Source organism: Companilactobacillus allii, from assembly GCF_001971585.1.
Classification (GTDB): domain Bacteria; phylum Bacillota; class Bacilli; order Lactobacillales; family Lactobacillaceae; genus Companilactobacillus; species Companilactobacillus allii.
On sequence record NZ_CP019323.1, the window covers coordinates 1384118 to 1441788 of the forward strand.

Here is a 57671-nt window from a genome sequence, read left to right on the forward strand (position 1 = left end):
TCGTGCCGGAGAATCAATTCCACTTGATGGTGAAATCATTAGTGGTGAAAGTTATATTAATGAATCACTTATTACTGGTGAATCAAAGGCAGTTAAAAAAGGCCTTGGTAAAAATGTTGTTGGTGGTTCAATCAATGGTGAAGGTACAATTAGAGTTAAAGTTACAAAGACTTCAAATGAAGGTTACCTATCACAAATCAGTAAGTTAGTTTCAGATGCACAAAATAATAAGTCTAAGACACAAATGTTGGCTGATAAAGTATCTGGTTGGTTATTCTATGCCGCAGTTACAGCCGGTTTGTTAGCATTTGTATATTGGTTAGTATTTGGTAATGTGAACCTTGCGTTATTACGTTTAGTTACAGTTCTAGTTATCGCATGTCCACACGCATTAGGATTGGCAGTTCCACTAGTAATGTCACGTAGTACCTCGATTGCTGCAACAAATGGTTTGATCATTCGTGATAACCAAGCAATGGAGAATAGTCGTAAGATCGATTATGTTGCAATGGATAAAACAGGTACATTGACAGAAGGTAAATTCACAGTTAATGGTTTGAAAGTTGTATCAGATGCCAACGAAAAAGATGTCTTATCAGTGATTGCCGGAATCGAAAGTGGTTCTAGTCATCCAATCGCTAATAGTGTTGTTGCATACGCTAAAGAACAAAAAATCGAAGCTACAAAACTTGAGAATATTCAAGCTATTAAAGGATACGGTATGAGTGCCACAAAGGATGCTCATAAGTATTTGTTAGTAAATATGAAGTATCTACAAGAGAACAAGTTATCATTTGATAGAACAGCTACAAAAGAGTATTTGGACAAAGGTAATACTGTTAGTTATTTGGTCATTGATGGCAAAGTTGTCGGATTCATTGCTTTGGGTGATACAGTCAAAGCCAATTCTGTACAATTCATCAAAGATTTAAAAGCTAGAAATATTACACCTATCATGTTGACTGGTGATAACAAAGAAGCCGCAAAAGCCTTCGCAAATCAACTTGGTATTGATGAATTCAAAGCTGAACTTCTTCCAGAAGACAAGCATACAGTTATCAAGAATCTTGAATTGCAAGGACATCACGTTATGATGGTCGGTGATGGTATCAACGATGCACCAAGTTTAGCAAGTGCCACAATAGGTGTTGCCATTGGTGCTGGTACCGATGTAGCAATTGATTCAGCGGATGTTGTTTTGTATAATTCAGATCCTAGCGATATCACCAAATTCTTGAAGTTATCTGCAAAGACATATCGCAAGACAGTCGAGAACCTATGGTGGGGTGCTGGATATAATATCTTAGCCATTCCATTAGCAGCCGGAGTATTAGCCGGAATCGGAATCATATTAAGCCCAGCAGTCGGTGCAATAATCATGTCATTGTCTACAGTTATCGTTTCATTGAATGCCATGAGCTTACACTAGAGCGAGCCATAACACGGGTAATTTCCGAGCATTAACACAAAAAATAGGTAGTATTCACGAATGTGAATGCTACCTATTTTTAGCGTTAAGCGGAAGAAATTGTGTTATGTCTCGCGTTTCAGCAAGTTAGAAGGAAAAAGAAGGAAAGTTCAAATCTCTGGAATTAAAAAGGTTTAGGGAAAAAAGAAATTGTGTTATAGCTCGCGTTTCAGCAAGCTGATAGAAAAAACAAAATCAACCCTGATAATAAGGCAAATCCAAAAATGTAATAACTATTTCAGTGCCAACTCCAACCTGAGAGTTCAAAGTTATCTGATGTCCAAGATTATCAACCATCTTCTTAACTAAGTACAAACCCATACCAGTAGATTTACTGCCAAACTTACGTCCATTGTCTCCAGTGAATCCCTTAGTGAATACTCGACTGATATCCTTATTCGCAATCCCGACACCGTTATCTTTAATATGAAGTTTAATACTATTGTTATCATCAGAAGTGAAAATATCGATCTTTCCACCTGGATCCGTATATTTTAAACTGTTAGTGATGATTTGATTCAGGATGAAATTCAACCATTTTTCATCAGTAAGAATCTTTTTATCAGTAACATCGATGCTGATCCCGATACGTTTTGAGATAAACATTCGCTTGTTGGATCGAATCGACGCTTTAACAATATTATTCAGATCTTGTTCCTGAATTAAGTAATCATTGGAAAAGTTATTCAATCTGGCAAAATATAATGCTTGGTCTACTAAGTAGTCAATTTTGTCGATTTCTTCATCGACAAGATCCTCATTCAAATCACTATCTTGTGCTAATTTCAAAGCCGCAAGTGGGACTTTAATATCGTGTACCCAAGACTCGGTGTATTCTTGTTGATCATGCTGATTCTGATAAAGTTCTGTTAATTCTTTGCGATATTCCAAGACAATGTTGTTTATCTTGTCTTGTACAAAACGCTGTTCTTTATTTTGTGCACCGTGTAATTCCTTTGATAGGTCTTCTTGATAGTTATCGAGAAGTTTATACCAACTTTTCTTGCGGTGGTAGGACAGAATTAGACCAACTGAAACAAAGATGACAGATATTATCCAAGAATATATCAGTGTGCCTGTTTGAAACTTAACCTTTGGATCTAAGAACAAAATTGCTTCGATAAATGTGACACCCAAAAGGATTGCTAGTAGTGCTAGTAAATGATCACGTAAATATTTTAAAAATGACATATTAGCCTCATTTAAGGGATGATGTAGCCTTGTCCCACTTTAGTTACGATATAATTCTTCAAACCGAATTTTTCAATTTTACCACGTAGGCGATTTATATTAACAGTCAATGTATTATCATCGACAAAACGTTCATCGTCCCACATGAAATTCAATAATTGTTCTCGAGTAACGATCTTGCCTTGATCACGCAATAATCTTTGTAATAACTTGTACTCATTCTTAGACAAATCAATTTTGTCAGTTCCAATTTCAACAGTCCCACTAGATAAGTTCAGTTTCAAACCGTTGTGTTCGATAACGTCACTTGTATTCTTAGTGAAGTCATATGTGCGACGTAATAGAGCATTTATTTTGGCGATTAGAATATCGACAGAGAATGGCTTCTCGACGAAATCATCGGCCCCCATATTCATTGCCATGATTTGATCCATATTAGAATTCCTAGATGAAATTATTATTATCGGAGTTTTGGAAACCTTTCTGATTTCTTGATTCCAATAGTAACCGTCATATACAGGTAAGTTAATATCAAGCAAAACTAAGTCTGGCTTGTATTCTTGAAACTCTTCCATTACATTATTGAAGTCTTCAATAACGTGTGTGTTTATTTGCCATTTCAAAAGATTCTCGCTTATCAGTGTAGAAATGGACTGATCGTCTTCAACAATCATAATTTTGACCATGTAAAAACCTCCTCGTGCTAAAATGAAGACACTAACTACTATAATAACAATATTATCTTAATTATTGGAGAAATTAACGTGCAAATCAATGTATTGAATATTGCCAAGGACTATGGCAAGCGTCTAAATGCGGTTCATGCTATCAAGAATATTAGTTTGGAAGTCAAAAAAGGTGAGTTTCTTGGCATTATGGGACCTAGTGGTGCCGGTAAGTCTACTTTGCTTAATATAATATCGACCAATGAGCGTCCCGATCACGGTCAGGTGATCATTGATGGTATCGATATGACTCAGCTACACGACAGAGAGCTAGCTAAGTATCGGCGCAATAAAATGGGATTTATCTATCAAAGCTTCGAATTATTAGATTCATTAAATGTTAAAGAAAATATTATATTGCCATTGGCACTTAATCATGCCAACAAAAAATTTATTGAAGCACGAGTGAAACATCTTAATTATCTGCTTAATATTGAAGAGCTCAGCAATCGAAATGTGGAGGACTTGTCGCTTGGTCAAAGACAGATTGTTTCGGCTGCTAGAGCCCTAGTCAATAATCCGGAGATGTTATTTGCAGATGAGCCAACAGGAAGTCTGGATTCTAAGTCGGCCACTATCTTGTTGAACTACATGCAGTTGATCAATAAACGAGAGAATGCAACAATATTAATGGCGACACACGATGCATTCACGGCTAGTTATTGTAGTCGAGTGATCTTTATTAAAGATGGCGTCATATTCTCAGAGATTGTTAACTCTGGTAAACGTGAGGATTTCTTTGAACAAATAATCAATATGCAACGCACTATAGGCGGAGGAAGTTATTTCAATGTATCTGAAAATAGTTAGAAGAAGTCTTAGTAAGATGCACGACAGTTATCTGATTTATACTCTGGCATGTAGTTTTGCGATTGGAATTTTCAGTATACTGATATCACTTGTCGATAATAGGATACTCAAGCATGATATTAGTCTGTGGAGAAGTTCAATGATGCCAATAGTATTCACGCTTAGTATTGTGTTTGCGGCATCGGCCTTTGTATATATGGCATACGTTGGTGGTTTTTTTATTAAGCAACAAAGATATGAGTTTTTAACATTTGAAAAGCTCGGCATGTCAAAGGCCACTATCGTTGTCTTGGGATTCATGCAGACATTTGTGATTCAAGTATTCGCTTGGGTTTTGGGTATAATCGAGGCGTTTATTTTTCAGAAGTTCTTTGGAATGTTGTTACTGTATTTGATGCGAGTAAAAATAAGTTTCACTTCATACTTAAACTTAGACAGCTTGTTATCTTTGTTGAGGATTGCTGTAACATCGATATTTGTATTTAGTATTATAAATGCGATTAGAACGTATTCAATAGTGAAAAAAAATAAGCCAAATATTAAGAAAATAAATATTTGGCTGAGGATACCGACAGGTACATTTGGAATCCTACTTTTTATTAGTGCTGTTATTGGGACGATTGCACTGTTTACAACGGTTCAAGATACGGATTCAGGCTATTCCAATCACTTGATTTTCGAAAGCATGTACGTTGCCATTGCTTATTTTGCTGGAACATACTTGATCTACTTTGGCTTTTTGCCGGTTTTATTGACCGTTTTACAAAAGGTCAAACGTATCTCATATTCAGGATTGAATCTGTTTTCCTTTAAATACTTGAAGTCACGAACGATGCGCAATACTTCAGTACTATGGTTTGTGACCGAATTGTCTACTATGGCGTTGATATTATTAACAACATGTTACTTTGGATATAAGTTGATTTATGAGAATTATCATACTGAATATCCATTTGCGTTGACTGCTAACAAGAATACAGTTGAAGATGTTAAGAATACAATAGATGATAGTAAAACAGAGATATCGCACCAATATCATTCAAGGATAAAGATAACTCTGGTGTCTACGCTAGATACGACAAGAAGGGTATTAGTTCAACGTCCTGCGTCATTTATGTCTTATTCAGAATATATGAACTTGCCTAAGAAGATACGTAAACAAAATCCAGAACTGGGCCCAAAGCAATTCATGAGGATCGGTTTTGGCAATGATGAGACTTTTGGATTTTCTGATCGTAAAGTTGAATGGAATGTAAAGAATGCCACCAAAATCGTTACTAGGAAGAATGGTTCGTCATTTCCTTATGGTGGTGGGATGTTCCCAGGATCATTGATGGTCACACCGGATAGCTACTATAATAAGTTGTCCTCTGCTAGCACTGACACTTTGTATGGCTGGTACTTCAAGCACGGTGATAAACTGACTAAGAAGCAGGCGAGATCATTGGTAAAGTATCGGAATGCCTATGTGATAAGTGTTAATGCTAAGTCTGATCTGAACAATTCTACTTTCAAAATATCTCGATACAATCCGGATAATTATACTAATGATGACTATATTCAAGCCGGATTTGTTAGGCAGGAAAGTGCCAAAAGACACTTGCATCAGATCGTTGGATTCTTTATATTCATGGTAGCCATCTTCAGTATTGCTTTGTTGATAGCTCTTGGGAGCGTTCTAACGCTTCGAATATTGCTAAGGGATGATTACGAGTGGCGACAATTAAAGACTCTCAAGAAGATAGGTGTCAGTGACCAAGAGATACGTGGAATCATTCGTAGTGAGAATGCATTGACGTTTGTTATTCCCATTGTCTTTGCAATTCTACAATCCTATGCAGCTATAGCAATCGTGAATAATGGATATGACTCGATAGTTCCAGAATTCACATTGATCTGTTTGAGTTATGTTGTTTTATATAGTCTGATTGGAATAGTCACTTATATGATCTCATGGCGAAGTGTTAAGCGGAGAATCAGTTGATTATCTTGTAATCTTTGGTGAAGAATCCAAATGGGGTCTTTGAATCTGAACGTATCCCTTGATCGATTTCTCGTTGAATATATTTCTTGCCGTCTTGCATGTTTGTTTCGGTATCAAAGGTACTGATTATTAGATATTCTTGTAAGTTTTCACGTAGTTGGTATACCGACGAATTATAGTCAATTTTGCCGGTATCAATGAATTTGCTGCGAAATAATGCAGATTGGTCAGCATTGAACTTGAGATATGTCAATAAATACAGCTCGTCTCTGGAATCAATGGTTCCTGTGAGATTGCGGTATTGCCCATTTCTTGTTAATACTTTTATCAAAAGGTGGTCTGTTTTAGTATCAAATAAGGGTTTTAATAAAGTATCGGCAGATTGTTGTTGAGGCTTTAAAAAGGAATATGTTCCTAACTTTAATGTTATGTTCATAATTACTGAAATCCTTTCAATCAAAATTTTTGGAGGTTTTCTATGTTAGTCACAGTATTAGGTTATTATGGAGGATACCCTTATAAGGGTATTGGTACATCAGGATATTTATTACAAGATGAAGATTTTAACATCTTGATAGATTGTGGTAGTGGTGTTTTGAATGAGTTATCCAACTACATCAAACCAACTGATTTGGACGCGGTAGTATTATCTCATTATCACCACGATCATACCGCTGATGTCGGAGTTTTGCAGTATAATTGGCTCGCAGCCAAAATGCCAGATCCACTTCCAATCTATGGTCACACTCAAGACTTTGTTAATTTTGCTCAATTGACTGAAGATGGAGCTACTAGAGGGATCGCATATAATGACTATGAGCCAACTGAGATTGGACCATTCAAGTTTGAATTTATGCGAACGATTCACCCAGTTCCAGCCTATGCGATGAGAATAACAAAAGACGGCAAAGAGATCGTTTATACTGCCGACACAACTTACTTCGATGGTTTGGTGGATTTTGCTAAAGGCGCCGATTTGTTGATCACTGATACTAATTTCCCAGAAGATGTTACTGGTAGAAAGTGGCATATGAATACCAAGGAATCAGGGACTTTGGCTAAAGATGCTGGTGTTAAGAGATTAATGATCAGTCATTTACCACAAACTGTCGATGTCTCAACTATGTTAGAACAATCACAAAAATACGCAGGTGAAATTCCTACTATTAATGCGTTTGAGCAATTAGAAATTGAAGTATAAGTTAGATATTGATATAACAGTATATTTATAACTATACATAACTTATAACTAATGATATAAATTATTTTATGGTTATGATTGTTGTGAATTTGCTACACAAACATTGTTAACCTAGGTATTATTTTTCACAATGTACGTTTTGTAGAACAGATATTCGTAACTTTTATTGCAAAAAGTGTAGATTTTATTTTTGTTTTAATGTAAAATAATCTTGTGCTCAAATAGTATTTAATAATACATAAGAAAAGGAGAGATTATATATGGTAACTATTTATACATCTCCAAGTTGCACTTCATGCCGTAAAGCTAAGGCTTGGCTTGAAGAACATGACATTCCTTACAAAGAAAGAAACATCTATTCAGAACCTTTAAACAAACAAGAAATTCAACAGGTACTTCAAATGACAGAAAACGGAACTGAAGAAATCATTTCTACACGTTCCAAAGCATTCCAAAATTTAAAGGTTGATCTTGATGATTTAACAATTGATCAATTGTTAACATTAGTTCAAGAGAATCCTGGATTACTAAAACGTCCTATTATTATGGATGACAAACGTCTCCAAGTTGGTTTCAACGAAGACGAAATTAGAAGATTCTTACCAAGAAGTGTCAGAACTATGGAGTTACAAAAAGCACAGCTTATGGCTGGCTTATAAAATATAACCAATGGTCTATTATTAGTTTCAAGTGAAGATTAATTTCTTCACTTGGAGCTTTTTTTTATGCAAAAAATGGATTTTTCGCGTTATTACAGATGATAATGTCAAGCATTATGCTAAGTTTACAAAATGTAGATGATAATTTTCATTTTAAAAAAATATTTATTAATTTTATTGATAACAAATTAATGCAAATATAATGTATCATGTCCTTATAGATATGATACATTTCGTGTAATTAACTAACTTTTCGGGGAGGATAATTAGTTGAATAATTATAAAAAAACAAGAATTTTCACTTATGTTACATTAATCGCAATTTTAATGATCACTGGTTTATTTAAGGTTTCTACTGTTAAGGCGGATTCTGTAGATACAGTTATTAGTATGGCACCCGAGGGATTGCCTTTGGATGGATTCTTTAGTATTCCAAGTAATTATAATGCAAACACTTCAGGTGCAACTACAGCAAATAGTTCTAAAATAATTACCGGTCCCAACGCACTATATCCCAATACTGATGCTGTAAAGGTTACAAATGCTGACGCAAAAAACGAAGTTGGTTCTGCTTGGGGTAACCTGGATAGTGGTAATTATTTAGATGTAACCAAGCCACAAACATTATCCATGTGGTTATTCTTTGGTCAACCTGATAATAATGGTGATGCAGCGGATGGAATGGCTTTTGTTTTACAAAATGATATTAGGGGAGCTAGTGCTATTGCAACTGATTCTAAAAATAATCCAACCGCAGGGGAAACTATGGGCGTTTGGGGAAATGATATAGGTACTGGTGATACTTCTACCGGTGCTGTAGCAAAGCATGCTATACAGAGTAGTTGGGCGTTAGAGTTTGATACATATAGTAATAAAGGTTCATCTAAAGGAACTGCATTTGATTCTGGAACTGACCAATCTGGAGGTAAACTAACGAATGGTCAACATATAGCTGCAGATTATCCCGGCTTTGCAGATGCATATGCAAAAGTTTCTTCAGGTGTTTACAGTATGAAACATACTCAAGAGGGGACGTTAAAACCACACAATAATGTTGCATTAGCCGAATCATCAAGCATGTCAGGTAAGGGTCGTTGGCATCATTTGACACTTGAATATACCCCTTCAATTGATGGTGCAAGTCCTTATATAGATTATTACTTTAATGATAAAAAAATTGATGGAACCGCCGGACATGAATTGGGCTATGACGAAGAAACCGACCACGTTACAATTGATTTATCCAAATTTAACCTAGGTACAAGTAATAAACTACGCTATGGGTTCACTGGTTCTACGGGTGATGTTCAAAACACTAACATGGTTATTTTTGAAACTATGCCTTCACTAGTTAACGCTGAAACTACTTCGTCAATCAACGATGTAACTCAAGCTAATCGTGAGATAGCCTCTGGCGGGACTGTTCATGCTGGTGATAAACTACAATTTAACTATAAATTATCTTACTTGTCAGGTAGCAAGAGTCTTGATAATGCAAATGCAACGATTACTCTTCCGGATACCGAAGCGATAGACTATACAGCTGACTCAAATGGTAATGTTGGTAATGTCAACTATACTAATGCGGATGGAATTGATAATTCTGTGGATATTCCGAAGAGTGCAATTAGTGATGGCACCTTGAATCTTACTTCGCTTAAGTCAATTGGAGGTGAAGACGGGATAACAGGTCTTACAGTCCAATTGAATGGTAAGGCTAATGACTACGGTACATCAACGCATGATGTAGCCAGTGAGCATGCTAAGTTTACCAGTGATTACTACAAAGGTGACACTATGTCACCAAACTTTACAATTGCTAATCCAACAACGACAAAAACATTAACGCTGGCTTCTGATAGTCTTGATAAAACAGCTTATATTGGAAGTGGAGACGAAGTAAATCTTGACGGTACAATGAAATACAATACAACAGATAAAGTGAATAATGAAAATATTATTTTTATGGTTAGTGTAGATGGTGAAACTCCTACAAACGTTGCGATGAGTGGTGGTACAAATGGTGAATTTACATTACCTTACACTACAGGAAGTACTAATGATTTAAGCAATATGCAACTCGGAAAAGGGAAACATACTATTGAAGTCTTTGCGGTTGATAAGAGTAATGATTATACGAGTTCGAATACACTTACTTATACGGTCGATGTGAAAGAAGTCGGTCTGATTGCTACAGCGGACCAAACAGATATAACTGCAACGGATAACTCCCCAATAAAACTATCCGGTACTTATAAGCACAATAATGGTATGGCGTTAGAGGATCCTGCTGTTACTGTAAGTTATACAATCAATGGTGGAACTACAAAGACTGAGAAAATAAATAATGCTAATGGTACATTTAGTTTAAATATCGATCCATCAGATCTTAATACAGGAGATAATACTGTATCGGTATATTTGACTGATTCGGCATTGCACACTTCTGAAGATAATCCATTGACTTATAATATAAATGTTCCAAAAACTGCTCCAGTTCTTAGTACCGATAACACAGATATTACGGCATTACAGTCGGATGGAAAGACGAATTTACCAGGTAGTGTTACATATGATGGTACGTATAAATTCAATGATTCAGATTTGACCTGGCATATGTCAGTTGCTGGTGCAGATAAAGGATCATCAGATATTCAAAGTAGTCATGAAGATGTAACTAGTTCTGACTTCACCCAAACCTTCAACTTGTCAGATGTAGGTCTAAACACTGTCAGTGATACACCATATGTGGTTACTGCATATGTAACTGATCCATATGGACGTCAGTCCAATACCGTAACATATAATGTAAAGGTGATAGATAGAACTGTCAGTGTTAATCCAGATCCTACTTTGTCATTTAACACTATTAATACAAGTGAGGCAGATAGGGTAGTCAAGAGAAGTGGTGGCTGGAATATAATGGTTCACAGTGTTAAGTCATCTTGGGACTTGACGGCCAATTCTTCAGAGTTTACGAAGACTGTTAATAATGAAACTACAAAACTAGGTGCCAATTTGATATTTACAAATAAAGATGGTGTAAGTCAATCTATGATGGATCAACCGATCCTTCTAGATTCAAATGATGATCAAGATTCTGAAGATGTGAATGTTGCAGGTGATTGGTCAGCGGATACTGGGATTTTATTGAATGTTTTACCTAATCCATCTGCCGGTAAATACAATGGAACAATTACTTGGAATATTACGCAAGGTCCTGTTGAATAATCATTACATATAGGTCACTAATTTTGTTTGAACAAACTAAGGTTTATTTACTTTACAAACATTTTGAGACTGTTAAAATGTAGATACAGAATTGAGGTGACTATGATGGAAATGGATCGACTTAATGATAATACAATCAGAGTCATTCTTAGTACGCAGGATTTGCAAGATCGCGGAGTTACTGTTTTGGATTTGTTGGGAAATAAAAAACAGATTGAGACATTCTTCTATAGTATTTTGGATGAAGTTGATAAAGATCATGTTTTCACGAATAATGAACCAGTGACTTTTCAAATTATGCCTAACAAACAAGGACTAGAGTTACTTATTAGCAAGAATGATGAGGCTGATGATGCTGGTTCATTGCCATTAAATACGTTGCAAGATTCAAACGATACTGAAGATAATTCATTTGAATTTGATAATGCAAAGTTAGGTAACGATGAGTACGATGAGGATACTGCACCATACTTGAATGACCCTGACACACCTACGAAGGCAATTATTGTTGAATTTAAGAACTTTGAGGATTACGTTCAACTTGCTGATTTATTGCACTTAGAGAGTGGAGTTTCTAATCTTTGGGAATATCAAGGTATATACTACTTACAATTGATTCTGTTTACAGATGAGATGCATGATATGACCTACAACGATGTTTTAGCTATGTTAAGTGAATATAGCTTCAAGACAAAGGTTACTGCTGCTGTATTGTCTGAATATGGTAAGAAGGTTATGAGTAAGACAGCTTTGGAATTAACTAGATATTACTTTAAAAACTAAATGAGAGTGTGGCGGTACACGTTTTCCTTTCGTGTGTAAGCCAAGAAAATCGGTATTTACGTAAGTAAATATCGCTTTTTTTGTTTTATATAGAAAAAAATTTGACAAGTAATAAATAAAAGAGTAAATTAATCACAATCAAATGATTAAAGATTATTTAATCTTATTAGACGTTGAAGAGAAGAGTAGATTAACGAGTAGTTTGAATAGTGACCGTTAGATGGTGAAAAGACGGAGCAAAAGTTGATTGAAGATGAGCTTGGAGTCTTACCTAGGTGGAAGCCAAAGGTACGCAAGGATGCGATATCATCCCGGACATGTTAGTGTCGTTGAGGTATTTTGGGTAATCAAAATACGAATTAGGGTGGTACCACGGTAATCGTCCCTACATTACAGAGTAAGTCTGTGTATGTAGGGACGATTTTTTTGTATAAGAATTATAATCTTGAGGAGGCGTATATATGAGAGAATTATTAATTTTAAAACCACCCATGTGGTACTCAGGTTAGAAAGCTTTTAATTTGAGGGGGATATAAAAATGAGAAAAAAGTGGCACAAAATTATTGGAACAATATTACTAACATTATCAATATTTATTTTGGCAGGTTGTGGAAAGAGTGCATCAGCCAATACAAATAAAACTATCACAGTTGGTTCGCAAGGGTCCGACTTAGAGATTTGGCAACATATCGCCAAAAGTTCACAGGCCAAATCAGCTGGATTGAAGATCAAAGTTAAAGAGATTACTGATGGCGCTCAATTGAACAAAGCAACAACCGAAGGTGAGGTTGATGTTAACGCCTTTCAATCTTGGTCTTATTATCAAGCCTATAATAAACAAAATCCAAATGGAAAGTTAGCAGCATTGGGAACAACTTATCTTGAACCATTAGGTATTTATTCTAAGAAGTACAAAAAAATTAGTGACATACCTGATGGAACAACTATAGCAATCGCTAATAATCCAGCTAATACATCAAGAGACCTGTTGTTATTACAAAAGGCAGGATTGATAACTCTTGATAAGGGATTTGATGCTTTGAGCAATACCAAGGATATCAAGAGCAATCCTAAGAATTTGAAGTTTAAGGAGATTGACGATACCACCGGCCCACGTGTCTTGAATGATGTGGATGTTGTATTGATCTCTAACACTGTTGCATTAGATGGCGGTCTGCATGTTCTTACAGATTCGATATATCACGAAAGTGTTGATCAAAGTACTAAAGATAACGTCAATATTTTGGCCACAGCAAAGAAGAACAAGAATAACGCACAATACAAAAAGCTCGTTAAGCTATATCACAATAAGAAAATTCAAAAATATATTAATAAGAAGTACTATGGAACAAAGATAGAAGTAAATAAACCATTATCATATTTGAAATAAAATTTTAGGAGATATTAAATTATGGCAAAAGTTGAAAGTTTCACATTGGATCACACAAAGGTTAAGGCACCATACGTTAGATTGATCACAGAAGAACATGGAGAAAAAGGAGACGCTATTTCAAACTTTGATCTACGTCTAGTTCAACCAAACGAGAACGCTATTCCAACTGCTGGATTACATACTATTGAACATCTATTGGCAGGATTATTGAGAGATCGTTTGGACGGAGTCATTGATTGTTCACCATTTGGTTGTCGTACTGGTTTCCACTTGATCACTTGGGGAGAACACTCAACTACTGAGGTCGCAGAAGCACTGAAGGGTGCACTTGATGATATTGCCAACAAAGTAGAATGGAAAGATGTCCAAGGAACAGACAAGTACAGTTGTGGTAACTATCGTGATCATTCACTATTTTCAGCTAAGGAATGGTCAAAGAAGATTCTTGAAGAAGGAATCAGCAATGATCCATATGAAAGACACGTTATCTAGTTTGATTGGATAATTATTTTAAAAGGAGCTATTACAATGGGATTGTTTGAAGAATTAGATAGTAAAGTGGTATTAGTTACTGGGGGAAATCAAGGAATCGGGGAATCCGTTGTAGATACCTTTTTGAATGAAAACTCCATTGTTATATGTGCTGATTTGGCAATTCATGAAAGTAAGTTAGAGAAGAAGTCAGACCAGTTATACAAGATCCACTTGGATGTCAGTGATGAAGACAGCGTCAAAAATCTTACAGCTCAACTTATCGCCAATAATTTGATTCCTAATGTAGCCATCAATGTGGCAGGGATTTCAACAATGAATTATTTGATTGAGAGTAAGACAAGTGACTTTGACAAAACAATCGCAGTCAATACACGTGGAACATACTTGATAACAAAGTATATCGTCAAAGAAATGGTCAAGCTGAATCGACCAGGTAAAGTTGTTCTAATAGCTTCCCAAGCAGGTAAAAATGGTTACCGTGCAATGTCTGCCTATGTGGCATCAAAACATGCCGTATTAGGATTGACAAAGACCTTAGCAATCGAAGTTGCTCATAATCAGATCAACGTTAACGCCGTTTGTCCCGGTATAGTTGAAACTCCTATGAAACATCGTGAAAGAAATGACGGTGCAGTTATTCGAGGATTGACATCTGATGACATAGAAAAAGAAGATAATAGCCAAGTTCCATTAGGAAGAACAGCAAAACCACAAGACGTCGCTAACGTAGTGTTGTTCCTATCTAGCCATTTGTCAGATTATATGACTGGGCAGGGAGTTAATGTTACTGGCGGAATGACAATGAATTAGAGAGCGTAACAAAACGCGCCCAATTTCCGAGTACTAACGCAAATAGTTTCGGCATTCACGAAAGTGAATACCGAAACTATTTTTGTTAGACGGAAGAAATTGCGTTTTGTTACGCGTTTAAGACCGCAAGTTTGAGAAGCAAAAAAGGCAAGCAGGAGCACTAAAAAAGCATAAATGTTAGACGGAAGAAATTGCGATTAGTTACGCGTTTAAAATCAACCATTCTCAAAATACGTAATTTGTCATTAGAGGTGAATAAATATGTATGCAGCTTTTAATCAAAACAAGAAGTTAGTCAATGCTATTGAAAGTAACTTTGAGGACCAATATTTCTGTGCAAATTGCAATCGACCTGTAAAGTTGATTCGAAATGATAATAACTCTTTTTTCCGACATGAAAATGCTTGTAATAATGAAGAAAATGAAAGAAGTATTCACAAAAAAGGTAAGAAATTAATTGTTGATGCTTTAAAAATCATTGGATATAAAGATATAACTTTGGAGCATTACTTAAAAACAATAAAGCAAAGACCTGATATTATGATTGATCAAAGAATAGTTATAGAATATCAGTGTGCAAAGATTAATATTGATAAATTAATGAATCGTGTTGAAAGCTATCATGCATTGGGTATTACGAATATTTGGATATTAGGTGGAGAATATTTATCAAATAAATTATATAGAGTACATATGAAATTTATATCGTATAATTTGAATTGGGGTTTCTATTTATTGATGTTGGATTCAGAACATGACCAGATTAGTCTGTTCTATGGAATAAGATTCTTTGGCCCATTTAATAAAGTTCAGTATAAAAGAAAAATATTTTTGATAGAGGATATTTTGGAGTTATTGGAATTTAAACCTAAATTATCTCCAGTAGAAGGAATAGAAATAGACCATTACCAGTTGCGAAAGATCAGAAAGTTAACGGGTAAAGGAATCAACCGATTTAAAGCTGATTATTATAATCAGAATAACGAAACTGTTGAGAATTTTTTGAAGGGTAAAAGGTTTGGAGTTATGAAGCCTATTTATCAAAACCACCAGTGGAGGATTTCTTGTGGTGAGTGCGAACAATATTTGAAACAACCGTTTTTGTGCACAAAAAAAGAAGATAATTAAATTATCTTCTGAATTGATCGAGACTTATTACTGTGTTGTTGTTAATATATGTTGGCTTTGTTTCTGGCATTGTTGATTCTAACATCGCTGTTAGATTTTGATTGATAATCTCTTCAGATACCTTACTACCAAAGTCGTTGATCATAAGACCAGGCTTTTCTGGATTATCATTATCGAAAATAACGATCGTTGGAGCTTTTTCAATATGCATTTCCTTTGAAAGCTGTTTGTCCCGTTTAATCCCCAAGTCTACACAGGCACTATTTTTTTCACTCATTATGGATTTATAGTCCAAACCACTGTTAACAATAGCTGTTTTGATTGTTTCATCACTGAAAGGATTATTAAGCACGTTGATTTGTTCTTGAAGATTCATCAAGAAATTACGAGCTTTTTTGTTTCCTTGGCATGATGCTGCTTTGTAGAGGCGAGCTGCTTCTTCTACTTCTTGTGTGGCTTTTGAACGTTGATCTAAATCACATAATTTGTAACCTTGTAATTGAATATACTCATTAATTGTTTCCATGTTGTAATTGGTAACAAAATGATATTGTGTTTCAATTTCATGTTTCCTTGTGAAGTCAATAATTGACTGTTCGACTTTTAGACAATATGAACATACGGGATTAATATATATGAAAACTTCCCACATTTTTGATTTCCTCCATCTCTCTAGCATAGTTATTCTAACAGCAATGATATAAAAGGTAAAATTATAAACTCTGGAAGTTAATATTCTTGTGTTTTGCACATTTTAGTGAAACTTAATTGGAATTAAGATATCCTTAGTAGGGAAGTAATTGGAGGCAATCATGGCAGAAATCAAATGGAACGAATTTTTGATACCTTATTCACAGGCAGTGGATGAGTTAAAGATAAAATTCAGAGACCTTCGTAAGGAGTTCTTAGAAAAGAACGAACACTCACCAATTGAATTTGTTACTGGTCGTGTTAAAACAATTGATAGTATTAAAGAAAAAATGCAACGTCGCTATATATCTGAAGGTTTACTAGAACAAGATATGCAAGATATCGCGGGAATTAGAATTCAATGCCAATTTGTTGAAGATATCTATGATGTCGCTAGATTATTGCATATCAGAGAAGACATGCGTGTGATTGAGGAACGTGATTATATTGCTAATAGTAAGTCGAGTGGATATAGGTCGTATCATGTTGTTATTGAATATCCAATTCAAACAGCTAAAGGTCAAAAAAATATTCTAGCAGAGATTCAAATTAGGACTTTGGCAATGAACTTTTGGTCGACAATTGAGCATTCGCTTAATTATAAGTACAAAGGGGATTTCCCAGAGGAAATAAATGAACGTCTGAAACGTGCGGCTGAGGCTTCATTCATGTTGGATGAAGAGATGTCAAAAATCAGAGAAGAAATTCAGGATGCACAAAAGTACTTTACTGATCGCAAACGTGATACAAATAATACGACGGAGCATAATGACAAATGAAATTTTGGGTGAATAATAACAATAAAGAGCAGTCAGTAGCTGCCTCAGATAAGTTAAGACAAGCATTGGTAGATAGTGGTATGGAACAAAGTCGTCGTAATCCAGCACTAGTGATTAGTGTCGGTGGGGATGGTACTTTGTTAAGCACATTTCACGCCTATGCAGCGCATTTGGATACGGTGAAATTTCTAGCGCTTCATACTGGACACTTAGGTTTTTATTCTGATTGGACTGATCAAGAGATCGATGAATTAGTTGATTGTATTGTCAAATGTCAGGAAAATATCCCGTCAACCAGCTATCCTCTTTTGGATATTAAAGTTGATCGCGAAGAAGGTGAAAGTTTCCATGGAATTGCGATCAATGAAACTGTCGTTAGACGATTGTCTGCTTTAACAATGAAGACAAGAGTTAATTTGGATGGTGAATTCTTTGAGAACTTTCGTGGAGATGGACTTTGTTTTTCCACACCAACTGGATCAACTGCCTATTCAAAGGCGATTGGTGGTGCTTTGATACATCCCAAGATTAGTGTGTATCAAATGGTTGAAATTGCTTCTATAAATAATCGAGTATATAGAACTATTTCATCACCGATTATTATTCCACATAATCAACAAGTCGATCTTTATCCACATCGTGCTGATGATTATGTTATTACTTGTGATGGAATATCGACTAAATTGAAGAATGTTAAGAAAATATCAATCAAATTGAATTCTCAAAGAGCACAGTTTGCCCAATACCGTCATCGTCATTTCTGGACTAGAGTCGAGACTGCCTTCCTAGGTCAAGATGGCGAACAATAGATTTTTAAAGTTCACAATAAATAGTACGGATAAAAAAATAATCCGTAAATTTCTAAGCCATCAGAATTTCTCTTCAAGTCAGCTTCGTAATCTGAAAAATAAAGGTGGACAGATCTTTGTAAACCACAAGAAACGTCATTTGGACTTTAGAATGAAAACAGGTGACAGTTTATTAGTTGTCTTAAGTGAAGAGATACCAGCAGATATCATTGAACCAATGCAGGGCAAATTGGACGTGATTTATGAAGATGATTATTTATTAGTTGTGAATAAACCGCCAGGGTTGGCTAGTTTACCTACCAGAGCAAGAACAAGTAGAACGATGTCTAATATCGTTAAGTATTATTTAGAAGAGAATCATGAGAATAGTACCATCCACTTGGTGACAAGACTGGATCGTGATACTTCTGGTTTAATGGTTTTTGCGAAGAACTCGTTTACGCATTCATTGTTGGACCAAATACTTCATTCACAAGATTTCCAAAAATATTATTTAGCACTTATTTATGGGCAAATGACACCTAGTTTGGGCTTGATCGATCTACCGATAGGAATCGATCCGGATGCCTTTTATTTACGAAATATTGATCAAAATGGTAAGGCGTCTAAAACGGAATATAAAACAATTGCAAATTATAAAACGGCTAGTTTATTAAAATTGAAGTTATTAACAGGTAGAACACACCAGATACGGGTGCATCTATCAGCTATGGGACATCCAATTATTGGGGATGAGATGTATAGTCATAGGAAAGACTCAAGAATAAGTCGTCAAGCACTACATTGTTATGAATTAAAGATCGTCCATCCAGTAACGCATGAGTTACTGAATTTAAAGGCACCAATTCCTCAAGATATGGTATTGTTAAGGAGTGCCTTAGAGGGGTGATGAAATGGATGAAAATGAGAAAAGACTGCAAGAAAAATTTGCACAGTTAAAGAAATATTTGGATAAAGGTGATAAGAAAAGATTCAGAAAAACCTATCTGGATATGCATTTTTATGACCAGAGTACCTTTTATCTTACCCTAGATAAACCAGAAAGATTAAGTCTGTATTCACTGCTTGAGCCCGATGAATTGGGTGATATGTTTGACACGATTGAAGACGACTTACCAGAGATCCCTGAGTATTTAAAAGAGATGGATCTGGAGTTTGCGGCTGAAATGTTGAACGATATGTATGATGATAATGCGGCCGATGTGTTGGAACATTTGGAGAAGTCCGACGTTGATAGATTCTTAGGCCAAATGCCTAGAGCTGACGCCAACAATCTACGTGGATTATTGCACTATGATACAGAAACAGCCGGTGGTATTATGACCACTGACTATGTTCAGTTTCACGAACAAGAGACTGCCGCTAATGCTATAAAAGATTTACGTAGTTTTGCGGAAACAGCTGAGACTATCTATTATCTTTATGTTTTAGATAATCATGATGATCTAGTTGGTGTAATGTCCTTACGTGACTTGATTCTATTGGATCCAGGTGACAAGTTAGGTGAGAAGATGAATAGCGATGTTATCACTGTTAACGTTGATGCTGAACAGGCAGAAGTTGCTCAAATTTTTAGAGATTACGAGTTCTTGGCTGTTCCAGTTGTTGACCATGCCAATCAGATGGTTGGTATTATAACGGTTGATGATGTTATTGAAGTTATTGATGATGAATCATTACAAGATTATTCAGGACTTGCCGGTGTTAGTGTCGATGAGACAACACAAGATAGTCCATTAAGGGCAGCCTCCAAGCGTTTGCCTTGGTTGATAACTTTGTTGTTATTAAGTATGATCACTGCAACTTTAATTAATCATTATGAGAATCTTTTGGCAGAGGCCAGTATTTTAGCAGTATTTATTTCAACCATCACTGGTACTGCAGGTAATGCTGGTACACAGAGTTTGGCTGTTGCTGTTAGAAGATTGGCAGTCGAAGAGATTGATCGTCATGAATTTTTCAAGTTAATAGTTAAAGAATTATTAACAGGATTTATCACCGGTGTCGTTACAGGTATATCCGTAACGGTGTTGGTAGGAGTGTGGAAGCATAATTTCATATTAGGAATGGTTATTGGACTGGCCATGTGTGCCGCTATAACGGTGGCTAATCTGGCTGGAAGCCTTATTCCAATGCTAATGTCTAGTTTTGGATTCGATCCCGCCGTAGCGAGTGGTCCATTTATCTCTACACTTAGTGATTTAACTAGTGTGTTGATTTACTTCAGTATTGCTGGAATGTTCTTGCAATCATTTACTAGTATGTGAAGGTTAACACTTTTTCTACTCAAATTTGCAGTGCAAACGCGTGCCAGAACACAATTTTTTCAATATAACAAAAGGCCAGTATTTACATGCGTAAATACTGGTCTTTTGTGCTTATAAACGAAAACTGAACGTGCTCTGTCACGCTCTATTCCAAATCAATCAAACGCGTACCGTGTAATTCTTTAACACCTAAAACATCAGAAACATGGTCACAATTTTCATAAGTGATACCACCACCGGGAACGATAGTGATTCTACCATCTGCATAATCAATGTACTTTTTCAGATTATCTAGTGTTTCAGAGATAGGGATACTTAGTGGTCCACCGTGAGTGAGGATACGATCAACACCTTTATCAACTAACCAATCCATGGCAGATAACTTTTTGTCATCAGGAATATCATCAAAGGCCATGTGGAAAACTATTTGCATCCCTGAACTTGCAGCAATCAATTGTTCAACAGCTTCTTCATCGATTTCACCAGTCTTAGTCAATGCACCGAAACAAACAGCATCAACTCCGAGTTTTTGAGCTTGAAATAGGTCTGCTTCCATCATTTTTATTTCAATATCGTTATAAACAAAGTTTCCACCACGTGGTCGTATCATTTCAACTAATGGGATATGCTTTTCTTGAAGGTACTTTGTAGCTTCTTGTAAGACACCAGTACTTGGACTAGTACCACCAACGGCTAGATTGTCATTAAGCTCGATCCTATTGGCACCGGCTAAGACAGCTTGAGGAATAGTTGTAAAATTTTCTACACAAATTTCTTTAAAGATAAGAATCACTTCTCTCGAATTATTTAATCCCTTTCATTGTACACAATAGAGCACAAAAAAAGAACGTCTTGAGACGTTCTAATTAATTAATTACGCAATCATACCTTTGACGAATCCAAAGTATATAATTACAAGAATTGCTAAAATAATTCTATACCAACCAAATGCCTTGAAGTCATTGCTTCTAATATAGTTCAATAAGAACTTGATTGAAGCATATGCAACAACGAATGATACGAATGTACCGACTAATAAAATAGTCAATTCATCGGCGGTAAATGTGTTACCACTTGCAAAGTACTTAACGATTTTCAATAAACTAGCACCAAACATTGTGGGAATGGCCAAGAAAAATGAAAATTCTGTGGCAACAAATCTAGAAGTACCAATGGAGATACCACCTAAGATGGTTGCACCAGAACGTGAAGTACCAGGAACTAGTGACAATACTTGGAATAGTCCGATTTTAAAAGCTGTTCCATATGATAAATTATCCAAGTCAGTAACTTGTGGTTGTTTATCCTTAAAGTAATTCTCAACGATAATGAATAAAATACCATAAATTAGTAATGTGGCTGCGATAACTTGCCAACTAGTTAAGTTCTTATCCATCCAGTCATTCAATGGAAGTCCAATTACGACTGATGGGATAATTGCTACTAGGACCTTGAACCAAATGTCCCAAGTCAAACGTTTCTGATGACCGTTTTTCTTAGGTGAGAATGGATTCAATTTGTGAAAATAAATCAAGATAACTGCCAGTATCGCTCCAAATTGAATAACAACCATAAACATGTGAATGAAGGCCGATGATTCATTTAGTTTGACGAATTCGTCAGCTAGATACAAATGTCCAGTTGAACTGATAGGTAGGAACTCAGTAAAACCTTCAATTATACCAAGAATGATAGTCTTTATAATTTCGATGAACATTATTATTTTCTCCTATAATTTTGGGACTAAATAAAGTGTACACATACACACTCAGGAATGGAAATATTTTCTTCTAGAAGATTTAGTGCACCTTTGTTTGAACTACGTGTGAAAATGCTTACATTATCAGAATCTTGGTTGGCAACGACTAAGTATTTTCCTGAAGGATCAAGTTCGAAGTCTCTTGGTCCATTACCCATAGTCTTAACTGTGTTAAGTTTCTTTAGACGATCTCCATCTGGAGAAACTGATAATGTAGCGATAGTGTCAGCTCCACGTGTTGATACATAAAGGAAGTTACCATCTTTAGAAATACGTATTGCAGCGGTAGTGTTTTTTTGTTCATCTTTTGCAACTTCGATTTCGTCAACCAAAGTCAAGTTTGAGTCGGTTGCATTGTACTCCATTACAAGAACTTTTGAAGATAATTCACAGGCAATATAGACATATGGTTTAGTTGGATTAAATACCAAATGTCTAGGAGCGTAACCTGATGGGGCGATGAATTCGTTGAGTTGTTTTGGATTCTTTGGGTCATCAATATTGTAGATATATATACGATCGGCACCATAATCACAAATGATCAATTTACCATCTGGTGTAAGAGCTGAGTAGTGGGGCTTGGATTGATCTTGTTCTGGACGTGGGCCAGAGCCTTCAAAGTGAATTTCTGAATAGTGTTCGATTTTACCATCTTTTGTTAAATGATCGATCTTAACTTTGCTTAGATGGAAGTAGGCACTAAAAATCAAACTACGACTTTCATCAAATTTTACGTAAGAAGGTGAAGTTTCTTCAGAGAAATCTTCATCGAGTAATTTTGCTTTATCACCACTGATATCGTAAGTGACAATGCCACCTTTACCGTCTTTTTTGGCAAGGGAGATTAGTTTCAAATCATTTGTTACATCAATATAAGTTGGACCAGTTAGTTCAACTAATGTCTTAGGAGCTGATAGTTTACCAGTATCTGAATCCAATTCAGCTTGATAAACTCCTTTTCCAGTTTTGCTTGTATAACCACTAAAGAGAACTTTTTCTAACATTACAATTTCCTCCAAACAATGTATAGTGTACATTATAATATTACTGTACCATTATTGATACACACAAGGAGCACGTATAATATGAAAGAATCACCAAAAAAAGAAGAAACTTGGTTTTATAAGTGGTTTTTAAACAATCAAGTTACAATTGTCTTATTAAATATTTTTGTTATTTTTCTAGTTATTTTCTTGTTTTCAAAAATAAGTTTCGTTTTTACACCGATAAATCGAATTCTAGGAATAGTGATGCCACCGGTCATCTTAGCATTAGTATTGTATTATTTGATTAATCCACTGATAGATGTACTAGAGAATAAGTTTAATATCAAGCGGGTCATTTCCATAATGTTTGTATTCATAATTATTTTTGCATTATTGGTGTGGGGAATAATGTCGCTGATTCCCTTTATCCAGAATCAAATTGATTCTCTGATACAAAATTGGCCACAGTATTGGGATTCTTTAAACAAGAGTCTACAAAGTATGTTCAAAGATCCTAAGTTACATGTATTCCGTGATAACTTAGCAAGTTCAAATGCAAAAATAACAAAGAATTTTGAGTCAGCTGTTAACAAGATCCTTCCTCAAACCTTTAGTGGTATCAGTTCTGCTGTAAGTACGGTAACCAATGTTGTTATTATAATATTGACTGCACCATTTATTTTGTTCTTTATGCTTAAAGATAAAAATAAGTTCAAAGATTCAGTCGTAGCATTTGTTCCAACCAAGTTAAGGAAATCAACTGGTGAAATGTTAACTGAAATGGGCCAATCCCTTAGCTCTTACATTACAGGACAACTAACAGTGGCATTTTGGGTAGCGGTCATGTTCTTTGTTGGCTATTTAATAATCGGGCAGCGTTATGCATTAGTTCTTGGTATCAGTGCTGGTATATTGAACTTGATCCCATACGTTGGTTCCACTTTAGCATTGATTCCATCATTAATTATTGGTGCATTTATCTCACCATCGATGCTGATCAAAGTAATCATAGTCTTTGCAGTTGAGCAGACAATTGAAACACGTGTTATTTCGCCTATTATTGTTGGTAACAAGATGCAGATGCACCCAGTTACAACTATCCTGGTATTATTAGTTTCAGCAGGGATGTTTGGATTGTTTGGGATGATTGCCGGAATTCCGGTATTTGCCATTCTAAAGATCATTTGTACTAGAATATTCAGATGGGTCAAACGTAATTCACATTGGTACGAGGACGAAACAGATCCAAATAGTGACGAGCCTCAAAAAGATATAAATGAATCTAAAAAAATTCACGAATAATTCAAATACATATTGTACTTGCATAAATTAACAGGTATAATATCTATAAACTTTGTGGTTACTTGTTTTTCTCAGGATTAATTTTGACAAAAGCAAGTAAATGTAAAAGCTTAACTAACGCATGTCCTTGCTGTGGCGATCACCGAGGGTATGCGTTTTTTTGTTGAAAAAGTTAAAAAGAAGGGAATATTTAAAAATGACTAATCATATAGCTTTGTATCAACCACTTATGCCAGCTAATACAGGTAATATTGCCCGTACTTGTGCTGGAACAAATACCAAGTTGCATCTAATACGACCACTAGGTTTCAGTACTGATGATGCCCATATGAAGCGAGCTGGGTTGGATTATTGGGATAAGGTGGATATTACTTATCACGATAGTTTAGAGGATTTTGTTCAATCAGTTCCAGATGATAATTATTTGTACTTAATTACTAAGTTCTCCAATAAGGTATATAGTGATGCAGATTTCACTGATACTTCAAAAGACCATTATTTCCTATTTGGTAAAGAAACAACTGGATTACCAGAAGATTATATGCGTGATAATCCCGAAAAATGTTTGAGAATTCCTATGAGCGATAATATTAGAGCATTGAACCTTTCTAATAGTTGTGCTTTAGTAATCTATGAAGCGGTTCGTCAACAGAACTTTGCTGGATTAGAGACAAAACATCACTATGAGCATGACAAACTAGATTAATAAAGGGGATAATTATAATGAAGACAAACAAAGGTGAAGTAACCGTACAATCCTTTCATTACGATGTTGAATCACCCGCAGCTGACGTTAAGTCAGATCTGCAGATCTCAATTGAACATCCAGATTTGTTGGATGCAAAGGGCAATCCTTTAAGTGAAGACGAAGGTAAAATATTCCAAATAGTAATTCCTTTTGAAGTTCATCCAGAAAATGCACCTTTCAAAGTTTCTGGTCTTATTGGTCAAGTTGTCCAATTAGTTGGATTCCAAGGAAAACCAGAAGATCTCGAGCCCAAGCAAGTTGAACAAATTTCACGTCCGGTTGTTGAGTATATTGAAACATTGACATATCAAGTGACAGTTGTTGCACTTAACCGTGGAGTTTCATTGAATTTTACAGCACATAATAATGTTGAACCAAATGATACAACAAAGGATAAAAAGTGAGACAGCCGAAAGGCTGTTTTTTTGTTTTGTGAAATATTCTCCAGAAGTTTGTACTACTTAGATTCTAAATGTATAATTTTAAAATAGTGATAGGATTATGTGAGGTTTATATGGTAAAAAGAAAGGCGAAATCTACGCCTACTAAAAGAACTAGAAAAGCCACTCCAAAAAATAAGAGTGACAGCAGATTATTTAGATCTATTTTTGGCCTATTGCTGATTGTATTATCAGTCTTGGGTTTATTTAAATTTGGTATCATTGGTAACTTTTTTGACAATATTTATCGAATCTTTGTTGGGGATAGTTATCCAATAATGTTAATTGTCAGTATATTCGTGGGTGCCTTTTTAATCGCTACGGGAAGATTACCCGTTATGACGCCTAAGCGAAACTTTGGATTTTTATTCACATATTTGGGAACGTTAGTAATATTACATATTTTGATGTTCAATAAGATTCAACTTTACCACAACTATAATTTGGTCACGTGGAATACTTTATCAGCTGATATGGCTGATTTCACAGTTAATAAGTCTGTTGGTGGAGGGATGATTGGATCTTATTTATACAGCCTATTTATGCCGCTATTCTCGATTTGGGGAACGTATTTCATTACATTCCTAATGATTGCAGTTGGAATATTGATGTTATTCAATGTAACGATGAAACAAGTTGCGATTGTTACAACCAGTATCTTGGTTCATATCAAGCAAGGTATGATCAAAGTAAGAGACGATTTATCTGGTCATTATAATAATTATGTTGATTCAAGAGAAAACGAGAAATCAAAGAAGCCAGAGAAGGTACAACCAGAGTCCAAGGTGGACCGTGACAATAGTCGATTTAAAGATATCAATAGTTTTGCCAAAGACGATACAGAGCCAAGTAAGTCTGATGATTCAGATTTTCAAATCGATATGCCGACCCAATCGTCAACTGATGAAGTGGTTGAGTCAGCACCTACCAAAACGGCTCAGGTCATATCTAAGCCTTATGGCATTGATAATACTGATAAAAAAGATTTACCAACTCCAGTTAGCTCCAGAAATATTGATGATGACGATTATAAGTTGCCTTCATCAGACTTGTTGGAGCAACCAAAGCGCGTTGACCAAAGTGGTGAGGTCAAGCTTATTGATGAGAATAAAGATAAATTGAAACAGACATTCAAGAGCTTTGGTGTCAATGTGGATGTTAAAAAAGCCAGCCTTGGACCAACTATTACAAAATATGAAGTTCAGCCAGCAGTTGGTGTAAAGGTAAGTAAAATCGTTAATTTAGCTGATGACTTGGCATTGGCACTAGCCGCTAAGGATATTAGAATCGAAGCGCCTATTCCTGGTAAGTCGTTTGTTGGTATTGAAGTTCCAAATAAAACGATCTCGACAGTTTCATTTAAAGATATTACTGAGAATCAAAAAGATAAAACGCATCCATTGATAGTTCCACTAGGGAAGGATGTTTCTGGTAATATTATTGAGATCAATATAACAAAGATGCCGCATTTATTGATTGCGGGTTCTACTGGTAGTGGTAAGTCTGTTGCTATCAATACCATAATTACCGGTATTTTGATGAAGGCCAAGCCTAGTGAGGTCAAGCTGATCTTGATTGATCCTAAGATGGTTGAGTTGAATGTTTATAACGGAGTGCCTCACTTGTTGATCCCAGTAGTAACGGATGCAAGAAGGGCTGCAGGTGCCTTACAAAAGGCGGTTACCGAGATGGAACGTCGTTACAAGTTGTTTGCGGAAACTAACCATAGGAATATTGGTGAGTATAACGAAGACGTTGACAAATTCAATGAGACCGCTGAAGCAGATAACAAAATGGAAAGATTGCCATTTATTGTAGTCATTGTTGATGAATTATCAGATTTGATGATGGTAGCAGGACATGAAGTAGAAGCAGCCATCGTTCGTTTGGCCCAAATGGCTCGTGCCGCAGGATTACATATTATCATCGCTACACAGCGTCCATCAGTTGATGTTATTACTGGATTGATCAAAGCCAATATTCCATCTAGAATGGCCTTTGCTGTCTCTAGTGGTGTTGACTCTAGAACTATACTTGATTCAGTTGGAGCTGAGAAGTTGTTGGGTCGTGGTGATATGTTATTTCAACCAATCGGTAAGAGTAAGCCAGTAAGGCTTCAGGGAGCTTATATTTCTGAACATGAGGTTGAAAACGTCGTGAAATTTGTTAGTGAACAACAACAAGCTGAATACGACGAAGATATGATACCAACTGATATAGATGAAAATAATTCTAAGAGTGATAAGCCCAACGATGAATATTGGGACGATGCAGTATCTATGATAGTTCAGCAACAATCTGCCAGTGTATCGATGTTGCAACGTAGGTTCCAAATCGGTTACAATCGAGCAGCTAGAATGGTAGACGAAATGGAAGAAAAAGGGATTGTTGGACCTTCTGAGGGTAGTAAACCTCGTAAAGTATTATTAACACAGGAACAATTAGATTCAATTAAGAAAAAACAGGTGGAAAATTGAGAAAATCAATCGCAAATAATGTGGCTTTGAATATTAAGCCAATAAAAAAGTTTCGTACAATCAAAATTCAAATTGATTTTTTAAGACCATTATCAAGAGAAGAGACTACGAAAAGACGTTTATTAGCCAATGTTTTGTCCAATTCTACGAAGCATTATCCAACCTTTAAAGCGTTGAATGATCGTGAAATGGAACTGTACGGTTCTGAAATAAACGTGTACACACGTAATTTATTAAACTTTAATGACTTGGCTTTTAGTATTGAATTCGCTGATCCTAAGTTTTTATTACACGATCCCAATCAATTAAGTGAAAATCTTAATCTTTTAGGTGAGATAGTCTTTCAACCTAATCTTAAAAACGATTCGGAGTTTGATGATATAGCATTTGACACTGAGAAAAGAAACTTGATGTCAAACCTAGCTTCAATAGATGACAATCAAGATTTGGTCAGTATATTGGGACTTACCAACTTGCTTTACCAAGATAACCCTAATCGTCAAGTTCCAATCTTTGGTGATATTTTACAATTGAAGGCATTGAACAACGCTGATTTATATGATCATTATAAAGATGTATTAAAAAATGACGCGGTCGTTGTTAATGTTGTTGGTGACGTTGATGAAGAGGAGTTCACTAAGACTTTCATGGATAGTGAGTTTGTTTCTAAATTGAAGAGTGACCGTCAAAATCTATCTATTGAGTTTGACCATTTTGACAAGTTGGTTAATACTCCTGCCTCAAAAGAAGACCACAAACATTTGAATCAAAGTCGTTTGGCAATTGCATATTTAACTAAAAAAATCGATGTTAAAAATAGTCGACTAGCACCGCAAGCAATGAACTTGATACTTGGTGGGGATGATCAATCACAATTATTCCAGCAGGTGAGAGAGAAGAATAGTTTGGCTTATTCAGTTTCTAGTTCATATCAGCCAATCAGTCACTTGGTTACGATTCAAGCTGGTTTGGATGCTAAAAAACTTGGTCAGGCAACCGACTTAATTAATAAACAGATTGATTTTATAAAAAATGATAAATTTACAGATGATCAAATTGTCCACGCCCAAAAGGTCATGGATACTAGAAGAGAGATCTCATCAGATTCGATTCAGCACTATATCATGCGTAGTATTTGGGAAACAGTATATTCTAAGTCGTTACTAACTGATGAACAATTTAAGATTGAACTTGATAAAATGGATCGTAAACATATTGTGGCAGTTGCTCATGACATGAGTGAAATTGCACAGTACAGACTAATTGGGGATTAATGATTGGAGAACGTATGGCCGAAAGACTTAAGAAATATTCTAAGAAATTGAAGAATGGTTATGAAATAGAAGTGGTTCCACTTCCTAGTTACAATCAGGTGTATGGTCTTGCAATGACGGACTTTGGATCAGTTGATACTCGAAATGGTGATCTACCTGCAGGTATTGCTCACTTTATTGAACACAAGTTATTTGCCAAACCGGGATATGATGTCTCCGAAAAGTTTGCAGAATACGGTGCTAACTCTAATGCATATACTAGTTATACAAAAACAGCCTATTTGTTTCAGACTCTAGATAACCCCTATGACAATCTAAAGGTGTTGTTGGATTTGATTCAAAATCCACATTTTACTGAGGAAAACGTGGCTTCTGAACGTGGCATAATTGATCAAGAAATCCAAATGTATCTAGATATGCCAGAATGGGTATTAGAACAAAGAATTTTGGGACAGTTATACCCAAATGATCCAATATCTCAGGATATTGCAGGAACTAGTGAGTCACTTCAACAGATTAATAAGGACAATTTATTGGCAACTTATCAACAGAATTATCGTCCTAATAATATGGACTTAGTTCTTGTTGGGGATGTTGATTTCAAAAAAATTGAAGATATTGTTGAGAATTCTGATTTTCATGGTAGTCCTGATATTCTTCCATCAATAAAACAAGATTTTGAACCAATTGGTGCCGGTGGTCAGGAAAAAATGGAAATAACTCAAGGTAGATCAGCATATGGAATTAGGATAGACGCTGATGTATCAAAGCCTGAGTTAGTTAAGTTGCAGTTTGAATTAAATATGATTATGGAGACTTTGATAGGTGAAGCTTCTGATAATTATGAAAAAATGAGCAATTTAAATATAATTGATGACAGTTTTTCTTATAATGTTGTTGCAGAAAACAACTATTGTTTTATGATTGTAAGTGGGTCAACTAATTATCCTGAAAAATTTCAGGAATACTTACAGAAACATTTGTCATTTGATGAATTAAAAAAAGTCTTAGATACAAAGAGATTTGAAAGAATCAAGCGTGATGCAATTGGATCATATTTGTTTGCTCAAAACTCACCAGACGCTATTGCCAATCAAATGGCTGAATTATACTTTTATGATGTTGATTATTTGGAATTGATCAAATTGATCGACTCGATTAGTTATGACGATGTTTTGCAAGTAGCAGAGCAATTTATCAAGGATGATAATTGTACCTACTACAATATTTTGCCGAAATAGGAAGTATTTTATGTATGCATTAGTGATGGGAAGCTCTGGTGATATTGGTGCTAGTACGGCAAGAGTTCTTGCTGCAAAGGGCTGGTCATTATATCTTCACTATAATAAGAACCAAAAGCGTATTGCTAGTTTGCAAAGTGAATTGGCGACTAAATATCCACATCAGGACTTTTTGCCAGTTCATTTTGATATGAGTCTTGATAAAGTTGATACTTTGACTAAGCAGATATACGGATTAGATGCGATTATATTTGCGCAGGGTAATACCTATTACAAGTTATTAGTTGATATTGAAGAAAAAGAAATCGACGCTTTGTGGAATATCCACATTAAGATGCCAATTTTGATTTTGAAGGCACTACAGGATAAATTGGCACGAACGCATCACGGTAGGATAGTTTTCATTGGTTCCATCTATGGTAAAGTTGGATCTGCAATGGAAGTTGTTTATAGCACTGTTAAAGGAGCCATGACCTCGTTTGCTGACGCATATGCTAAAGAGGTCGCATCTTTGGGCATCTCAGTTAATGTTGTTGCTCCAGGTGCTGTTAATACTAAGATGAACGCGGAGTTTTCTAGTGCGGATTTAGAAAGTATCAAAGAAGAGATACCTGCCGATAGATTGGCAACACCAGATGAAATAGCTGATTTAGTTAGTTATTTTGTTAATGTAAAGTCAAACTACTTAACAGGACAAACGATTTATTTTGCTGGCGGTTGGTTGTTATAACGTCGTTGGTTGTTCAGTAATAATATATGTTATACTTAGAAAAATTAGTTAATCGGTGGTAAATAATGGACGAAATTGGCCAAAAATTAAGAAATGCACGTATAAAAAAAGGATACACAATTGATGACTTACAACAAGTCACAAAGATTCAGAAAAGATATTTGATAGCGATTGAAGAAGGACAATTCGATCATTTGCCCGGTGATTTTTATGTGCGCGCTTTTATCAAACAATATTCGGATGCTGTTGATATTTCTAGTGATGATTTGCTAGAAGAATACAAGGCTGAAATTCCTGATTCTCAACCAAAGGAACCAGTTCAAAGTGAAGAAAAGAAGAATACTAGATCTATTAAAGAAGAATCTAGCTCATTCTTTTCAAACTTAGGTAATTATATTCCACAAATTATTGTGGGAATTATAGTTATTGTGATTATTGGTGTTATCGCCTTTGGGATGATGCATAAGAGTTCTAGCTCTTCTAATGTAACTATTCCAAAGGATAGTACTGAAGAAACTGCAAAGAAGTCATCTAGTGATACAAAATCTACAAAGAAAGCTACTTCAACAAAGAAGAAGTCAGCTGCAAAGAAGAAATCAACTAGCTTAACAGTTAAAGAGTCAAGTACAACAGGAACATATACAGTCACAAACTTGCCAACTGATGGTGCTGATGTGACAGTTTCTGCTGACGGTGGACAAGCCTGGATTCAATTTGGTGAGGGTTCTGACACAACTTGGCAACAAGCTTTAAGCTCTGGTGAGAAGAAGACAACTAAGATCACTAGTGACGTTACATCATTCTCAATTCAAACGGGTAATATTACTAATACCAAAGTAAGTATTGGTGGTAAATCTGTTGACTTGAGTAGTGTTAGTTCTGGTAGTTCAATTGTGCAAACTTTGACATTTAATGTTGAAAATGATTAAAAATAAAGAGGCTTAAACACTTTGTCCTAGCCTGAAATATATGAGGCTAGGACAAAGTCCGGCCTCATTTTATTTTGCTAAAAAACGGAGGAAATTAAAAATGGTTTGGAATTTACCAAATAAACTTACTATGTTACGTATCATCTTGATCCCTATATTCATAATTCTATTGGCGTTTAGCTGGGGAGGATTAGGTGATATCTATGTTGCCAATGACTTGATACCAGTTAACCATGTACTCGCAACGGCGGTATTTATTATTGCCTCGTTAACAGATTTGGCTGATGGCAAAATTGCTCGTGCCAATCATCTTGTTACTAATTTTGGTAAATTTGCTGATACTTTAGCAGATAAGATGCTTGTTATGACTGCCTTTATCTTTCTTGTAGAATTAAAAATGGCACCAGCTTGGGTAGTTGCAATTATCGTGTGTCGTGAATTAGCAGTTACAGGTCTTAGAATGATTGTTCTAGAAGAAGGCGGCAAAGTAATGGCTGCTCAAATGCCGGGTAAGATCAAGACAACGACTCAAATGTTGGCAATTATATTTTTACTTATGCACAATATCTTCTTCTCAGCTATTAATTTCCCAATAGGTCAAATATTGTTGTATATTTGTTTATTCTTCACTATATATTCAGGTGCTGATTATTTTATTCAATCAAGAGACATATTTAAAAAATAAAACGTAATTTAGAAGTGAGAACAATGAAAAAAGAAAAAGCTTTTGCTCAATATCGTGAAATGATTGAAGCTGCCGACTTTGAATCAGGTATTCCAGAAGAATTCAAATCAATACCTAAGGATACAGTGGAACAGCTTAAGAAACTTAATATGACTATTTCTGCCGCTGAAAGTTTAACTGCAGGATTATTTCAATCCTCAATTGCAGATATACCGGGTGCCTCGCAAGTTATGGAGGGTGGATTTGTAACATATTCTGATGAAGCCAAGGCCAATTTGCTTCACATTAGTTCAGATATTATCAAGAAATATACAGTAGTTAGTCCTACAGTTGCTCAAGTTATGTCTGAGTCGACTGCTAAGATAAATAGTGCTGATATTGGTGTTGGTCTGACTGGAGTTGCTGGACCTGATCCACTTGAAGGAAGCCCAGTGGGTACAGTCTTTATCGGTGTTTATGATAGAAAGATTGATTCATGCATAGTTAGAGAATTTCACTTTGAAGGTTCAAGACGTGCCGTTCGTTTAAAGTCAGTTATTATAGCTTTTGTTCTCGTACAAAAACTCATTCAGGAGTAATTATCTTTAAACAAACATTTGTTCGCTTTTTTCTTGCTTTTTTGAATGATAACTAATAAGATACTAATGATGAATGCATTAGGAGGAAACTAATTTGGCTAAAGAAGAGAAAAAAAGAATAGAAGATGAAGACGCACGTAAACAAGCACTAGACAAGGCTTTGAAATCAATTGAAAAAGACTTTGGTAAGGGTGCTATTATGCGCATGGGTGATGATGTTGACACTCGAATATCTACAATTTCATCTGGTTCTTTAGCATTAGACAATGCTCTTGGCGTGGGTGGATTTCCACGTGGTAGAATTGTTGAAATTTATGGACCTGAAAGTTCTGGTAAGACTACTGTAGCGTTACACGCTGTTGCAGCAGTTCAAAAAGAGGGCGGAACAGCAGCATATATTGATGCTGAAAATGCCATGGATCCAGCATATGCAACTGCTCTAGGCGTTGATATTGATAATTTACTACTTTCTCAACCTGACACAGGTGAACAAGGATTGGAAATTGCCGATGCCTTGGTTTCTAGTGGTGCGGTTGATATTGTTGTTGTCGATTCAGTTGCAGCTCTAGTACCACGTGCTGAAATTGAAGGTGACATGGGGGATGCCCATGTTGGTTTACAAGCACGTTTGATGTCACAAGCATTGCGTAAGTTATCAGGAACAATAAATAAAACTAAGACAATCGCTTTGTTTATTAACCAAATTCGTGAAAAAGTTGGTATCATGTTTGGTAATCCTGAAACAACACCCGGTGGTCGTGCATTGAAGTTTTATGCGACTGTACGTCTTGAAGTACGCCGTTCTGAGCAGATTAAAGATGGATCAGATGTAATTGGTAACAAGGTTAAAATCAAGGTCGTTAAGAACAAGGTTGCGCCACCATTTAAAGTTGCACTTGTTGATATCATGTATGGACATGGTATTTCACAGACTGGTGAATTGGTTGATATGGCCGTTGAAAAGGATATTGTTAATAAAGCCGGATCTTGGTACTCATATAAAGATGAGCGAATCGGTCAAGGTCGTGAGAATGCCAAGGCATTCTTGGCTGAGAATCCAGAAAAGATGGCTGAAATACGTAAACGAGTTCGAGACGCTTATGGTATGGATGGTAAACCTGCAGAAGACGAAGAGGATTCTAAGGACAAAAAAGATCCAAAAGATAAAAAAGATTCTAATAAATCAAGTGATAAATCAAAAGATGAAAAGACTACCAAGACAGCTGATACAGTGTTGAACTTGGGAGCTTCTGAAGAAAAAGAGACCAAATAGGTCTCTTTTTTACTTTTTGGTTGGTTGACAGGTGATATTTATTCTATAATATAAACGTTGTATGTAAAAATTCTGTAATAATTGCTTTTACAAACAAATACTTAAAGAAACGATTTGGAGGTGATGGCATGTATCATGCTATCGTAACCTTCTCTTTCGCACTAATAACATTAATTGTGGGTATCTTCTTCGGATATGCATTCTGTAAGGATGCCTACGAAAAAAAACTTTCACAAGCTAAACAAACTGCTGAGGATATTGTTGTCGATGCTAAAAAGTCTGCAAAGTCTCTGAAAAAAGAGACTTTACTTGAAGCAAAAGACGAAATTCATAAGTATCGTGAAGGACAAGAAAACGAGTTGAAAGAACGTCGTCAAGATGTTCAGAAACAAGAAAATCGTGCTCTTGAACGTCAAGATATTCTTGATAGAAAAGACCAATCGCTTGAAAAGCGTGAGGAAAATATCGAGAAGAATGAAAACAATATTACAGCTAGGAAACGTAAACTTGATGATAAGGACAAACAATTGACCGCAACTCTTGAAGAACAAAAGGCGGAATTAACTAGAGTAAGTAATCTTACTAAAGAACAAGGTAGAAAGATTATTCTAGGTGATTTAAATAAAGAGTTGACACATGAACGAGCTACGATGATTAATGATAGTAATGAGCAAGCAAGACAATATTCTGATAAGGAAGCAAAAGCCCTTATCGTTGCTGCTATTCAACGTAGTGCGGCAGATACAGTTTCTGAATCTACCGTTACAACGGTCTCATTACCTAATGAAGACATGAAGGGACGTATTATTGGTCGTGAAGGTAGAAATATCAGAACGATTGAGTCTCTAACAGGAATTGATTTGATTATTGATGATACTCCTGAAGCAGTTGCTCTAAGTGGATATGATCCAATTAGAAGAGAAATTGCTCGTATGGCTTTAGAGAAATTAATTGAGGATGGCCGTATCCATCCAGCTAGAATTGAGGAAATGGTCGATAAAGCTAGAAAAGAAATGGATGATCACATTAGAGAGGTTGGAGAACAGACTATTTATAGTTTGGGAATCAGCTCAATAAATCCTGATCTTATCAAGATTATCGGTCGTATGCAGTATCGTACAAGTTATGGTCAAAATGTTTTGAGTCATTCAATTGAGGTTGCTAAATTATCCGCCATAATGGCAGCCGAGTTGGGTGAAGATGTTATGCTGGCAAAACGAGCAGGGTTATTACACGATATAGGTAAAGCTATTGATCGTGAGGTTGACGGTTCACACGTAGAAATAGGTGTTGATATCGCAACTAAATATAAAGAACCAGAAGTAGTTGTTAATACAATTGCTTCGCATCATGGGGATGTAGAACCAACTTCTTTGATTGCAACCATTGTTGCTGCAGCTGATGCAATTTCAGCCGCTAGACCAGGGGCTAGATCAGAGTCTATGGAAAACTACATTCATCGACTTGAAAAACTGGAAGAAATTGCTAATAAGCATGAGGGTGTTGATCATTGTTATGCTATTCAAGCAGGTCATGAAATTCGTGTTATGGTTAAACCTGAGCAGATTTCAGATGATCAAGCAGCAATTCTTTCTAGAGATATAAAGAATGAAATTGAAGAGAATCTTGAGTATCCAGGTCACATTAAGGTTACAGTGGTACGTGAGGTTAGAAAAGTTGAATTAGCCAAGTAGTATTGGCTAATCAAATAGGGGGACTGTACTCATATTGAGCGCGGTCTTTTTTTAATTTAGTTTTGGTATTGTAACCAATTATTGTATAATTGAAATATTATGAGAAAGTGAGTTTCGGGGGTAATCCGTGTATGTTTAATGTAATAGTGTATCTGTTTTTGACAATGATATTGTCTGCCATAATAACTCCGTTTGTAATTAAACTTGCTTACATTTTGGGTGCCGTAGATAATCCAAATGCTCGTCGTGTAAATAAAAAGCCAATGCCTACTATGGGTGGGCTGGCTATTTTTATTGCCTTTACATTTTCGACCTTTGTATTGTTGCGAAATCAAATTCCTAGCCATGAACTATTCAGTGTCTTCTTGGCAGAATGTATTATTATTTTGACAGGAATTATTGATGATATTAGAGAATTATCGCCAAAAGCAAAAATGGCCGGAATATTCGCTGCAGCACTGGTGATTTATTTCTTAGCCGGAATCAGAATGAATGAAGTCGTAATACCTATATTTGGAACCTTTCAACTTGGCTGGTGGAGTTTCCCAGTTACGATCATTTGGATATTAGCTATAACTAATGCAGTTAATTTGATTGATGGACTTGATGGCCTTGCAACAGGTGTTTCAATAATCGCCTTGTTCACCATGGGAGTTGTTGGATATTTCTTTTTGAATATAACTAATGTCTATGTATCAATTTGGATTTTTGCTTTAGTGGCAGCCTTACTAGGATTCTTACCACATAACTTCCATCCGGCCAGTATCTTCTTAGGTGATACTGGGGCGTTGTTTATAGGATTCATGATGGCAGTATTTTCATTAAAGGGTTTGAAGAATGTGACCTTTATTACCATGTTGATTCCAGTAATTATCATGGGAGTTCCAATAACAGACACTGTATATGCAATGTTGAGAAGATTCTTGAATAAGAAACCAATCACTCAAGCTGATAAACATCATTTACATCATAGATTAATGCAATTAGGATTATCACATAGACAAACCGTTCTGGTTATTTATGGATTGTCATTGATATTTGCATTCATCTCATTGCTTTACCCACTATCAAGTTTGTGGGGCAGTGTTCTTTTGACAATTGGTGTATTACTTGGTTTGGAACTGTTCGTTGAATCCATAGGCCTTCTTGGCGATAACCGACAGCCATTGTTAAGAACGATTCAGAAGTTTGTTAAACGATTAGAAAAGAAAGATTGATTCACGAAGTTGTACAAAACACGTTCAGTTTTCGAATATGGTACAAAAAAGAAGCCGGTATTTACGCAAGTAAATGTCGACTTCTTTTTGGTTGATGGAGAAAATTGTGTTTTGGCACGTGTTTTTATTACAAATTTGAGTGAGAGAGTTTTAAATAGACACTTGTTTATAAGTTTGCTCGATCTCATTAAATACTATTTGATTTTGAAATTGGTTAGTAATATCTTGAATTATTTCTTGATGCTTTGCCAGATCTAGATATACATTGCAAGTGACATCAGTAGAGAAGGTCTTATTTTCTAGAATGATCTGCTCATTTTTGGCATAGTTTTCAAACTTGTCGTATAGGTGATAAGGAATGGTCAATTCATATCCTTGCTGTAAACGATTTTCAACTAGGCCAATTTCTTTAATGGCATCGGATGTAGTGGATGAGTAGGCACGAATTAGTCCTCCAGCACCTAATTTTATGCCACCAAAATATCTAGTTACGACTGCAGTAACGTTTTTTAAGTCGTTTTGTTGTAAGACATTCAGGATTGGGGAACCCGCAGTCCCACTAGGTTCTCCATCATCTGACATGCGTTCTATTTCAACGTTTTCAAGAACTATAAAGGCCGTGCAATTATGTGTAGCACCAGATTCTTGCTTTTGGATTTTTGAAATAAATTGTTTGGCTTCATCTTCAGAAAAAGTTTGAGCAATGTGTGCAATGAAACGAGACTTTTTTATATCTTTTTCAAACGCTCCTGTTTGAGCAATTGTTTTATAATTTTGCAAATTTGTTATTCCTTTCGTAATTTAATTTATGAATAATTTAAATGAATATTTAGGTGGTCGTATTTTTAATACGACGGAATTGAATGATGAACAGATAGAATTATTGCTTAGTATCGGTGGCAAAAAAATAAATGCTATAGAGAATAATGTTTGCCAGAGATGCTTAATGATGGTGAAAAATAATTCAAAACTTATTTATTGTCGAAGTTGTATCAACCTCGGCAGAATCAGTGAGCGTGACCAATTGATAATTTCACCAGCAGAAGCACTATTTAGCGATAGGAGTCCATCTTTACAGTGGTCCGGTGAATTAACCATTATGCAGAAAAAAGCTTCTGAGGAGCTTATTATGGCATATAATACGGGAGTTAATCACTTAGTTTGGGCGGTTACTGGTGCCGGTAAGACTGAAATGACGTATCCATTGATCGAACGTATTATTTCTGATGGTAAACGTGTGGCTTTTTGTTCTCCTAGAGTTGATGTTTGTATTGAACTATTCCCTAGAATTCAAGCAGCCTTCCCACAAGTTAGTATTGGATTATTCCATGGTAAAAGTGAAGAAACGTATTCATTGACACAAATAATGATCTCCACTGTGCATCAACTAATAAAATTTGATAAGGCTTTTGATGTGTTGATAATAGACGAAGTGGATTCATATCCATTAGCGGGGAATGAAATGCTTGAAAAGGCCATTTATAAAGCAAAGAGACCAACAGGTAATTTAGTATTTTTGTCAGCAACACCGCCAAAAAGGTTGATAAAAGATGTTGAAAACAAAAAAATCACTATATCTAAATTGTATCAAAGATTCCATACTTATCCATTACCACAGCCTAAGTGCCACATGTTATTCAAATCTAGTGATTATTTTAGGATAAATCCAAGAATAAAATTAAAAATAAAAAAATTGATAGAAAATAATGAACGGTTTATGTTATTTTTTCCAAAAATTCCAGCGATGTTAAAATTTTCTGAGAGTTTAAAAATCATTTTTCCTGAATTAAGTTTTGTGGACGTTAGTTCAAAGGACGAACAAAGATTGGATAAGGTTTCTCAATTTAGAAAAAAAGAAATTCAAGCTATTTTAACGACTACTATCTTGGAACGTGGAGTAACTTTTAAGAATATTACCGTGATAGTGATCGATGCGGATGCTAAAGAATTTTCTAAAACTGCACTAATTCAAATAGCTGGTAGAGCCGGTCGTGCTAAGGAATCTTATGATGATGAGGTGCATTTCTATTATCAAAGTTACAATCGACAAGTTAAACAGGCTTGTTCTGAAATAAAATATCTGAATCGACAGGCCAGCAAATGAGATGTCTAAATTGTGGTAATAAAAGCATAAACGAGTTGAATTTAAAAATTATTTTTGGGTTTGAAGATTTCGTTCCAGATAATCTATGTGAACTTTGCAGAAGTCAGCTAAATCCACTCAATTATGATGAAGGTTGTATAAGATGTTATAAGAAAAATGATAGTAATATTTGCGAAGATTGCTTGTTGTGGGATAAAAAATATAATATTATCAATTGTCATCAGGCTTTGTTTGAGTATAATCAATTCATACATAGTTATTTTAAAAACTATAAATGGTATGGCGATATTTTATTAGCAGAGTTGTTTTCTAAAGATTTATACAATTGGTCTAAATCTAATAAATTTGATTTAATTACATATATTCCTGCAAGCAACGGACATTTAGAGGCAAGAGGCTTTGATCCTGTATGGGAAATGTATCATAAGGTGTTTGACTTAACGTCAATGCTTGTAAAAATTGATGCAGATAAACCTCAAGCTCAAAAGAACCGCTATGAAAGACTTCAAACGCCGCAAACCTTTTATTTTCATCCTGATAGACTTGATATACCAAGCGATAGTAGTATTTTGATTCTTGACGATGTTTATACTACAGGCCGAACTTTAATGCACGCGAGACAGGCTCTTGAGATAGTTGGTTTCAATAATATTTGTACTTTTTCATTATCTAGGTAGTGAAACCGTTGTCACATTCGCGGAAGAATTATATAATTAGAGAGAAGAGTAGATACACTCTTTAATTTCCTATCGTCGAAAAGGAGAGATTCTTATGTTAACAATTAATGTTCGTGGTGAAAATATCGAGGTAACACAATCGATTCGTGACTATGTTGAAAAAAGATTGTCAAAGATGGAAAAATATTTTAGTGACGGCAGCAATCCAATTGCTCACGTTAATTTGAAGACTTATCCATCAAAAGGTACAAAAGTCGAAGTAACTATTCCACTTCCATACATGACTCTTAGAGCTGAGGAAATAAATGATGACATGTATGCTGGAGTCGACTTAGTAATTGATAAGCTTGAAAGACAAGTTAAGAAGTTTAAGACACGTGTAAATCGTAAGGGACGTGAATCAGGTAGTATTAAGGATATTCCTTTGGATGATGTATCTGCTGAGGACGCAAAAGAAGACGAGACACAAATCGTTAGAACAAAGCGCCTATCATTGAAACCTATGGACGCTGAAGAAGCAGTTCTACAAATGGAAATGCTTGGACATGAATTCTTCATTTTCGAAGATGCCGAAACAAATGGCGCAAGCATCGTATATAAACGTAACGATGGTAAATATGGTTTGATCGAAACAAACGAATAGAAAATATGAGCCAAGACAATTGTCTTGGCTTTTTTTGTTGAACAGAAATTTATTGTGCAAAATACACCAAAAATATACAAATATGGTGTAGTATATTAACTCTGGAAGACTCTATATAATTCTGAGTTTAAAACAATCTAAAAAAATGCTACTATTAAAAGTATGTTTAGTATTTAGGAGAGATTATTACATATGGCAAATCCATTAAGAAAATGGGTCGAAAGCGATAAAAGAGAAGTTAAACGTATGGGCAAAATTGCCGATAAAGTTGAAAGTTATGCTGAAGATTTTAGCAAACTTTCAGATTCACAACTTCAAGCTAAGACTCCTGAATTTAAAGAAAGATTAAAAAAAGGCGAAACTTTAGATGATATTTTACCTGAAGCTTTTGCTACAGCCCGTGAGGGTGCTAAAAGAGTTCTTGGACTCTATCCATTTAGAGTTCAACTAATTGGTGGTATTACACTTCATGAAGGTAATATTGCTGAAATGAAAACTGGTGAAGGTAAGACTTTGACTGCCACATTACCAGTTTATTTGAATGCTCTTGCTGGAAAAGGTGTTCATGTTGTTACCGTTAACGAATATCTATCTTCTCGTGACGCTAAGGAGATGGGTGAGTTATACAACTGGTTAGGACTAACAGTAGGTCTTAACATTAACAGCATGGATTCAGAAGAAAAAAGAGCAGCTTATAACTGTGATATTACTTATTCAACAAATAGTGAACTTGGTTTTGATTATTTGCGTGATAACATGGTCGTTTACAAAGAACAAATGGTTCAACGTCCACTACATTATGCGATTGTCGATGAGGTTGATTCAATTTTGATTGATGAGGCTAGAACACCATTGATTATTTCTGGAGCTGCTGAAAAATCTACAGCCATGTATGTTCGTGCAGATAGATTCTCAAAGACACTTGAAAAAGATGATTATAAGATTGATTGGCCAACAAAGTCGATTAGTTTGACTGAAACGGGTATCAGAAAGTCTGAAGATTACTTCGGACTCGATAACTTATATGATATTGACAATACTGTTTTGAATCATCATTTGGATCAAGCACTTCGTGCAAACTACATCATGACACTTGATATTGATTATGTTGTTCAAGATGGTGAAGTTAAGATCGTTGATCAGTTTACTGGTCGTGTTATGGATGGTCGTCGTTATTCTGATGGATTACATCAAGCTATTGAAGCTAAAGAAGGCGTTGAGATCCAAGACGAAACTAAGACCATGGCTAATATCACTTATCAAAACTTCTTCCGTATGTACGATAAATTGTCTGGTATGACAGGTACAGCTAAGACAGAAGCAGAAGAATTCAGAGAAATTTACAACATGGAAGTTATCTCAATACCTACTAACAAGCCAGTTGTTCGTGATGATAAGGATGATTTATTATATCCAACATTGAAGAGTAAGTTTGCGGCTGTTGTTGAAGATATTAAGAGAAGACATGAAAAGGGACAACCTTTATTGGTTGGTACCGTTGCTGTTGAATCTTCTGAGTACTTATCTAAGTTATTGGATAAGGATGGTATTCCACATGCTGTCTTGAATGCTAAGAACCATGCAAAAGAAGCTGAAATCGTTATGAACGCTGGTCAACGTGGTGCTGTAACTATTGCCACTAATATGGCTGGTCGTGGTACTGATATTAAGCTTGGACCTGGTGTTAAAGAAGTCGGTGGATTGGCTGTTCTTGGTACAGAACGTCATGAGTCACGTCGTATTGATAACCAGCTTCGTGGTAGATCTGGTCGTCAAGGGGACCCTGGTGTGACACAATTCTATATGTCGCTTGAGGATGATTTGATGAAGCGTTTTGGTTCAGAGAGAATCAAGCGTGTTCTTAAGACCTTGAAGATCGAAGACGAAGATGCAGTTATTCAAAGTAAAATGATGACTCGTCAAGTTGAATCTGCTCAAAAACGTGTTGAAGGTAATAACTACGATACACGTAAGAACACTCTACAATATGATGATGTTATGCGTGAACAACGTGAGGTTATCTATAAAGAGAGAATGGAAGTAATTACTGAAGAAAAAGATCTTGATCGTGTTCTTCTTCCAATGATTGAACGTACTATCAAAGCTACTGTTGATGTACATACACAAGGAAAAGAAGAAGATTGGGACCTTGCCGCTATTGCTGATTTTGCAACTTCAGCATTAGTTAGCGATAAGAACTTCAGTGTTGTTGACCTTCAACTTAAGACTTCAGAAGAAATTGTTAAGTATTTGATGGACTTTGTTAATAAAAACTACGAAGACAAGAAAAAACAACTTGGAGATCCTTCTCAAATGTTAGAGTTTGAAAAGGTTGTTATCCTTAGAGTTGTTGATGAGCACTGGACTGATCATATCGATGCAATGGATCAATTGCGTCAATCAATTGGTCTACGTGGTTATGGACAATTAAATCCACTTGTTGAATATCAAGAAGAAGGATATCGCATGTTTGAAGAAATGGTTTCAGATATTGAATATGATGTAACAAGATTATTCATGAAGGCCGAAATTAGACAAAATATGGAAAGATAAATCGGCAGGCCGCTTGGCCTGCCCTTTTTTATAGGAGTGAGATTATGGAATTTGGTGAAATAAAGACCAGAATAAGTAATATTGAAAGCAAAATAAGTCAATTCAGGGGGTCTCTTTGACTTAGACGGTCTGGAAGAAGCAATTGCCGAAAATGAGGCGAAAATGGGTGACAATGACTTTTGGAATGATCATGAAAAAGCCCAAAAAGTCATTGATGCCAATAATGATTTAAAAGAAAAGTATGATAATTTCAAACAACTTGATGAAAGCTTTGAGAATTTACAGGTTTTGGCAGAACTTTATCAAGATGATCCTGAAGAGGAATTAATCGTACAACTTGAAAATGATACGACAACTCTTGAAAAACAAATGCAATCTTATGAATTGACAATGTTGCTTTCTCAACCTTATGATTCTAATAATGCAATCCTTGAGATTCATCCCGGTGCTGGTGGTACAGAATCCCAAGATTGGGGAGCAATGTTATTGCGTATGTACCAAAGATGGTCTGATCAACATGGATTTTCTGTTGAAATTGAAGACTATCAACCAGGGGATGAAGCTGGAATCAAAAGTGTATCCATAATGATCAGTGGTAAGAATGCATACGGACTTTTACGTTCTGAGCGTGGAGTTCACAGATTGGTTAGAATTTCACCTTTTGATTCTGCGGGACGTCGACATACTTCGTTTGCCTCTGTAGACGTTATGCCAGAACTTGATGATTCGATTGAAGTGGAGATTAACGATGATGATTTACGTGTTGATGTTTTCCGCTCGTCAGGTGCTGGTGGACAGCATATCAATAAGACCTCATCAGCGGTAAGAATTACACATTTACCAACTGGTATAGTTGTTAGTTCACAGGCACAAAGGTCTCAACTTCAAAATAGACAAACAGCAATGAGTATGTTGAAAGCTAAGTTATATCAACGAGAACAAGAAGAACAAGCAAAGAAAAATGCCGAAATCAAAGGTGAACAAATGGATATTGGCTGGGGTTCGCAAATCAGATCGTATGTATTCCATCCATATACAATGGTAAAAGATCATCGTTCAAACTATGAATCTGGTAACGGACAAGCCGTTATGGATGGAGATTTGGATCCGTTTATTTATGCCTACTTGCAATGGAAGCTTCAAGAGGAGAATCCAGATTAATATGCAAAAAAGAATTTTGATTGTAGATGATGAGCCATCAATTCTAGAATTGATTGAGTACAATTTAACGTCCAAAGGATATGATACAGACGTCGCCGACAACGGAGAAGATGCTCTAAATAAAATCCTAATGGAAAAGTTTGACTTAGTCTTGCTTGATCAAATGCTTCCTAAACTAAGTGGTATTGAGATCCTTAAAAAGATTCGTTCCGTGGGAAACTTGACTCCAGTAATATTTTTGACGGCGGTAGATGCTGAAGAAAATAAAATTGAGGGCCTTGTCAGTGGGGCTGATGATTATATTACAAAACCGTTTAGTATTAAGGAACTTTTGGCGAGGATAGAAGTAGTTTTACGTCGGACTGCAAGTTCTGAAAAAACAAAATTTGCTTTAAATAAAGCCGCAAAGAGTTTAACCATTAATGGAATTGAAATAACTTTGACACGTAAAGAGTATCAATTATTAGAGTTCTTATTGGATAACAAGGGAATTGTGGTTTCGCGGGATCAGATCTTTGATAATGTGTGGGGATTGAACTCAAACTCACAATTAAGGATGGTCGATATTCAAATCAGTCATCTTCGTGATAAAATTGAAAAGGATACTAAAGATCCGCAAATAATAAAAACCGTACACGGATTCGGTTACGTCTTAGAGGTGTGATATGAGGAAAAAATTAGGGCCATTAATTGCAATCGCTATTACTGTAATAATCTTTATCGTACTGTCGGTATTTGCCGATAATATCTTGTCTCATTCTCAAAATGAAATGTTTGCGGATGAAACTGTGTCTTATCGAGAGCTCAAAAAGAATCATTCACAGTCCCAAGCAGCCAAATATGCCAATTTGTCATATATTGATACTACAAAACGTGATACTTCCTTGGAAAAAGGTGCATATGATTTGATTCATCGTGGACACTTAACTCCTGGACAAAATTATGTGACAAAAGATACCTTTGGAACTAGAACAATGTATTACATGCATGGATCTAGTAAGTATGTTGTTGCAAAGAAATATAAGAGACTTTGGAATCAAGATACGTTCTCATTTTTGATGGTTGCATTCATTTACTTTATTGTGACTGACTTTATGATTCTATTCTTTTACCGTAAGCGTCAGATTCTTAGCAAGGATATCAAGAGTGTTACTGAGAATTTGAAGCGGGTTAGAAAAAACAAAGAAATGGCATCACTGATTCTTTCACCAGATGATGAGTTATATGAGTTGGTTGAACAAACTAATGATATTAGTATGGATATTAATGAATTGCGTGATAATGCTAGATTACGTGAAAGACGATTCAAGGGTTTGATAGGACATTTGCCAATTGGCGTTATGCTGTTGAACTCACAAGGTGAAGTCTTGATGCACAATCAGGCAATGGCAGGATTGTTGGATGAGAATATTTCCAACGAAATACATCCCTTTATTGAAGATGTTAAAACGTATAGTTTGAGTCGTATGATTGAACATACCTTGCGTAAGAACAAGAATCATCATCGTGAGATTCAACTAGTTGGTAATTCACAAAAGTACGTTGACGCCAACGTCATTCGCTTGGTTCATTCACGTGAAGACTATGATCAACAAGTTCTGGTTATTTTATATGATTTGACTGAAAGTAGAAGATTTGAACAGATTCAAGTGGATTTCGTTAATAATGTCAGCCATGAATTAAAGACTCCAATTACTTCAATCGAAGGGTTCTCTGAGACATTATTGAATGGTGCCAAAGATGATCCAGAGAAATTGGATCATTTCTTACATATCATTAATGATGAAAGTGTTCGTTTGACGGAACTTATTCAAGATATTCTATCGTTATCTAAAGTTAAAAAGGATGCCCAAAAGGCGCAACTTGTTAACATGGAAGAAGACGTTGACAAGATATTAGAGCGCATGGAGATCCCAATTAAGAAGCATGGTATTCATGTTAAAAAAGAATTCTTTGGTAATGAGAATATAACTATTAACAAAGAAAAGATAAACTTGATACTTAGCAACCTGATTAAAAATGCTATTTCATATAACAAAGAAAATGGAACTATTGCTATGGAGTTCCATCATGATGAAATAGAAAACCGTATCAGATTTGTTATTCAAGATACTGGTATTGGAATTTCTGACGATGAACAAGATCGTGTATTTGAACGATTTTATCGTGTGGATAAATCAAGAAGCTTGGAAACAGGTGGTACTGGACTTGGTTTAGCTATTGTCAAAGAAACAGTTGATAATATGAATGGGACAATAAATATGGAGTCTCATAAGGGTCTGGGCTCCACATTTACAGTAAATATTCCTTTATAATAATTATTTGGGATTGTGACAAAGATTTTTAGGTCACAATCTTTTTTTGTGCAAAAAATCCTTATGGTAAAACAAAAAGCTCTTTCAATTACCTTGATTGTTGCAGAAATGTTACATAATGTTTAGTTTCTGTTACAGAATCCAAGATTCATTGAATATGGTCTTTTTAAATAGTAATCTGGTACGTAGATACTTATATAGGGGGATCTTTCAATGAATAAAAAAGTGCTGTTAACAAGCGTTGCCGTTCTTAACACACTAGCTGCCGTCGCTGCTCCAACGGTTGCTTCCGCTGCCACGGACACTACAAGTGTTCCGGAAAGTTCAGAACAAGTAAATAATTCAGATCAAAATAATAATGATACAGATGTAATTTCAGGATCAGACGTTCAAAAGGCTGATACAACAGTTGCTCATACAGCTACTGTTCAATCAGAATCTTCAACAAAGGCTATCGTTCAAGCTACAAGTAGTGGTGTAACATCATCACAACAACAACAATTCTTGTCAGAAGCTGTTCCAATGGCTCAACAAGCTGCTTCAAAGTATAATTTATATACTTCAGTTATGTTAGCTCAAGCTATTCTTGAAAGTGGATGGGGTGCTTCAACTCTAGCTACTCAAGGCCATAACTTGTTTGGTATCAAGGGTGACTATAATGGTGCCTACGTATCAATGCCGACTTCTGAATGGAGTTCATCACAAGGTTGGTATACAATTTATGCCAACTTTAGAAAATATCCAAGTTATTATGAATCATTCTTAGATAATGGTGATAAGTTACGTAATGGTGTTTCATGGAATTCTAGCTACTATTCAGGTACATGGAAAGAAAATACATCATCATATAAAGATGCTACCGCTTGGTTGCAAGGCAGATATGCTACTGCACCTAACTATGCTTCATCATTGAACAGCTTGATTTCAACATACAACTTGACTCAATATGATGGTAATGCAGAAACAAACAGTGGTTCTGACAATAATTCAGATACAGTACACGTAAATGCTACACCATACGCTAGATTACAAGATAGCAATGGTAAAGAAGTTAAGAATCGTGCCTTAGCTACAAATACTGATTGGTATTTCAATAAGACTAAGACTGCTTCTGACGGTACTGTTTGGTATCATGTTGCAACTAACGAATGGGTTAGTGCAAGTGACATTTCAGTTAAATAATTAGTGAAATTTTAAGAGCGTGGCAAAATGTGCTTAGCTTTCGAGTATAGTTGCGAAAAAAGTCCAGTATTTACGTAAGTAAATACTGGGCTTTTTTTGAACTAGACGGAGAAAATCGTGTTTTGTCACGCGTTTTTACTGCAAGTTTGAGTAGAAACAAAGTTATGTACAACTACTTTATGAATTTTTTTGTTTCAACGTCCATTTTTATACAAAAAATATACATTGTTATATTAATATTGGTTAGATAGAGGTGAAAAATGTTGAAGAAAAGAATTTTTGCGTTGTTTGCTGTAATTTTTGGCGCAATTTTTGTTTTATCTGGCTGCTCCGGGAGTGGTAGTCAAAAAACAATAACCGCTGTAGGTTCCTCTGCGGCCCAACCATTGGTTGAACTTGCGGGTGAGGAATTCTCAAAAGATAATCCAAATGAATACGTCAATGTTCAAGGTGGTGGTACTGGTCTTAGTCAGATACAACAAGGTGCTGTCGATATTGGTAATTCTGATTTGTACGCTGAACAAAAGAGTGGTATTGATGCCAGTAAACTGGTAGATCATCGTATTGCTGCAGTGGGAATGGTTCCTATTGTAAATAAAGACGTTAAAGTGGATTCTTTAACTATTAAACAGTTAAGACAGATATTTTCTGGGGAAGTAACTAATTGGAAACAAGTCGGTGGACAAGATCTTAAAATTACGATTATAAATCGTGCCGATGGAAGTGGAACCAGATCTGCATTTGAAGATGATGTAATGGAGAATGTTCCATTTGCTAGTTCACAAGAACAAGACTCAAGTGGGATGGTACGTCAAATTGTTTACAATACTGATGGTGCAATCAGTTATTTGGCGATGCCATATTTAAATAACACCGTGAAGACATTGAATGTAAATGGTGTAAAACCAACTATTAAGAATATTGAGAATAATACTTGGAAGATTTGGTCATATGAGCATTTGTATACAAAGGGTAATCCTAAAGGGATGACCAAAGAATTCTTGAGTTATATTATGACGGATAAAATTCAAAACCAAGTAGTTAAAAAGCTACAATATGTTCCAATAAAAGATATGAAGTATCAAAAAGATTACAAGGGTAACGTAACGCCTGTTTCAAAGGGGGAAGTTTAATATGAAAGATCCGATTAGAGAAAGTCTAACTAAAAAATCTGTATCAGCTAAAAGAGAAACTCGTGGAAAAATAATTTCGTTCAGTTTTACCGCAGTTATCGTAATTTTAGTTGTAACAATAATTGGATTCGTTGCTTCGAGAGGATTAGTTATCTTCTTTAAGGATGGAGTTAATCCTATTAACTTCTTAACTAATTCAGTTTGGTCCCCCAGCAAACTAGATAGTGCAGGTCATCCTATTGTTGGTGCCGCACCAATGATCGTTGGTTCGTTTGCTGTTACTTTTATTGCCGCTTTGATTGGGACACCTTTTGCAATTGCAGCAGCATTATTTATGACTGAGATATCTCCAAAATGGGGACGTAAAATTTTGCAACCAGTAATTGAATTATTGGTCGGAATTCCCTCAGTTGTTTATGGTTTCATCGGTTTAACAGTAGTTGTTCCATTTGTACGAAAGATAGCCGGCGGAAGTGGGTTTGGTATTTTGGCTGGTTCTTTTGTATTATTCGTTATGATTTTACCGACTATAACGTCAATGTCAGTCGATGCACTACGTGCAGTGCCAAGATATTATCGTGAGGCATCACTAGCACTAGGTGCTACTCGTTGGCAAACTATTCATAAAGTTATATTACGTGCCGCTACACCAGGGCTTTTGACAGCCGTAGTGTTTGGTATGTCACGTGCCTTTGGTGAAGCGTTAGCCGTTCAAATGGTCATTGGTAATGCAATGTTGTTACCAGAAAATTTGGTATCACCATCTGCTACTTTGACTAGTGTTCTTACAATGAATATGGGAAATACAATTATGGGGTCAACAGCCAATAATGCCTTGTGGTCGCTAGCATTATTACTACTTCTTATGTCGTTGCTATTTAACTTTGTAATTAGAATTATCGCAAAGAGAGGTAAGATGTAATGCTTAATGAAAAAGTAAAAGATAAAATTGCTACAGGCGTTATTTATACCATGTCAGGAATTATCGTACTTATTTTGGCAGGATTACTACTATACATTTTGGGAAGTGGCTTACGCTATGTTAATTGGCACTTTCTAACTTCTGGATCAAAGGCTTTCCAGGCTGGTAGTGGTGTTGGTATTCAGTTGTTCAATTCCTTTTTCTTGTTGATACTTTCAATGCTTATTTCTATACCTATTTCGATCTCGGCTGGTATTTATCTATCTGAATATGCTGGGAAGAACAAGCTAGTGGAGATCATTAGAATTTCAATTGAAGTCCTAAGTTCACTACCATCGATCGTTGTTGGGTTGTTTGGATTTTTGATCTTTGTAATTAGTTTTAAATTTGGATTTTCAATTCTTTCTGGTGCATTGACTTTGACAGTGTTCAATTTGCCAATTTTAACTAGAAATGTTGAAGATTCATTGAGGTCAGTTGCTCAATCACAACGTGAAGCTGGATTGGCATTAGGCTTATCCAAGTGGGAAACAGTTATACATGTAATTATTCCCGATGGACTTCCAGGAATCATTACCGGGATGATCATCGGGGCCGGTAGAGTCTTTGGTGAAGCCGCTGCACTTATTTATACAGCAGGTCAAAGTGCACCGCCACTAGACTTTACTAACTTCAATATTTTCAGTATTACTAGTCCTTTGAATTTAATGCGTCCTGCTGAAACTTTGGCTGTACATATCTGGAAGGTCAATTCTGAAGGATTGATTCCTGATGCTGTTCAAGTCTCAGCTGGTGCATCTGCAGTTTTGATTATTGCGGTATTACTATTTAATTTACTATCAAGATATATTGGTAATTTGGTTTATAAAAAGATGACTGGAGAATAATTTTATGGATGTACAAAAAAATGAAGAACAATTTATTCATCAATTAGATGAAAAAGATCATGAAATAGCTATGTCCACTAAAGACTTGCAAGTATTCTACGGTGAAAAAGAAGCAATGCACAAAGCCAGTCTCCAATTTGAAAGATATAAAATAACTTCTTTAATTGGTGCTTCTGGATCAGGAAAGTCAACTTTCTTGCGGTCATTGAATAGAATGAACGATAATGTACCCGGAGCACTAGTTAAGGGCCAGATAATGTATCGTGGCCTTGATATAAACAAAAATGATGTAGATATTTATGAAACAAGAAAACATATTGGAATGGTGTTCCAGCGTCCAAATCCGTTTGCAAAATCAATTTATAATAATATAACTTTTGCGCTAAAACGGCATGGATTACATGATAAAAATAAACTGGATGAAATTGTCGAAACAACTTTGAAGCAGGCTTCACTATGGGATCAAGTTAAAGATGATCTTAACAAGAGTGCCATGGCTTTATCCGGTGGACAGCAACAACGTTTGTGCATTGCACGTGCGATTGCTATGAAACCTGATATTTTGTTAATGGATGAACCAGCTAGTGCTCTGGATCCTATTTCCACTTCAAATATTGAAGAGACAATGCTCAATCTTAAAGAACAATTTACAATTATTATCGTGACACATAATATGCAGCAAGCGGCTAGAATCAGTGATTATACAGCATTTTTCCATATGGGACATGTAGTAGAATTCAATGAAACTAGAAAAATCTTCACACGTCCTAAGATTAAGACGACAGAAGATTACGTTTCAGGACATTTCGGGTAGGAGGCTCCACTTTTGGGAGAAAAAATTTTAACATCTTCGGATGTACATTTATTTTATGGAAAAAAAGAAGCTTTGCAAGGTATCAACCTAGATTTCAATAAGAATGAAATTACTGCTTTGATTGGACCTTCAGGATGTGGTAAATCTACATATCTTCGTTGCTTGAATCGAATGAATGATTTAATTCCTAACGTAACAATCACTGGAACAATTTCTTTAAATGGTAAAAACATTTACGCACCTAACATTGATACGGTAGAATTAAGGAAGCAGGTCGGAATGGTTTTTCAACAACCCAATCCGTTCCCGTTCTCAGTTTATGACAATGTGATATATGGATTACGTTTGGCTGGAGTCAAAGATAAGTCAGTATTAGATGAAGCAGTTGAGACTAGTTTACAAAATGCCGCTGTTTGGGATGATGTTAAAGATAAGTTACATCAAAGTGCTTTATCTCTATCTGGTGGACAGCAACAAAGAGTCTGTATTGCTAGAGTCTTAGCGGTTAAGCCAGATATTATTCTCTTAGATGAACCAACTTCAGCACTTGATCCAATATCTTCAGCAAAGGTTGAGGATACATTACTTAATTTGCGTGAAGATTATACAATCATTACCGTTACACATAATATGCAACAGGCCTCAAGAATTTCAGATCGCACAGCTTTCTTCTTAAATGGAGAATTAATTGAAGCTGATAAAACAAAAAATATATTCTTAAATCCAAAAGAAAAGCAAACTGAGGACTATATCTCAGGTAAATTCGGATAGGGGGAAAATTATGCGTAGTACTTTTGAAGAACAACTTAACGACTTACATTTACGATTTTCAGAAATGGGAATGATGGCTAGTGAGGCAATTATGAAGTCTGTTAAAGCCTATATCAATCACGATAAAGCATTAGCTAAAGAAGTTATCGAGAAGGATGTTTATATAAATAAACGAGAGACTGATCTTGAAAAGGATTCCTTTGAAATGATAGCTCTACAACAACCCGTTACTTCGGATTTACGTATGATCGTTACAGTATTGAAAGCTAGTTCAGATCTTGAACGTATGGGAGATCACGCTGTAAGTATTGCCCAAGAAACAATCAGAGTTAAAGGTAAGACACGTATACCAGAAATGGAAAAGTTGATCAGTGAAATGGGTGACATGAGCACAAGTATCGTTGAAGATTCACTAGAAGCATATTTAAAACGAGACGATAAGATGGCTGAAGATGTTGCACGTCGTGATATTGAGATCGATGAAAAGAGTAAAATGATCAACGAACTGTGTATCAAGGATATGCAAAAAACGGCTGATAATATCTTGAGTGGTACTTCATATATGCTAGTAGCCAGTTATCTTGAACGTGTTGGAGATTACTCAACTAATATTTGTGAATGGGTAGTTTACTTAAATAGTGGTCACGTGATTGAATTAAATCGTAAGCATATGGCTGAACAGGATTAAGTTGTTGGTTGCAGTTCCCACGGCTATGTTGTATATTTTTAACAAAGTTGAGGTGAGATTTCTTGAAAGAACGTATCACAAGATCTAGTAAGGATAGAATGATTGCTGGTGTTTGTGGTGGTTTAGGAGAACATTTTGGAATAGACTCGACTTGGATTAGATTGGCGTTTATATTTGTATCGCCATTCAGTTATTTCTTAACGATTCTAGTCTATGCAATCTGTGTATTTTCATTTCCAGAAAAACGTAACATTCAGCAAACAGATTTTGATGAACCATATAATCCGTATGTAAGAATTAATAAGAAAAATCGTAAAATAAATAAAAAAGGAGATAAGGTATAAAAACAAATGAGACTATTAATTAAAATGGCAATTTACACTGTACTATTTTTAGCAATAGCTAGATTGATTCCGAATATGTTCTATGTTGATAGTTTGACTACGGCAATTATAGCTAGTTTTGTTTTAATTGTTCTTAACTGGACTATAAAACCAATTTTGCACCTTATTTCATTGCCAATAACATTCATTACGTTTGGATTATTCTCATTCGTAATTAGTGCGGCTACTTTAGAGATAACATCGTCATTAATGGGACCAACAACATTTTATTTCAGTAGTTTTGGCGCTGCCATTGTAGTGGCAATTATCTTAGCCATTTGTAATTCGGTTATTAATCGATACACGACGGATAACTTTAACAAACGAGTATAGATATTTTAAGTACATAAAGGGTTGGTATTTACTTTGTAAACGTAAATATCGATCCTTTTTGCTTTTTCTTGATACAGCTCAATTCTTTTATTGTCATTATAATGATAGAATTGATGTAAGAATAAATATTAGTGAGGAATGCTTTATGACAAGTTTTGTTACGGTATCTGAATTAGTAAAAGAAAATGATCTGAAAGTTTATGGTGGTAAGGAATTACTAGATGACAGAAAAGTTACTACTAGTGATATCTCACGTCCGGGAATTGAACTAACAGGTTACTTTGATTATTATCCAAGTGAACGTATTCAATTATTCGGTCAAACTGAATCAGCTTATTCACATTCAATGACGGCTAATAATCGCTACAAGGTAATGCTAGAGATTTGTAGAGAAGATACACCAGCATTATTGATTTCACGTAATATTAAGCCTAGTGCTGAATTGTTACGTGCTGCCAAAGAACATAAGGTGCCAGTTATTGGTTCTGAGTTACCAACTACGAGACTTTCAAGTATGGTAACTGAGTTCTTGGATCAAAAATTAGCACCAAGAGAGTCAATCCACGGTGTGTTAGTTGATGTGTATGGTATTGGTATATTATTAACGGGACATTCTGGTATTGGTAAGAGTGAGACTGCTCTAGAATTAGTTAAAAGAGGTCACAGACTTATTGCTGATGATCGTGTTGATGTTTATCAGCAAGATGAAAAAACAATCGTTGGTGAAGCACCTAAGATATTGAATCACCTACTTGAAATTCGTGGTATTGGAATCATTGATATGATGAATTTGTTTGGTGCAGGTGCAGTTAGATCTGAGAGTGATATTCAATTGATCATCAATCTTGAAGATTGGTCTCCTGATAAGAATTACGATCGTATTGGAACAATGGAGAACAAACGTGCTATTTTTGATGTAAAAGTCCCTCAAATTACCGTTCCAGTTAAAGTTGGTCGTAATATTTCTATTATCATCGAAGTTGCAGCAATGAACTTCCGTGCTAAGAATATGGGATATGACGCTACTAAGAAGTTCGAAGAGAATTTAGGTTCATTAATTAAAGAAAATACACAAAACGAAGAAGGTAACAAATGAGTTTATTAGCCTTAAATCCAATTGCCTTTAATATTGGAGCACTGGAAATACACTGGTATGGAATTATTATTGCATTAGGAGCTCTAGTTGGTGTAATTATGGCAATGTCTGAAGCAAAAAAACGTGGCATTGATCCAGACAATATATTGGATTTAGTTTTATGGGGAGTTCCCATTGCATTAGTTGGGGCCAGAATATATTATGTGATTTTTGAATTACCATTTTATTTGGCTAACCCAAGCGAGATCATTAAGATATGGCATGGTGGAATTGCTATATATGGTGGTTTGATAGCTGCTTTTATCGTGTTGATAGTATTGTGTAAACGTCGTAAATTATCAATTTGGTTAATGTTAGATATAGCTGCGCCATCCGTGTTATTTGGTCAAATAGTTGGTCGCTGGGGTAATTTTATGAACCAAGAAGCTTTTGGTGCCAAGACTAGTTTGGGATTTTTACAATCATTACATCTACCACAATTTGTTATCGAGCAAATGTACATCAATGGATCATACCGCCAGCCTACATTCTTATATGAATCATTTTTCAATTTGATTGGGTTGATCATCATTTTGGCCATACGTCATAGAAAACAACTACTCAAGCAAGGCGAAGTATTTCTATCATATTTGATTTGGTATCCAGCAGTTAGATTCTTCGTTGAAGGGATGCGTACGGATAGTTTATACATTATGCCTGGCATCAGAGTTTCACAGGTGTTGTCAGTAGTGCTATTCGTTGTGGCTATTGGGGTCTTTGTCTATCGTAGACGTAATGTTTATAAGTTACCGTGGTATGTTGAAGCAAAATAATGGATTTTTATTTTTAAAATGGTAAGATTTTACAAGTTGATACAGATAGGTACATACGTTTGCTATCTGGAATTATTTTAAGTTATAGTACGTTTTGAGGAGGTACATTTAATGAAAACATATGATGTAGTAGTAATTGGTGCTGGACCCGGTGGATTGACCGCTGCACTTTATGCTTCACGTGCAAATCTATCAGTTATGATTCTCGACCGTGGTATTTACGGTGGTCAGATGAATAATACAGCTGAAATCGAAAACTATCCTGGTTTTGAATCGATTCTAGGACCAGACTTGAGTGAGAAGATGTATAATTCATCAACTCGTTTTGGCGCAGATTTTGGTTACGGTGCTGTGGATTCAGTAGAGGATAAAGGAACAACAAAGATTGTTCACACTGACGATGGTGACTATGAAACTAAAGTAGTAATCATTGCTACTGGTTCACAATACAAGAAAATTGGCGTTCCTGGTGAAGATGAATTATCAGGCCGTGGAGTTTCTTACTGTGCTGTATGTGATGGTGCTTTCTTCAAAGGTAAGGATGTTGCAGTAATCGGTGGAGGAGATTCCGCTGTTGAAGAGGGTGTTTATCTAACTCAACTTGCTAGTTCAGTTACGATTATTCACCGTCGTGATCAATTACGTGCCCAAAGAATCCTTCAAGATCGTGCTTTTAAGAATGATAAGATCAAATTTGTTTGGAATGCCGATGTTAAGGAAATCGTCGATGAAGATGGCAAAGTTGGTGGAGTTCGTTATGTAGATAAAAAAACTGGTGAAGAGCATGTTGTTCCTGCTAGTGGTGCATTTATCTATGTTGGTATTCAACCTATGACTGATTCATTTAAGAGTCTTGGTATTCTTGATGCCGATGGTTGGATCGATACAACTGATCACATGGAGACAAAAGTACCTGGTGTATACGCAATCGGTGATGTTAGAAAGAAAGACTTACGTCAGATTGCAACTGCTGTTGGTGATGGTGGAGTTGCCGGACAAGAGGCCTTCAACTATATCCAAACACTAAGTGATAAAGTTACAGCTTAATTATATTAATTTAAAAAAGGGTGGATAAATTTCCACTCTTTTTTTGTTGCATAATCATAAAAATATTTTTACAAATATTGACTCATATAGAGACCTGTTTAAACATATAATAAGACGTGAAATAAAGAAACGGATTGGAGTGTTTTATATGCGCGAATTAGTTAAGGAAAAAAATCAAATATATCAAGAATCAGAATTAAACATCCACACGAACTTAAAATTACTCCGCCAGAAATTCGGAGTAACACAAAAGCAAGTGGCAGAGGTATTACACGTCGATGTAACGACACTATCTCATTATGAGACAGGTATTAGAATTCCAGATATTGAAACCCTAATTAGACTGGCTGATTATTATGGAACAACTGTAAATTGTATAATAAGCTATGAAGCT

Annotated in this window: 56 protein-coding genes (2 of these 56 running past the window's edge); 48 read left to right on the forward strand and 8 right to left on the reverse strand. The window is 35.6% G+C overall.

From position 1 onward, the window contains the following. Window positions 1-1429: the 3' portion of a heavy metal translocating P-type ATPase gene (locus BTM29_RS06725; RefSeq protein ID WP_472298002.1), read on the forward strand. The gene continues 626 nt to the left of window position 1, outside the view; only the last 1429 of its 2055 coding nucleotides appear in the window; its start codon lies off the left edge, out of view; the stop codon is at window positions 1427-1429. Between the two features lie 234 nt (window positions 1430-1663). Here the strand turns inward: BTM29_RS06725 and BTM29_RS06730 are convergent, their stop codons facing one another. Together BTM29_RS06730 and BTM29_RS06735 are read right to left on the reverse strand one after the other, a co-directional pair. Continuing rightward, window positions 1664-2659 carry a sensor histidine kinase gene (locus tag BTM29_RS06730; RefSeq protein WP_076615094.1) on the reverse strand — a complete coding sequence of 332 codons (996 nt, stop codon included), beginning with the start codon at window positions 2657-2659 and terminating at the stop codon, window positions 1664-1666. An 11-nt stretch (window positions 2660-2670) separates the two neighbouring features. Next, window positions 2671-3345 carry a response regulator transcription factor gene (locus BTM29_RS06735; protein ID WP_076615098.1) on the reverse strand — a complete coding sequence of 225 codons (675 nt, stop codon included), beginning with the start codon at window positions 3343-3345 and terminating at the stop codon, window positions 2671-2673. A 72-nt stretch (window positions 3346-3417) separates the two neighbouring features. Between BTM29_RS06735 and BTM29_RS06740 the strand changes: the two genes are divergently transcribed. Together BTM29_RS06740 and BTM29_RS06745 are read left to right on the forward strand one after the other, a co-directional pair. Beyond that, window positions 3418-4194, forward strand: a complete 777-nt coding sequence (locus tag BTM29_RS06740) for an ABC transporter ATP-binding protein (protein ID WP_076615102.1) — start codon at window positions 3418-3420, stop codon at window positions 4192-4194. Further along, a complete protein-coding gene (locus BTM29_RS06745) occupies window positions 4175-6178 on the forward strand; it encodes an FtsX-like permease family protein (protein WP_125673048.1) in 2004 nt (667 codons plus the stop codon). The genes BTM29_RS06740 and BTM29_RS06745 overlap by 20 nt, the downstream gene beginning before the upstream one ends. Here BTM29_RS06745 and BTM29_RS06750 read toward each other — a convergent pair. Beyond that, window positions 6171-6614 carry a hypothetical protein gene (locus tag BTM29_RS06750; protein ID WP_076615110.1) on the reverse strand — a complete coding sequence of 148 codons (444 nt, stop codon included), beginning with the start codon at window positions 6612-6614 and terminating at the stop codon, window positions 6171-6173. The genes BTM29_RS06745 and BTM29_RS06750 overlap by 8 nt on opposite strands. A gap of 42 nt (window positions 6615-6656) precedes the next feature. Between BTM29_RS06750 and BTM29_RS06755 the strand changes: the two genes are divergently transcribed. The 8 genes from BTM29_RS06755 to BTM29_RS06790 all read left to right on the forward strand — a co-directional run bounded on the left by BTM29_RS06755 (window position 6657) and on the right by BTM29_RS06790 (window position 15878). Further along, window positions 6657-7379, forward strand: a complete 723-nt coding sequence (locus BTM29_RS06755; protein ID WP_076615114.1) for an MBL fold metallo-hydrolase — start codon at window positions 6657-6659, stop codon at window positions 7377-7379. 260 nt (window positions 7380-7639) lie between these two features. Then, window positions 7640-8038 carry a transcriptional regulator SpxA gene (spxA, locus tag BTM29_RS06760; RefSeq protein ID WP_076615117.1) on the forward strand — a complete coding sequence of 133 codons (399 nt, stop codon included), beginning with the start codon at window positions 7640-7642 and terminating at the stop codon, window positions 8036-8038. Between the two features lie 270 nt (window positions 8039-8308). Continuing rightward, window positions 8309-11269, forward strand: a complete 2961-nt coding sequence (locus BTM29_RS06765; protein ID WP_076615121.1) for an L-type lectin family protein — start codon at window positions 8309-8311, stop codon at window positions 11267-11269. A 105-nt stretch (window positions 11270-11374) separates the two neighbouring features. Further along, window positions 11375-12052, forward strand: coding sequence for an adaptor protein MecA (locus BTM29_RS06770; RefSeq protein WP_076615124.1), 678 nt, complete (start codon window positions 11375-11377; stop codon window positions 12050-12052). A gap of 538 nt (window positions 12053-12590) precedes the next feature. Next, window positions 12591-13442: a MetQ/NlpA family ABC transporter substrate-binding protein gene (locus tag BTM29_RS06775; RefSeq protein ID WP_076615129.1), complete on the forward strand. Its 852-nt coding sequence runs from the start codon at window positions 12591-12593 to the stop codon at window positions 13440-13442. A 21-nt stretch (window positions 13443-13463) separates the two neighbouring features. Then, window positions 13464-13937: an S-ribosylhomocysteine lyase gene (locus tag BTM29_RS06780; protein WP_076615132.1), complete on the forward strand. Its 474-nt coding sequence runs from the start codon at window positions 13464-13466 to the stop codon at window positions 13935-13937. 36 nt (window positions 13938-13973) lie between these two features. Further along, a complete protein-coding gene (locus tag BTM29_RS06785; RefSeq protein WP_076615135.1) occupies window positions 13974-14750 on the forward strand; it encodes an SDR family NAD(P)-dependent oxidoreductase in 777 nt (258 codons plus the stop codon). Between the two features lie 261 nt (window positions 14751-15011). Then, window positions 15012-15878: a competence protein CoiA family protein gene (locus BTM29_RS06790; RefSeq protein WP_076615138.1), complete on the forward strand. Its 867-nt coding sequence runs from the start codon at window positions 15012-15014 to the stop codon at window positions 15876-15878. Window position 15879: 1 nt separating this feature from the next. Here the strand turns inward: BTM29_RS06790 and BTM29_RS06795 are convergent, their stop codons facing one another. After that, window positions 15880-16530, reverse strand: a complete 651-nt coding sequence (locus BTM29_RS06795) for a DsbA family protein (RefSeq protein ID WP_076615142.1) — start codon at window positions 16528-16530, stop codon at window positions 15880-15882. Window positions 16531-16690: 160 nt separating this feature from the next. On the opposite strand from BTM29_RS06795, the gene yjbM reads away from it, so the two are divergent. The 4 genes from yjbM to mgtE are packed head-to-tail and all read left to right on the forward strand — an operon-like array spanning window position 16691 to window position 20423. Beyond that, window positions 16691-17347: a GTP diphosphokinase gene (yjbM, locus tag BTM29_RS06800; protein ID WP_076615146.1), complete on the forward strand. Its 657-nt coding sequence runs from the start codon at window positions 16691-16693 to the stop codon at window positions 17345-17347. Then, a complete protein-coding gene (locus BTM29_RS06805; protein ID WP_076615150.1) occupies window positions 17344-18156 on the forward strand; it encodes an NAD kinase in 813 nt (270 codons plus the stop codon). Before yjbM ends, BTM29_RS06805 begins: the two co-directional genes overlap by 4 nt. After that, entirely contained in the window at window positions 18143-19045 is a 903-nt protein-coding gene (locus tag BTM29_RS06810) for an RluA family pseudouridine synthase (RefSeq protein WP_076615153.1), read from the forward strand. Before BTM29_RS06805 ends, BTM29_RS06810 begins: the two co-directional genes overlap by 14 nt. A gap of 4 nt (window positions 19046-19049) precedes the next feature. Next, window positions 19050-20423 carry a magnesium transporter gene (gene mgtE, locus BTM29_RS06815; protein ID WP_076615158.1) on the forward strand — a complete coding sequence of 458 codons (1374 nt, stop codon included), beginning with the start codon at window positions 19050-19052 and terminating at the stop codon, window positions 20421-20423. Window positions 20424-20568: 145 nt separating this feature from the next. Here the strand turns inward: mgtE and BTM29_RS06820 are convergent, their stop codons facing one another. From BTM29_RS06820 to BTM29_RS06830, 3 genes are all read right to left on the reverse strand, one after another. Then, window positions 20569-21207 carry a copper homeostasis protein CutC gene (locus tag BTM29_RS06820; protein WP_076618783.1) on the reverse strand — a complete coding sequence of 213 codons (639 nt, stop codon included), beginning with the start codon at window positions 21205-21207 and terminating at the stop codon, window positions 20569-20571. 90 nt (window positions 21208-21297) lie between these two features. Then, window positions 21298-22140 (reverse strand): undecaprenyl-diphosphate phosphatase, encoded by an 843-nt coding sequence (locus BTM29_RS06825; RefSeq protein ID WP_076615162.1) that lies wholly within the window; start codon window positions 22138-22140, stop codon window positions 21298-21300. A 26-nt stretch (window positions 22141-22166) separates the two neighbouring features. After that, on the reverse strand, window positions 22167-23186 hold the full coding sequence (locus BTM29_RS06830; RefSeq protein ID WP_076615166.1) for a lactonase family protein: 1020 nt from the start codon (window positions 23184-23186) through the stop codon (window positions 22167-22169). Window positions 23187-23267: 81 nt separating this feature from the next. Here BTM29_RS06830 and BTM29_RS06835 point away from each other — a divergent pair, with 81 nt between their 5' ends. The 13 genes from BTM29_RS06835 (at window position 23268) to BTM29_RS06895 (ending at window position 37756) form a co-directional block, all read left to right on the forward strand. Next, on the forward strand, window positions 23268-24470 hold the full coding sequence (locus BTM29_RS06835; protein WP_076615169.1) for an AI-2E family transporter: 1203 nt from the start codon (window positions 23268-23270) through the stop codon (window positions 24468-24470). Window positions 24471-24666: 196 nt separating this feature from the next. Continuing rightward, the gene (trmL, locus tag BTM29_RS06840; RefSeq protein WP_076615172.1) at window positions 24667-25176 is read left to right on the forward strand and encodes a tRNA (uridine(34)/cytosine(34)/5-carboxymethylaminomethyluridine(34)-2'-O)-methyltransferase TrmL; all 510 of its coding nucleotides are present in this window, start codon (window positions 24667-24669) and stop codon (window positions 25174-25176) included. Window positions 25177-25193: 17 nt separating this feature from the next. Beyond that, entirely contained in the window at window positions 25194-25622 is a 429-nt protein-coding gene (locus tag BTM29_RS06845) for a DUF1149 family protein (RefSeq protein WP_076615176.1), read from the forward strand. Between the two features lie 110 nt (window positions 25623-25732). After that, window positions 25733-28135, forward strand: coding sequence for a DNA translocase FtsK (locus BTM29_RS06850; RefSeq protein ID WP_076615181.1), 2403 nt, complete (start codon window positions 25733-25735; stop codon window positions 28133-28135). Continuing rightward, window positions 28132-29409, forward strand: a complete 1278-nt coding sequence (gene yfmF, locus BTM29_RS06855) for an EF-P 5-aminopentanol modification-associated protein YfmF (protein ID WP_076615185.1) — start codon at window positions 28132-28134, stop codon at window positions 29407-29409. Before BTM29_RS06850 ends, yfmF begins: the two co-directional genes overlap by 4 nt. A 14-nt stretch (window positions 29410-29423) precedes the next feature. Beyond that, window positions 29424-30650 carry an EF-P 5-aminopentanol modification-associated protein YfmH gene (yfmH, locus tag BTM29_RS06860; protein WP_076618786.1) on the forward strand — a complete coding sequence of 409 codons (1227 nt, stop codon included), beginning with the start codon at window positions 29424-29426 and terminating at the stop codon, window positions 30648-30650. A gap of 10 nt (window positions 30651-30660) precedes the next feature. Further along, a complete protein-coding gene (gene ymfI / locus BTM29_RS06865) occupies window positions 30661-31380 on the forward strand; it encodes an elongation factor P 5-aminopentanone reductase (protein ID WP_076615190.1) in 720 nt (239 codons plus the stop codon). 65 nt (window positions 31381-31445) lie between these two features. After that, complete coding sequence (locus tag BTM29_RS06870; RefSeq protein ID WP_076615193.1) at window positions 31446-32309, forward strand: helix-turn-helix domain-containing protein; 864 nt, start codon at window positions 31446-31448, stop codon at window positions 32307-32309. Between the two features lie 100 nt (window positions 32310-32409). Then, window positions 32410-32994 carry a CDP-diacylglycerol--glycerol-3-phosphate 3-phosphatidyltransferase gene (pgsA, locus tag BTM29_RS06875; RefSeq protein ID WP_076615197.1) on the forward strand — a complete coding sequence of 195 codons (585 nt, stop codon included), beginning with the start codon at window positions 32410-32412 and terminating at the stop codon, window positions 32992-32994. A gap of 23 nt (window positions 32995-33017) precedes the next feature. Beyond that, window positions 33018-33572: a CinA family protein gene (locus BTM29_RS06880; RefSeq protein ID WP_076615201.1), complete on the forward strand. Its 555-nt coding sequence runs from the start codon at window positions 33018-33020 to the stop codon at window positions 33570-33572. 118 nt (window positions 33573-33690) lie between these two features. After that, window positions 33691-34845 carry a recombinase RecA gene (gene recA / locus BTM29_RS06885; RefSeq protein WP_076618789.1) on the forward strand — a complete coding sequence of 385 codons (1155 nt, stop codon included), beginning with the start codon at window positions 33691-33693 and terminating at the stop codon, window positions 34843-34845. Window positions 34846-34973: 128 nt separating this feature from the next. Beyond that, entirely contained in the window at window positions 34974-36539 is a 1566-nt protein-coding gene (rny, locus tag BTM29_RS06890) for a ribonuclease Y (RefSeq protein WP_076615205.1), read from the forward strand. Window positions 36540-36670: 131 nt separating this feature from the next. Continuing rightward, window positions 36671-37756, forward strand: a complete 1086-nt coding sequence (locus BTM29_RS06895) for a glycosyltransferase family 4 protein (RefSeq protein ID WP_076615209.1) — start codon at window positions 36671-36673, stop codon at window positions 37754-37756. Between the two features lie 150 nt (window positions 37757-37906). Here the strand turns inward: BTM29_RS06895 and BTM29_RS06900 are convergent, their stop codons facing one another. Next, complete coding sequence (locus BTM29_RS06900) at window positions 37907-38536, reverse strand: YigZ family protein (protein ID WP_076615213.1); 630 nt, start codon at window positions 38534-38536, stop codon at window positions 37907-37909. 28 nt (window positions 38537-38564) lie between these two features. Here BTM29_RS06900 and BTM29_RS06905 point away from each other — a divergent pair, with 28 nt between their 5' ends. From BTM29_RS06905 to BTM29_RS07000, 20 genes are all read left to right on the forward strand, one after another. After that, on the forward strand, window positions 38565-39860 hold the full coding sequence (locus BTM29_RS06905) for a helicase-related protein (RefSeq protein WP_076615217.1): 1296 nt from the start codon (window positions 38565-38567) through the stop codon (window positions 39858-39860). A gap of 35 nt (window positions 39861-39895) precedes the next feature. Then, complete coding sequence (locus tag BTM29_RS06910) at window positions 39896-40537, forward strand: ComF family protein (RefSeq protein WP_225972185.1); 642 nt, start codon at window positions 39896-39898, stop codon at window positions 40535-40537. 94 nt (window positions 40538-40631) lie between these two features. Next, complete coding sequence (hpf, locus tag BTM29_RS06915; RefSeq protein ID WP_076615223.1) at window positions 40632-41180, forward strand: ribosome hibernation-promoting factor, HPF/YfiA family; 549 nt, start codon at window positions 40632-40634, stop codon at window positions 41178-41180. Between the two features lie 192 nt (window positions 41181-41372). Then, entirely contained in the window at window positions 41373-43733 is a 2361-nt protein-coding gene (gene secA, locus BTM29_RS06920) for a preprotein translocase subunit SecA (RefSeq protein ID WP_076615227.1), read from the forward strand. Between the two features lie 44 nt (window positions 43734-43777). Further along, window positions 43778-44894, forward strand: a protein-coding gene (gene prfB, locus BTM29_RS06925; protein ID WP_120270369.1) for a peptide chain release factor 2 whose coding sequence is annotated in 2 segments (ribosomal slippage) — window positions 43778-43828 and window positions 43830-44894 — 1116 coding nt in all. Because the reading frame shifts where the segments join, the coding sequence is not laid out codon by codon here. 1 nt (window position 44895) lies between these two features. After that, window positions 44896-45558: a response regulator transcription factor gene (locus BTM29_RS06930; protein ID WP_076615234.1), complete on the forward strand. Its 663-nt coding sequence runs from the start codon at window positions 44896-44898 to the stop codon at window positions 45556-45558. Between the two features lies 1 nt (window position 45559). Further along, on the forward strand, window positions 45560-47209 hold the full coding sequence (locus BTM29_RS06935; RefSeq protein WP_076615237.1) for a sensor histidine kinase: 1650 nt from the start codon (window positions 45560-45562) through the stop codon (window positions 47207-47209). A gap of 213 nt (window positions 47210-47422) precedes the next feature. Further along, window positions 47423-48391 carry a glycoside hydrolase family 73 protein gene (locus tag BTM29_RS13120; RefSeq protein WP_076615240.1) on the forward strand — a complete coding sequence of 323 codons (969 nt, stop codon included), beginning with the start codon at window positions 47423-47425 and terminating at the stop codon, window positions 48389-48391. A 260-nt stretch (window positions 48392-48651) separates the two neighbouring features. Beyond that, window positions 48652-49524, forward strand: a complete 873-nt coding sequence (locus BTM29_RS06945; RefSeq protein ID WP_076615244.1) for a phosphate ABC transporter substrate-binding protein PstS family protein — start codon at window positions 48652-48654, stop codon at window positions 49522-49524. Window position 49525: 1 nt separating this feature from the next. Then, a complete protein-coding gene (gene pstC, locus BTM29_RS06950; RefSeq protein ID WP_076615248.1) occupies window positions 49526-50446 on the forward strand; it encodes a phosphate ABC transporter permease subunit PstC in 921 nt (306 codons plus the stop codon). Continuing rightward, complete coding sequence (gene pstA / locus BTM29_RS06955) at window positions 50446-51333, forward strand: phosphate ABC transporter permease PstA (RefSeq protein ID WP_076615251.1); 888 nt, start codon at window positions 50446-50448, stop codon at window positions 51331-51333. Before pstC ends, pstA begins: the two co-directional genes overlap by 1 nt. A gap of 4 nt (window positions 51334-51337) precedes the next feature. After that, the gene (gene pstB / locus BTM29_RS06960) at window positions 51338-52147 is read left to right on the forward strand and encodes a phosphate ABC transporter ATP-binding protein PstB (RefSeq protein WP_076615255.1); all 810 of its coding nucleotides are present in this window, start codon (window positions 51338-51340) and stop codon (window positions 52145-52147) included. Window positions 52148-52159: 12 nt separating this feature from the next. Beyond that, window positions 52160-52918 (forward strand): phosphate ABC transporter ATP-binding protein PstB, encoded by a 759-nt coding sequence (gene pstB, locus BTM29_RS06965; protein WP_076615258.1) that lies wholly within the window; start codon window positions 52160-52162, stop codon window positions 52916-52918. A gap of 10 nt (window positions 52919-52928) precedes the next feature. Next, complete coding sequence (gene phoU, locus BTM29_RS06970; RefSeq protein WP_076615262.1) at window positions 52929-53606, forward strand: phosphate signaling complex protein PhoU; 678 nt, start codon at window positions 52929-52931, stop codon at window positions 53604-53606. 62 nt (window positions 53607-53668) lie between these two features. Next, a complete protein-coding gene (locus BTM29_RS06975; protein ID WP_076615265.1) occupies window positions 53669-53950 on the forward strand; it encodes a PspC domain-containing protein in 282 nt (93 codons plus the stop codon). A 6-nt stretch (window positions 53951-53956) separates the two neighbouring features. Next, window positions 53957-54322, forward strand: coding sequence for a phage holin family protein (locus BTM29_RS06980; protein WP_076615268.1), 366 nt, complete (start codon window positions 53957-53959; stop codon window positions 54320-54322). A 145-nt stretch (window positions 54323-54467) separates the two neighbouring features. Further along, window positions 54468-55418 carry an HPr(Ser) kinase/phosphatase gene (gene hprK / locus BTM29_RS06985; RefSeq protein WP_076615271.1) on the forward strand — a complete coding sequence of 317 codons (951 nt, stop codon included), beginning with the start codon at window positions 54468-54470 and terminating at the stop codon, window positions 55416-55418. After that, on the forward strand, window positions 55415-56230 hold the full coding sequence (gene lgt / locus BTM29_RS06990; RefSeq protein ID WP_076615274.1) for a prolipoprotein diacylglyceryl transferase: 816 nt from the start codon (window positions 55415-55417) through the stop codon (window positions 56228-56230). The genes hprK and lgt overlap by 4 nt, the downstream gene beginning before the upstream one ends. A gap of 84 nt (window positions 56231-56314) precedes the next feature. Further along, the gene (gene trxB, locus BTM29_RS06995) at window positions 56315-57277 is read left to right on the forward strand and encodes a thioredoxin-disulfide reductase (protein WP_335582997.1); all 963 of its coding nucleotides are present in this window, start codon (window positions 56315-56317) and stop codon (window positions 57275-57277) included. 148 nt (window positions 57278-57425) lie between these two features. Beyond that, window positions 57426-57671 carry the 5' portion of a helix-turn-helix domain-containing protein gene (locus tag BTM29_RS07000; protein ID WP_083685951.1) on the forward strand. The gene runs 6 nt beyond the window's last position, so 246 of the gene's 252 nt are visible here — the first part of the coding sequence; the start codon lies at window positions 57426-57428; its stop codon lies off the right edge, out of view.

Bases quoted from the DNA above. Each gene is read 5' to 3' on its own strand.
- BTM29_RS06845 (WP_076615176.1), top strand. From the start codon at position 25,194: ATGAAGACAAACAAAGGTGAAGTAACCGTACAATCCTTTCATTACGAT.
- trmL (WP_076615172.1), top strand. From the start codon at position 24,667: ATGACTAATCATATAGCTTTGTATCAACCACTTATGCCAGCTAATACA.
- BTM29_RS06755 (WP_076615114.1), top strand. From the start codon at position 6,657: ATGTTAGTCACAGTATTAGGTTATTATGGAGGATACCCTTATAAGGGT.
- BTM29_RS06735 (WP_076615098.1), bottom strand. From the start codon at position 3,345: ATGGTCAAAATTATGATTGTTGAAGACGATCAGTCCATTTCTACACTG.
- BTM29_RS06980 (WP_076615268.1), top strand. From the start codon at position 53,957: ATGAGACTATTAATTAAAATGGCAATTTACACTGTACTATTTTTAGCA.
- pstB (WP_076615255.1), top strand. From the start codon at position 51,338: ATGGATGTACAAAAAAATGAAGAACAATTTATTCATCAATTAGATGAA.
- BTM29_RS06870 (WP_076615193.1), top strand. From the start codon at position 31,446: ATGGACGAAATTGGCCAAAAATTAAGAAATGCACGTATAAAAAAAGGA.
- BTM29_RS06880 (WP_076615201.1), top strand. From the start codon at position 33,018: ATGAAAAAAGAAAAAGCTTTTGCTCAATATCGTGAAATGATTGAAGCT.
- BTM29_RS06930 (WP_076615234.1), top strand. From the start codon at position 44,896: ATGCAAAAAAGAATTTTGATTGTAGATGATGAGCCATCAATTCTAGAA.
- BTM29_RS06780 (WP_076615132.1), top strand. From the start codon at position 13,464: ATGGCAAAAGTTGAAAGTTTCACATTGGATCACACAAAGGTTAAGGCA.
- BTM29_RS06825 (WP_076615162.1), bottom strand. From the start codon at position 22,140: ATGTTCATCGAAATTATAAAGACTATCATTCTTGGTATAATTGAAGGT.
- pstC (WP_076615248.1), top strand. From the start codon at position 49,526: ATGAAAGATCCGATTAGAGAAAGTCTAACTAAAAAATCTGTATCAGCT.
- BTM29_RS06785 (WP_076615135.1), top strand. From the start codon at position 13,974: ATGGGATTGTTTGAAGAATTAGATAGTAAAGTGGTATTAGTTACTGGG.
- mgtE (WP_076615158.1), top strand. From the start codon at position 19,050: ATGGATGAAAATGAGAAAAGACTGCAAGAAAAATTTGCACAGTTAAAG.
- BTM29_RS06850 (WP_076615181.1), top strand. From the start codon at position 25,733: ATGGTAAAAAGAAAGGCGAAATCTACGCCTACTAAAAGAACTAGAAAA.
- rny (WP_076615205.1), top strand. From the start codon at position 34,974: ATGTATCATGCTATCGTAACCTTCTCTTTCGCACTAATAACATTAATT.
- hpf (WP_076615223.1), top strand. From the start codon at position 40,632: ATGTTAACAATTAATGTTCGTGGTGAAAATATCGAGGTAACACAATCG.
- BTM29_RS06745 (WP_125673048.1), top strand. From the start codon at position 4,175: ATGTATCTGAAAATAGTTAGAAGAAGTCTTAGTAAGATGCACGACAGT.
- lgt (WP_076615274.1), top strand. From the start codon at position 55,415: ATGAGTTTATTAGCCTTAAATCCAATTGCCTTTAATATTGGAGCACTG.
- yjbM (WP_076615146.1), top strand. From the start codon at position 16,691: ATGGCAGAAATCAAATGGAACGAATTTTTGATACCTTATTCACAGGCA.
- BTM29_RS06805 (WP_076615150.1), top strand. From the start codon at position 17,344: ATGAAATTTTGGGTGAATAATAACAATAAAGAGCAGTCAGTAGCTGCC.
- secA (WP_076615227.1), top strand. From the start codon at position 41,373: ATGGCAAATCCATTAAGAAAATGGGTCGAAAGCGATAAAAGAGAAGTT.
- BTM29_RS06775 (WP_076615129.1), top strand. From the start codon at position 12,591: ATGAGAAAAAAGTGGCACAAAATTATTGGAACAATATTACTAACATTA.
- BTM29_RS13120 (WP_076615240.1), top strand. From the start codon at position 47,423: ATGAATAAAAAAGTGCTGTTAACAAGCGTTGCCGTTCTTAACACACTA.
- BTM29_RS06770 (WP_076615124.1), top strand. From the start codon at position 11,375: ATGGAAATGGATCGACTTAATGATAATACAATCAGAGTCATTCTTAGT.
- BTM29_RS06945 (WP_076615244.1), top strand. From the start codon at position 48,652: ATGTTGAAGAAAAGAATTTTTGCGTTGTTTGCTGTAATTTTTGGCGCA.
- phoU (WP_076615262.1), top strand. From the start codon at position 52,929: ATGCGTAGTACTTTTGAAGAACAACTTAACGACTTACATTTACGATTT.
- hprK (WP_076615271.1), top strand. From the start codon at position 54,468: ATGACAAGTTTTGTTACGGTATCTGAATTAGTAAAAGAAAATGATCTG.
- BTM29_RS06730 (WP_076615094.1), bottom strand. From the start codon at position 2,659: ATGTCATTTTTAAAATATTTACGTGATCATTTACTAGCACTACTAGCA.
- BTM29_RS06790 (WP_076615138.1), top strand. From the start codon at position 15,012: ATGTATGCAGCTTTTAATCAAAACAAGAAGTTAGTCAATGCTATTGAA.
- BTM29_RS06795 (WP_076615142.1), bottom strand. From the start codon at position 16,530: ATGTGGGAAGTTTTCATATATATTAATCCCGTATGTTCATATTGTCTA.
- BTM29_RS06895 (WP_076615209.1), top strand. From the start codon at position 36,671: ATGTTTAATGTAATAGTGTATCTGTTTTTGACAATGATATTGTCTGCC.
- BTM29_RS06830 (WP_076615166.1), bottom strand. From the start codon at position 23,186: ATGTTAGAAAAAGTTCTCTTTAGTGGTTATACAAGCAAAACTGGAAAA.
- BTM29_RS06835 (WP_076615169.1), top strand. From the start codon at position 23,268: ATGAAAGAATCACCAAAAAAAGAAGAAACTTGGTTTTATAAGTGGTTT.
- BTM29_RS06750 (WP_076615110.1), bottom strand. From the start codon at position 6,614: ATGAACATAACATTAAAGTTAGGAACATATTCCTTTTTAAAGCCTCAA.
- ymfI (WP_076615190.1), top strand. From the start codon at position 30,661: ATGTATGCATTAGTGATGGGAAGCTCTGGTGATATTGGTGCTAGTACG.
- spxA (WP_076615117.1), top strand. From the start codon at position 7,640: ATGGTAACTATTTATACATCTCCAAGTTGCACTTCATGCCGTAAAGCT.
- pstA (WP_076615251.1), top strand. From the start codon at position 50,446: ATGCTTAATGAAAAAGTAAAAGATAAAATTGCTACAGGCGTTATTTAT.
- BTM29_RS06935 (WP_076615237.1), top strand. From the start codon at position 45,560: ATGAGGAAAAAATTAGGGCCATTAATTGCAATCGCTATTACTGTAATA.
- yfmH (WP_076618786.1), top strand. From the start codon at position 29,424: ATGGCCGAAAGACTTAAGAAATATTCTAAGAAATTGAAGAATGGTTAT.
- pgsA (WP_076615197.1), top strand. From the start codon at position 32,410: ATGGTTTGGAATTTACCAAATAAACTTACTATGTTACGTATCATCTTG.
- BTM29_RS06905 (WP_076615217.1), top strand. From the start codon at position 38,565: ATGAATAATTTAAATGAATATTTAGGTGGTCGTATTTTTAATACGACG.
- BTM29_RS06810 (WP_076615153.1), top strand. From the start codon at position 18,143: ATGGCGAACAATAGATTTTTAAAGTTCACAATAAATAGTACGGATAAA.